The 57,671-nt window shown below is 55.9% G+C and carries 46 protein-coding genes and 1 other RNA gene (2 of these 47 running past the window's edge); 27 read left to right on the top strand and 20 right to left on the bottom strand.

Features of this window, described 5'->3' with window-relative positions:
* The 3 genes from ffs to AO726_RS18735 form a co-directional block, all read left to right on the top strand.
* Positions 1 to 89: signal recognition particle sRNA small type (gene ffs / locus AO726_RS21060), an RNA gene on the top strand (it extends 8 nt beyond the left edge of the window).
* A gap of 271 nt (positions 90 to 360) precedes the next feature.
* A complete protein-coding gene (locus AO726_RS18740) occupies positions 361 to 1,191 on the top strand; it encodes an undecaprenyl-diphosphate phosphatase (RefSeq protein WP_058069626.1) in 831 nt (276 codons plus the stop codon).
* Between the two features lie 85 nt (positions 1,192 to 1,276).
* Entirely contained in the window at positions 1,277 to 1,978 is a 702-nt protein-coding gene (locus AO726_RS18735) for a cold shock and DUF1294 domain-containing protein (RefSeq protein WP_058069625.1), read from the top strand.
* On the opposite strand, the gene AO726_RS18730 is transcribed toward AO726_RS18735, so the two are convergent.
* Positions 1,962 to 2,879, bottom strand: coding sequence for a LysR substrate-binding domain-containing protein (locus AO726_RS18730; protein WP_058069624.1), 918 nt, complete (start codon positions 2,877 to 2,879; stop codon positions 1,962 to 1,964). The genes AO726_RS18735 and AO726_RS18730 overlap by 17 nt on opposite strands.
* A 121-nt stretch (positions 2,880 to 3,000) precedes the next feature.
* Here AO726_RS18730 and AO726_RS18725 point away from each other — a divergent pair, with 121 nt between their 5' ends.
* Positions 3,001 to 3,603, top strand: a complete 603-nt coding sequence (locus AO726_RS18725; protein ID WP_058069623.1) for an FMN-dependent NADH-azoreductase — start codon at positions 3,001 to 3,003, stop codon at positions 3,601 to 3,603.
* 63 nt (positions 3,604 to 3,666) lie between these two features.
* On the opposite strand, the gene AO726_RS18720 is transcribed toward AO726_RS18725, so the two are convergent.
* The 4 genes from AO726_RS18720 to AO726_RS18705 all read right to left on the bottom strand — a co-directional run bounded on the left by AO726_RS18720 (position 3,667) and on the right by AO726_RS18705 (position 7,343).
* Positions 3,667 to 5,256: an ABC-F family ATPase gene (locus tag AO726_RS18720; protein WP_058069622.1), complete on the bottom strand. Its 1,590-nt coding sequence runs from the start codon at positions 5,254 to 5,256 to the stop codon at positions 3,667 to 3,669.
* A 271-nt stretch (positions 5,257 to 5,527) separates the two neighbouring features.
* Positions 5,528 to 5,875, bottom strand: a complete 348-nt coding sequence (locus tag AO726_RS18715; RefSeq protein ID WP_058069621.1) for an MmcQ/YjbR family DNA-binding protein — start codon at positions 5,873 to 5,875, stop codon at positions 5,528 to 5,530.
* 50 nt (positions 5,876 to 5,925) lie between these two features.
* On the bottom strand, positions 5,926 to 7,032 hold the full coding sequence (locus AO726_RS18710; protein ID WP_058069620.1) for a D-alanine--D-alanine ligase family protein: 1,107 nt from the start codon (positions 7,030 to 7,032) through the stop codon (positions 5,926 to 5,928).
* A 32-nt stretch (positions 7,033 to 7,064) separates the two neighbouring features.
* Complete coding sequence (locus AO726_RS18705) at positions 7,065 to 7,343, bottom strand: peptidylprolyl isomerase (protein ID WP_058069619.1); 279 nt, start codon at positions 7,341 to 7,343, stop codon at positions 7,065 to 7,067.
* A 144-nt stretch (positions 7,344 to 7,487) separates the two neighbouring features.
* Between AO726_RS18705 and AO726_RS18700 the strand changes: the two genes are divergently transcribed.
* The gene (locus tag AO726_RS18700; RefSeq protein WP_177330569.1) at positions 7,488 to 8,699 is read left to right on the top strand and encodes a PilT/PilU family type 4a pilus ATPase; all 1,212 of its coding nucleotides are present in this window, start codon (positions 7,488 to 7,490) and stop codon (positions 8,697 to 8,699) included.
* 3 nt (positions 8,700 to 8,702) lie between these two features.
* Here AO726_RS18700 and AO726_RS18695 read toward each other — a convergent pair whose 3' ends face one another.
* Positions 8,703 to 9,428 carry a substrate-binding periplasmic protein gene (locus AO726_RS18695; protein ID WP_058069618.1) on the bottom strand — a complete coding sequence of 242 codons (726 nt, stop codon included), beginning with the start codon at positions 9,426 to 9,428 and terminating at the stop codon, positions 8,703 to 8,705.
* A 206-nt stretch (positions 9,429 to 9,634) separates the two neighbouring features.
* Here AO726_RS18695 and AO726_RS18690 point away from each other — a divergent pair, with 206 nt between their 5' ends.
* On the top strand, positions 9,635 to 10,855 hold the full coding sequence (locus AO726_RS18690; RefSeq protein ID WP_058069617.1) for a putative DNA modification/repair radical SAM protein: 1,221 nt from the start codon (positions 9,635 to 9,637) through the stop codon (positions 10,853 to 10,855).
* Positions 10,846 to 11,688: a TIGR03915 family putative DNA repair protein gene (locus AO726_RS18685; RefSeq protein ID WP_058069616.1), complete on the top strand. Its 843-nt coding sequence runs from the start codon at positions 10,846 to 10,848 to the stop codon at positions 11,686 to 11,688. Before AO726_RS18690 ends, AO726_RS18685 begins: the two co-directional genes overlap by 10 nt.
* Before the next feature lie 3 nt (positions 11,689 to 11,691).
* On the opposite strand, the gene AO726_RS18680 is transcribed toward AO726_RS18685, so the two are convergent.
* The 8 genes from AO726_RS18680 to AO726_RS18645 all read right to left on the bottom strand — a co-directional run bounded on the left by AO726_RS18680 (position 11,692) and on the right by AO726_RS18645 (position 21,914).
* Positions 11,692 to 13,647 (bottom strand): acetoacetate--CoA ligase, encoded by a 1,956-nt coding sequence (locus tag AO726_RS18680; RefSeq protein WP_058069615.1) that lies wholly within the window; start codon positions 13,645 to 13,647, stop codon positions 11,692 to 11,694.
* Between the two features lie 194 nt (positions 13,648 to 13,841).
* Entirely contained in the window at positions 13,842 to 14,744 is a 903-nt protein-coding gene (locus AO726_RS18675; protein WP_058069614.1) for a hydroxymethylglutaryl-CoA lyase, read from the bottom strand.
* 77 nt (positions 14,745 to 14,821) lie between these two features.
* Complete coding sequence (locus AO726_RS18670; protein WP_058069613.1) at positions 14,822 to 16,786, bottom strand: acetyl/propionyl/methylcrotonyl-CoA carboxylase subunit alpha; 1,965 nt, start codon at positions 16,784 to 16,786, stop codon at positions 14,822 to 14,824.
* A complete protein-coding gene (locus AO726_RS18665; protein WP_058069612.1) occupies positions 16,783 to 17,583 on the bottom strand; it encodes a gamma-carboxygeranoyl-CoA hydratase in 801 nt (266 codons plus the stop codon). Before AO726_RS18665 ends, AO726_RS18670 begins: the two co-directional genes overlap by 4 nt.
* An 11-nt stretch (positions 17,584 to 17,594) precedes the next feature.
* Positions 17,595 to 19,202 carry a carboxyl transferase domain-containing protein gene (locus tag AO726_RS18660; RefSeq protein ID WP_058069611.1) on the bottom strand — a complete coding sequence of 536 codons (1,608 nt, stop codon included), beginning with the start codon at positions 19,200 to 19,202 and terminating at the stop codon, positions 17,595 to 17,597.
* Between the two features lie 102 nt (positions 19,203 to 19,304).
* Positions 19,305 to 20,468, bottom strand: coding sequence for an isovaleryl-CoA dehydrogenase (locus tag AO726_RS18655; RefSeq protein WP_058069610.1), 1,164 nt, complete (start codon positions 20,466 to 20,468; stop codon positions 19,305 to 19,307).
* Positions 20,469 to 20,511: 43 nt separating this feature from the next.
* The gene (locus AO726_RS18650; protein WP_058069609.1) at positions 20,512 to 20,898 is read right to left on the bottom strand and encodes a MerR family transcriptional regulator; all 387 of its coding nucleotides are present in this window, start codon (positions 20,896 to 20,898) and stop codon (positions 20,512 to 20,514) included.
* A 104-nt stretch (positions 20,899 to 21,002) separates the two neighbouring features.
* On the bottom strand, positions 21,003 to 21,914 hold the full coding sequence (locus AO726_RS18645; protein ID WP_058069608.1) for a LysR family transcriptional regulator: 912 nt from the start codon (positions 21,912 to 21,914) through the stop codon (positions 21,003 to 21,005).
* A gap of 153 nt (positions 21,915 to 22,067) precedes the next feature.
* Between AO726_RS18645 and AO726_RS18640 the strand changes: the two genes are divergently transcribed.
* The gene (locus tag AO726_RS18640) at positions 22,068 to 23,297 is read left to right on the top strand and encodes an acyl-CoA dehydrogenase (protein WP_058069607.1); all 1,230 of its coding nucleotides are present in this window, start codon (positions 22,068 to 22,070) and stop codon (positions 23,295 to 23,297) included.
* 232 nt (positions 23,298 to 23,529) lie between these two features.
* Here the strand turns inward: AO726_RS18640 and AO726_RS18635 are convergent, their stop codons facing one another.
* The 3 genes from AO726_RS18635 to xthA all read right to left on the bottom strand — a co-directional run bounded on the left by AO726_RS18635 (position 23,530) and on the right by xthA (position 27,002).
* The gene (locus tag AO726_RS18635) at positions 23,530 to 24,507 is read right to left on the bottom strand and encodes a TerC family protein (RefSeq protein ID WP_058069606.1); all 978 of its coding nucleotides are present in this window, start codon (positions 24,505 to 24,507) and stop codon (positions 23,530 to 23,532) included.
* A 201-nt stretch (positions 24,508 to 24,708) separates the two neighbouring features.
* Complete coding sequence (locus tag AO726_RS18630) at positions 24,709 to 26,088, bottom strand: phosphate ABC transporter substrate-binding/OmpA family protein (protein WP_058069605.1); 1,380 nt, start codon at positions 26,086 to 26,088, stop codon at positions 24,709 to 24,711.
* Positions 26,089 to 26,189: 101 nt separating this feature from the next.
* A complete protein-coding gene (gene xthA / locus AO726_RS18625) occupies positions 26,190 to 27,002 on the bottom strand; it encodes an exodeoxyribonuclease III (protein ID WP_058069604.1) in 813 nt (270 codons plus the stop codon).
* Positions 27,003 to 27,146: 144 nt separating this feature from the next.
* On the opposite strand from xthA, the gene AO726_RS18620 reads away from it, so the two are divergent.
* From AO726_RS18620 to AO726_RS18580, 9 genes are all read left to right on the top strand, one after another.
* Positions 27,147 to 27,788: a GNAT family N-acetyltransferase gene (locus tag AO726_RS18620; protein ID WP_058069603.1), complete on the top strand. Its 642-nt coding sequence runs from the start codon at positions 27,147 to 27,149 to the stop codon at positions 27,786 to 27,788.
* A gap of 79 nt (positions 27,789 to 27,867) precedes the next feature.
* Entirely contained in the window at positions 27,868 to 29,595 is a 1,728-nt protein-coding gene (locus AO726_RS18615; protein WP_058069602.1) for an autotransporter assembly complex protein TamA, read from the top strand.
* On the top strand, positions 29,592 to 33,251 hold the full coding sequence (locus AO726_RS18610; protein WP_082629187.1) for a translocation/assembly module TamB domain-containing protein: 3,660 nt from the start codon (positions 29,592 to 29,594) through the stop codon (positions 33,249 to 33,251). The genes AO726_RS18615 and AO726_RS18610 overlap by 4 nt, the downstream gene beginning before the upstream one ends.
* A 281-nt stretch (positions 33,252 to 33,532) precedes the next feature.
* On the top strand, positions 33,533 to 34,876 hold the full coding sequence (locus AO726_RS18605) for an alanine/glycine:cation symporter family protein (RefSeq protein ID WP_058069601.1): 1,344 nt from the start codon (positions 33,533 to 33,535) through the stop codon (positions 34,874 to 34,876).
* A gap of 108 nt (positions 34,877 to 34,984) precedes the next feature.
* A complete protein-coding gene (gene tpx / locus AO726_RS18600) occupies positions 34,985 to 35,485 on the top strand; it encodes a thiol peroxidase (protein WP_058069600.1) in 501 nt (166 codons plus the stop codon).
* 166 nt (positions 35,486 to 35,651) lie between these two features.
* Positions 35,652 to 36,887 carry an MdtA/MuxA family multidrug efflux RND transporter periplasmic adaptor subunit gene (locus AO726_RS18595; protein ID WP_058069599.1) on the top strand — a complete coding sequence of 412 codons (1,236 nt, stop codon included), beginning with the start codon at positions 35,652 to 35,654 and terminating at the stop codon, positions 36,885 to 36,887.
* A complete protein-coding gene (locus AO726_RS18590) occupies positions 36,887 to 39,985 on the top strand; it encodes an MdtB/MuxB family multidrug efflux RND transporter permease subunit (RefSeq protein ID WP_058069598.1) in 3,099 nt (1,032 codons plus the stop codon). The genes AO726_RS18595 and AO726_RS18590 overlap by 1 nt, the downstream gene beginning before the upstream one ends.
* On the top strand, positions 39,982 to 43,089 hold the full coding sequence (locus tag AO726_RS18585; protein ID WP_058069597.1) for an efflux RND transporter permease subunit: 3,108 nt from the start codon (positions 39,982 to 39,984) through the stop codon (positions 43,087 to 43,089). The genes AO726_RS18590 and AO726_RS18585 overlap by 4 nt, the downstream gene beginning before the upstream one ends.
* 5 nt (positions 43,090 to 43,094) lie before the next feature.
* Positions 43,095 to 44,501: an efflux transporter outer membrane subunit gene (locus tag AO726_RS18580; protein ID WP_177330568.1), complete on the top strand. Its 1,407-nt coding sequence runs from the start codon at positions 43,095 to 43,097 to the stop codon at positions 44,499 to 44,501.
* Positions 44,502 to 44,520: 19 nt separating this feature from the next.
* Here AO726_RS18580 and AO726_RS18575 read toward each other — a convergent pair whose 3' ends face one another.
* Entirely contained in the window at positions 44,521 to 45,021 is a 501-nt protein-coding gene (locus tag AO726_RS18575) for a disulfide bond formation protein B (RefSeq protein ID WP_058069595.1), read from the bottom strand.
* Positions 45,022 to 45,403: 382 nt separating this feature from the next.
* On the opposite strand from AO726_RS18575, the gene katG reads away from it, so the two are divergent.
* Positions 45,404 to 47,602: a catalase/peroxidase HPI gene (gene katG / locus AO726_RS18570; RefSeq protein ID WP_058069594.1), complete on the top strand. Its 2,199-nt coding sequence runs from the start codon at positions 45,404 to 45,406 to the stop codon at positions 47,600 to 47,602.
* A 180-nt stretch (positions 47,603 to 47,782) separates the two neighbouring features.
* A complete protein-coding gene (locus tag AO726_RS18565) occupies positions 47,783 to 48,307 on the top strand; it encodes an ATP-dependent zinc protease family protein (protein ID WP_058069593.1) in 525 nt (174 codons plus the stop codon).
* 48 nt (positions 48,308 to 48,355) lie between these two features.
* On the opposite strand, the gene AO726_RS18560 is transcribed toward AO726_RS18565, so the two are convergent.
* Complete coding sequence (locus AO726_RS18560) at positions 48,356 to 49,090, bottom strand: phosphatase PAP2 family protein (RefSeq protein ID WP_058069592.1); 735 nt, start codon at positions 49,088 to 49,090, stop codon at positions 48,356 to 48,358.
* Positions 49,091 to 49,435: 345 nt separating this feature from the next.
* Between AO726_RS18560 and AO726_RS18555 the strand changes: the two genes are divergently transcribed.
* The 4 genes from AO726_RS18555 to AO726_RS18540 all read left to right on the top strand — a co-directional run bounded on the left by AO726_RS18555 (position 49,436) and on the right by AO726_RS18540 (position 52,908).
* Positions 49,436 to 50,119 (top strand): response regulator transcription factor, encoded by a 684-nt coding sequence (locus AO726_RS18555; protein ID WP_058069591.1) that lies wholly within the window; start codon positions 49,436 to 49,438, stop codon positions 50,117 to 50,119.
* Entirely contained in the window at positions 50,109 to 51,401 is a 1,293-nt protein-coding gene (locus AO726_RS18550; RefSeq protein WP_058069590.1) for a sensor histidine kinase, read from the top strand. Before AO726_RS18555 ends, AO726_RS18550 begins: the two co-directional genes overlap by 11 nt.
* 92 nt (positions 51,402 to 51,493) lie before the next feature.
* Complete coding sequence (locus tag AO726_RS18545) at positions 51,494 to 52,183, top strand: class I SAM-dependent methyltransferase (protein ID WP_058069589.1); 690 nt, start codon at positions 51,494 to 51,496, stop codon at positions 52,181 to 52,183.
* A gap of 2 nt (positions 52,184 to 52,185) precedes the next feature.
* Positions 52,186 to 52,908, top strand: coding sequence for a lipopolysaccharide kinase InaA family protein (locus AO726_RS18540; RefSeq protein WP_058069588.1), 723 nt, complete (start codon positions 52,186 to 52,188; stop codon positions 52,906 to 52,908).
* 4 nt (positions 52,909 to 52,912) lie between these two features.
* On the opposite strand, the gene AO726_RS18535 is transcribed toward AO726_RS18540, so the two are convergent.
* Positions 52,913 to 53,830 (bottom strand): LysR family transcriptional regulator, encoded by a 918-nt coding sequence (locus tag AO726_RS18535; protein WP_058069587.1) that lies wholly within the window; start codon positions 53,828 to 53,830, stop codon positions 52,913 to 52,915.
* A gap of 201 nt (positions 53,831 to 54,031) precedes the next feature.
* Between AO726_RS18535 and AO726_RS18530 the strand changes: the two genes are divergently transcribed.
* From AO726_RS18530 to uvrC, 4 genes are all read left to right on the top strand, one after another.
* Positions 54,032 to 55,069 carry a zinc-dependent alcohol dehydrogenase family protein gene (locus AO726_RS18530; RefSeq protein WP_058069586.1) on the top strand — a complete coding sequence of 346 codons (1,038 nt, stop codon included), beginning with the start codon at positions 54,032 to 54,034 and terminating at the stop codon, positions 55,067 to 55,069.
* 360 nt (positions 55,070 to 55,429) lie between these two features.
* On the top strand, positions 55,430 to 56,086 hold the full coding sequence (locus AO726_RS18525; RefSeq protein ID WP_058069585.1) for a response regulator transcription factor: 657 nt from the start codon (positions 55,430 to 55,432) through the stop codon (positions 56,084 to 56,086).
* A gap of 419 nt (positions 56,087 to 56,505) precedes the next feature.
* Positions 56,506 to 57,150 carry a response regulator transcription factor GacA gene (gene gacA / locus AO726_RS18520; RefSeq protein WP_058069584.1) on the top strand — a complete coding sequence of 215 codons (645 nt, stop codon included), beginning with the start codon at positions 56,506 to 56,508 and terminating at the stop codon, positions 57,148 to 57,150.
* A protein-coding gene (gene uvrC, locus AO726_RS18515; protein ID WP_058069583.1) for an excinuclease ABC subunit UvrC crosses the window boundary here: on the top strand, positions 57,137 to 57,671 show its start. It continues 1,307 nt past the right edge of the window; only the first 535 of its 1,842 coding nucleotides appear in the window; its start codon is at positions 57,137 to 57,139; its stop codon lies off the right edge, out of view. The genes gacA and uvrC overlap by 14 nt, the downstream gene beginning before the upstream one ends.

Raw genomic sequence — 57,671 nt, 5'->3', positions numbered from 1 at the left:
CCCTCGCATTGATCAGCCGTGAACCCGGTCAGGCCCGGAAGGGAGCAGCCGTAGCGGTGACATCGAGTGCCGGGGTGTGGCTGGCGGGGTCACCTCCATAACCTAAAGAGCTGCAACGGCTCGTAATCTCCTTGTCATCCTTCCCCTTATTCCTTTTATTCAAGCCCCTTTAGTCTCTGCATGGCTCGATTAATGCCGTGTTCAGGTGATCTCATACCGACGCTTGAAACGATCTCTGGTAGGATTTCACGCCCGGGTTGCCGTGATGTTTACTGCGGTGGAAGTTGTCGGGCTGATCATTAAGGATTTACTTTCAACTGTGTGAGGTCGCGCCGGTCAGAGCGCGTATTGGGGAGTGTGATGGATTATTGGGGCGCGTTTCAGGCCTTTATTCTGGGTGTAGTAGAGGGACTTACCGAGTTTTTGCCCATTTCGAGCACCGGGCATCAGATCATCGTTGCGGATTTGATTGGCTTTGGCGGTGAGCGGGCAATTGCGTTCAACATCATCATTCAGCTGGCGGCGATTCTGGCAGTGGTTTGGGAGTATCGGCGGAAAATTCTAGATGTGGTCGTAGGTCTTCCAACTCAGCCATCAGCTCAGCGTTTTACCGCCAATCTGATCCTGGCCTTCTTACCGGCTGCGGTTTTGGGCGTGATTTTCGCTGACCAGATTCATGAGTACCTGTTTAACCCAATCACGGTAGCGATTGCGTTAGTTGTCGGTGGTGTGATCATGTTGTGGGCGGAGCGCCGTAGTCATAATGTACATGCTGAAACTGTTGACGATATGACGTGGAAAGACGCGCTTAAAGTCGGTTTTGCTCAGTGTCTGGCGATGATCCCCGGAACTTCTCGCTCAGGTGCAACGATCATCGGTGGGCTTTTCTTTGGCCTGTCACGTAAGGCTGCTACCGAGTTTTCATTTTTCCTTGCAATGCCGACTATGGTCGGTGCTGCGGTTTATTCCGGCTGGAAGTACCGCGAGTTGTTTGTCATGAGTGACTTGCCGGTGTTTGCCGTCGGCTTTGTTACCTCGTTTATCTTTGCGATGATCGCTGTGCGTGCCTTGCTCAAATTCATTGCCAACCACAGTTATGCAGTGTTTGCATGGTACCGGATCGGCTTTGGCTTGCTGATACTGGCGACCTGGCAGCTCAGCTGGATTGACTGGAGCACTGCGCAGGGCTGATATCCGCTTAAGTTGTGACGACGGCAGGCATTACGCCTGCCGTATTTATTTGTGCGAAAGGTTGTTTGCAGCCGGGAGAGATAGGATGGAGTGTCGCGGTGTGCTACGTAGCTGGGATGACGATAAGGGTTTTGGCTTTATCCGGCCAGATGACGCCGCTGCGGATGTCTTTATGCATATCTCGGCGCTGCGTGGGGATCGTCGGTTGCTGAAGGGGGATCAGGTGATCTACGTGCTGGGACAGGACGAACGCGGACGTTTACGTGCTGAGCATGTGCGTTTAGCTGACCAGCTCAGCATTGATCGCCCGTCGGTACGGCGTAAGGCTAAAACTGGGCAGCGTGAGCCTGCTAAGTGGGTTACACCGCGAGTGGTATCAGAGCAGGGCGGTATCCGCAATCTGTCTGTCAAACTTTGGGTACTGTTGAGCCTTTGTTGCGTGCCGCTATGGGGCGCTTATCAGCTGTTTGCTGACAAAGGCATTATTTGGGCGTTGTTAGCCTATCTACTGATGAGTCTCATCAGCTTTGGTTTGTACTGGCATGACAAAAAACAGGCGCGCCAGGGGCAATGGCGTACGCATGAGAGCACCTTGCATGCAGTTGACTTGGCCGGTGGATGGCCTGGCGCGTTGGTTGCTCAGCAGGCATTCCGCCATAAGACCCGCAAGCTTTCATTCCAGTTAGTGTTTTGGCTAATCATCAGCGCTCACCAAGTGTTCTGGATCGACTGGCTCATATTCGATGGCAAGTGGGTGGGCGATATTCTGCTCAAGTTGATTCGTTAAACGGGCCTAAGGTGTTGTAACCCTGGGCGTATGAGTCAATCAGGTGATCGATCCACGCACGCACCGCTGGCAGCATGCCGCGTCGGTGGGTATAGACGGCCTGTAAATTACCAGATGGCAAAAACCAATCAGGCGCTAAGTGGACCAGGCGCCCATCGTTCAGCTCCTTCAGGCACCAGCCGGCGGGCAGCATGGTGAAACCCAGCGCATCCAGAGCTGCCTGCTTTCGGATGTTGAAGTCTTCGGTGGCCAAACGGGCTTCGAACTCACCGGCGTACTGCTCGCCGGAGTCATTCTGAAACAGCAGGTGGATTTTCTTATCGGTGCGCTGTGATCCAAGTGCAGGCAGGCTATGCAGATCCTGTGGCGTCTTTAACTGGGCACCTTTTAGTAGTGCCGGAGCAGCGACGATAAATTCCAGTGCGGGCTGTAGGCGGCGGCAAATGAGACCAGGCTCTTCATCATCACTGGAGCGGATGCGCAGGGCGACATCGATGCCTTCATTGAGCAGGTCAATACGTCGGTTGGTTTGCACCAGTTCCAGCTGAACCTTTGGGTATTGGGCAAGAAAGCGGCTGATGACCTCCGAGAGAGGGATGCCGCTAGGCGAACTAACGCGTAAACGTCCAGCCGGCTCAGTGGTGAGGCTGGCGACCGCCTCTTCAGCACGCTCAGCTTCAAGCAACATGGCCTGACAATGCAGCAGATAGCGTTTACCCACCTCAGTGAGGGCAAGCATACGGGTTGTTCGCGAGAGCAGGCGAACGTCGAGACGTTTCTCCAGTTCTGCCACGCGCCGGGACAGGCGTGATTTGGGAATGCCTAGCACGCGTTCAGCTGCGGCAAATCCGCCACATTCGACTACTTTGGCAAAGTAAAATAGGTCATTAAGGTCGTTCATGGCGGCATTGTTCTATTGGTGGAACAGTGTATTGCAGTTTAACCGGCTAATTCATCTGAAAGTCAGGCAGTAAGATTTCTTCAACCTGATTTCTTCACTTGATTCGAACCCGGAGCCTTATATGAAACTCTTGCACATTGATTCCAGCATCCTTGGTGATAACTCTGCTTCACGTCAGTTGAGCCGGGCGGTGGTCGACGCTTGGGTGGCTGCCCAGCCTGCGATCGAGGTGACCTACCGTGATCTGGCTGCAGAGCCAATCAGCCATTTTTCTGCCTTGACCCTGGCTGCGGGTGCCACTGCACCGGAGGAGCGCAACGAGGTGTTGAAGTACGAAGCTGAGATTTCAGAAACCACCATGAAGGAGTTTCTGGAGGCTGATGCTGTCGTGATTGGTGCGCCGATGTACAACTTCAGTATTTCCTCTCAACTGAAGGCTTGGTTTGATCGTCTGGCTGTAGCAGGCAAAACCTTTGCCTACACTGAAAATGGCCCCAAAGGATTGGCTGGCGGTAAGAAAGTGATTATCGCAACCTCTGCAGGCGGTCAGCATGCCGGACAGCCTAGCGGCTACGCCCATGAAGAGTACGTAAAGCTGATGTTGGCATTCTTCGGTATTACTGATGTGCAAGTGGTGCGTGCTGAGGGGCTGGCATTTGGCGCTGACGCCCGGGCTGCTTCGATCAACGCCGCTCAACAGCAGATTTCCACGCTGTTCCGTTAATCAACGGATTAATTGGCGCTAATAAAAAACCGGCCCTCAGGCCGGTTTTTTATTAGGTGTTGATCAGACAATGATGCCCTGGCTACGCAGGTAATCGTCGTAGGTGCCGGTGAAGTCGCTGACTCCGTTCTCGGACAGCTCGATGATGCGGGTGGCGAGGGAGCCGACAAACTCGCGGTCATGGCTGACGAAGATCAGCGTGCCCGGATAGTTTTCCAACGCCAGGTTGAGGGCTTCGATGGATTCCATATCCAAGTGGTTGGTCGGTTCGTCCATCACCAGCACGTTGGGCTTCTGCAGGATCAGCTTACCGAACAGCATACGGCCCTGCTCACCGCCAGAGATAACTTTGACCGACTTCTGAATGTCGTCGCTGGAGAACAGCATACGGCCAAGGGTGCCGCGTACCAGTTGCTCGCCGCCCTGAGTCCACTGGCCCATCCAGTCAAACAGGTTGCAGTCATCTTCAAAGTCATGGGCGTGATCTTGTGCGTAGTAGCCCACTTCAGCGCTGTCGGTCCATTTAACGGTGCCGCTGTCCGGTTGCAGGTCGTTTACCAGAGTGCGTAACAGGGTGGTTTTTCCGATACCGTTAGGACCGATGATGGCAACGCGTTCGCCGGCCTCAACGGTGAAACTAAAGTCCTTGAAAAGTACTTTGTCTTCAAAACCTTTACTAAGGTGCTCAACGGTTACAGCCTGACGGTGCAGTTTTTTAGCCTGCTCGAAACGGATGAACGGGCTGACACGGCTCGACGGTTTGACTTCAGCCAGTTGGATTTTATCGATCTGCTTGGCGCGAGAAGTCGCCTGTTTGGCTTTAGAGGCGTTGGCCGAGAAGCGGCTGACGAAGCTTTGCAGTTCGGCAATCTGTGCCTTCTTCTTAGCGTTGTCTGACAGCAGGCGCTCGCGGGCCTGAGTTGCAGCGGTCATGTACTCATCATAGTTGCCGGGGAACAGGCGCAGCTCGCCGTAATCCAGGTCAGCCATGTGGGTGCACACACTGTTTAGGAAGTGACGGTCGTGGGAAATGATGATCATGGTGCTGTTACGCGCCGTGAGGATGTTTTCCAGCCAGCGGATGGTGTTGATGTCCAGGTGGTTGGTCGGTTCGTCGAGCAGCAGCACGTCTGGATCGGAGAACAGCGCTTGTGCCAGCAAGACGCGCAGCTTCCAGCCCGGAGCTACTTCGCTCATTGGGCCAAAGTGTTGCTCAAGTGGAATACCCAGGCCGAGCAGTAACTCGCCGGCGCGGGACTCTGCGGTGTAGCCATCCATTTCAGCGAACTCGGTCTCCAGCTCGGCTACCGCCATACCCTCTTCTTCGCTCATTTCCGCCAGGGAATAGATGCGATCGCGCTCGGCTTTGACCTTCCACAGCTCTTCATGACCCATGATCACGGTGTCAATCACGCTGAAGTTTTCGTAGGCAAATTGATCCTGACGCAGCTTACCTAACCGTACATTCGGCTCAAGCATGACTTGCCCAGCCGACGGTTCCAGGTCGCCGCCGAGGATTTTCATAAAGGTGGACTTACCACAGCCGTTTGCCCCGATCAGACCGTAACGGTTGCCGTTACCAAACTTGACGGAGACGTTTTCGAACAGGGGCTTGGGCCCGAATTGCATGGTGATGTTAGCGGTGGAGATCAAAGCCTTTATTCCTCGGGGGCTTGCAGCAAGGTAAAGCTGGGGCAAGGCTGACGACTTAACAGTCGGCCCTGTATTTGGCCCAGTTATATAAGAGTTAGCCAGCGTGCGTAGAAAGGCAGTAGCTGAACCTGAGGTCCGGCTACTTAACTAGGTGTGTGGAGCCAGCCAGACATGAAGGTTATTGTCTCATAGCTGGGGAGGCAGCGGTATGGCGAGCAGCGTGGGTTCGCTTTCCGAGGATTGGGTGCGCCGCTTAACGTATGTAAGCGTTCTACAGCAGCAGGCCAATCTGCTGCCGTTTGGGCAACTTGCCTACTACCAGTTGATGAGAACGGCTGAGTAGTTCCGTCAGCTCTGTGGCCGAAGCAGCATAGGGTTCCGTCAGGCTGATCCAGTAGGCCCGAGCCAAGTATGGTGCAGGGTGAATGCCAGGACGATCGCAGTAGCCGAGAAACAGCGACTGATCCACCTTGAATCCGAGCGTCGGAGTGCCGTTGATGTGTTGAACGGCAAACATTTTGTTGCCTGCAATCGAGAACACCCGCGCGCCACCCCATTTAATGTCCTCTCGAGCACCAGGAAGGCTCAGGCAGAACTCGCGTACTTGCTCGGCATTCATCCTTCACCTCCTGGTGTATCCCGGCTTTGGGTTAAGCCGGGCTGATGGATTTAACGGGCGCGGGACAGCGGATCAAGCGCCAGCTCGATCAGCTCAGTGACTAGTTCGGTGTAGCTCAGACCGCTGGCTTCCCAGAGCTTCGGGTACATCGAAATCGGGGTGAAACCGGGCATGGTGTTAACCTCGTTGACGATCGCGCCATCCTCCGTGAGGAAGAAGTCGACCCTGGCCAGCCCTGCGCAACCGGTGGCTTCAAAGGCCCTGATTGCCGTCTCTTGCAGGCATTCAAGTTGGCTGTTGCTGACCTTGGCAGGTAGCTCCAGCGTGACGCCTTCGGCACCCAGGTATTTTGCATCAAAATCGTAAAAATCGCGGCCACTGCAGATGATCTCGCCGACTACGGAGGACGTGCGCGGGCTGCCGCCGGAGCGGCCACCCAGCACGGCGATCTCAACTTCACGACCTTTAACACCGGACTCGATCAGCACCACATCATCGAACTTGAATGCTTCGGCCAGCGCATCAGGCAGTGTCGATGCATCGGCCACACGGCTGACCCCAATACTGGAGCCGGAACGGGCCGGTTTGATGTACAGCGGGTAGCTCAGGTCAGTGTCTAACCGTGCGATCAGCGTCGGGTCGCGTTGCAGTTGAGCGCGGGTGAGCGTGCGCCCCGGAGCGACACGTAGGCCGGCAGCTGCCAGCACGGCTTTGGTGAAATGTTTGTCCATGCACAGTGCAGAGGAGAGCACCCCGTTACCCACGAAAGGTATCGAGAGCAGTTGCAGCATGCCTTGTAGCGTACCGTCCTCACCAAATGGGCCGTGTAGTAACGGGAAGGCCAGGTCGACCGTGCCTAGTGCCTGCAGCTGACCATCGGCGGTGGTTACGCTGATCTCGCGGGACTGAGCAGACTCCGGCCAGTGAAAGCGGCTGCCGTTATCGACAACCTCTGGCAGTGCCCCGGCAATCAGCGCGTAATTCATGTCCTCTTCGGCCACCAGTACCATGTGGCCTGTCTGGGTGATGCCGACCGGGATGACATCGAAGCGCTCGCGATCAATGGCTTTAAGCACTTCTTTGGCCGTAACACAGCTGATGGCGTGCTCGCTTGAGCGTCCACCGTGCAAGAGTACGACACGGATTTTCGTAGACATCCTATGTTTCCTGAATGGCTTAATCAGTAGTGTCAGTCGCGGTAAAAAACCTGGACAAGATGGTAGCCGAATTGGCTTTTGACCGGGCCGTGAACCTCCCGCAGTGGCTTCTTGAAGATGACCTGATCAATAGCGCGCACCATCTGTCCGGGGCGGACCTCACCGAGGTCACCGCCTTTTTTGCCAGAGGGGCAGGTCGAGAATTTACGGGCCAGAGCATCGAATGCCTCACCGGCGGCAATACGCTTCTTTAGAGCGGCTGCTTCAGCTTCGGTCTTGACCAATATATGGCGGGCCATTGCCTTTGGCATGACAGGCTCCTCGTTTTAAATGGGAATATTGTGCCACTATCGGATATGTTTTATTCCGCACAGTGAACCACTTCAACGTTACTGCTGCGGGCTAGCTTCTGCACCAAGCGAAAATAATAAATCCACTCTGCCGGATGCTTTGTTATGGATCTCAACGCCATGCTCAAAATCCTGTCCACTCAGGACGGGTCTGATCTGTACCTATCCACGGGAGCACCTCCCTGCGCCAAGTTCAACGGGGTGCTCAAAGCGCTTAGCGCAGAGCCGCTGAAGTCGGGTGAGGTTGCGGCCATTGCCGATTCGGTCATGGACAGCGCCCAGCGAGAGGAATTTGAGCGAGAGTTAGAGATGAACCTGGCCATCTCCATTCCCAGCGTTGGCCGATTCCGTATCAACATCTTCAAACAGCGCAACGAAGTCTCCATTGTCGCACGGAACATCAAAATGGAGATTCCTCGTTTTGAGGATCTGAAGCTGCCAGAAGTATTGCTGAAAACGGTAATGGAAAAACGTGGCCTTGTGCTGTTTGTTGGTGGTACTGGCTCGGGTAAGTCGACCTCGCTGGCTGCGCTGATTGACTACCGTAACCGCAACAGCGGCGGGCACATCATCACCATTGAGGATCCGGTTGAGTACGTACACCGGCATAAGAAGTCCATTATCAACCAACGTGAAGTTGGCGTGGACACCCGTAGCTTCCATGCTGCGCTGAAAAATACCCTGCGCCAGGCTCCAGATGTGATTCTGATCGGCGAGATTCGCGACCGCGAAACTATGGAACATGCCCTGGCGTTTGCCGATACCGGCCATTTAGCCATCTCTACGCTGCATGCCAACAACGCCAACCAAGCGTTGGACCGCATTATCAACTTTTTCCCTGAAGACCGCCGGCCGCAGCTGCTCAATGACTTGGGTAACAACCTCAAGGCCTTTATTTCTCAGCGTCTGGTCAAAACTGTGGATGGTAAACGCCGTGCGGCGGTTGAAGTTCTGCTGGGCACGCCGACTGTGCGCGATTTGATCAAGCGCAGCGAACTCTCCGAGATCAAGGAAATCATGGAGAAGTCTCGCAACCTGGGCATGCAGACCTTCGATCAGGCTTTGATTTCTCTGGTGCACGAAGGAGCAATCACTGAAGAAGAGGCGGTTAAAAACGCTGACTCGGCCAACAACGTGCGCCTGCAACTGAAGCTGCATCGGGATAATCGTCCGGCTGCGGCCAGTGCTGAGGCATCAACCGCTGAAGCGCCAGATGCTCCGGTTGCTCCGGCCAAACCCGAATGGGGGTTGGAGCTGCGTCTGGAGGATATTGAAGACGATCAGCAGGCTGACGATCCCGGCCGTATCGGTATCTGAGGCTTAGGGCTCGGGAAGATAGACGCGTTTAACATCCTCCAGCGTTCCTTTCTTATGAAGCCCTTCGATGGCCTGTTTCAAACGCTGCACCAGTTTTGGATTGCAGTCTTTGGAGCAGGCCAGGTAAATATCCGAAGCATTCAGAACTGGGCTGCGCTGCAGCCTGGGGCCGTCTTCAGGCCATAGAAAAAGGGCTTCGGGAATTCCGGTGTACCAAGCATCGACTCGTCCGAGCTTGAGCATATTGATGGGAATTTCTCCGAGCTTGATGCTGACAATCTGGTCCGGGGGAATACCTGCTTGTAACAGTGTTGTTTCCTGGGGGGTGCCAAGACCGACTGCGATTCGGTTGTAGCGTTTGCGCGCATCTTCAAAGCTGCTAACTGGCGGTCCGAGGGAGAAGAAGGCCCGTTCCAGCGACATGATGGGGGCAATCCAGGTGTACTGGTCTTCGCGTTCAGGTGTGCGTGAGAGCGGGGTGATCAGCAGGTCTTTACCTGCTGACACGTTCAGCTGAGCCCGGGCCCAGGGCATTTTTACCAGTGTGGCGATTAAGCCAGCGTCAATGATGGCCTTCAGCGCCATATCGCCCACAATGCCGTGACCGTTGTGATACTGCTGAAAGGTCAGAGGTGGTGCCTCGGGAATATAGAGCTCGACATGATCGGCAGCATGAACGGATGCGACAAAGCTCGCAGCGATAAATACGCTGCATCGCGACAGTCCCATTTGGCGTCCTCCATTTATTTATTTTGTAAGTGTAGGAGTGACTGATTGGCTTGCCATCTAAATGGCATCACGGTGTTTAGCATCTGTATTTCTCCTCTGCAAATCAAATCCAAATTGGCCTTACGGTTGGCGCACACTGATATCTGGTACTTGAGTGAGGGAAAAATTCCAAATACTGTATGGATAATCAGTAGTGTTGGTGCCTCATGCAACTTATCGCCAAACTTGGCATCCTTGCCGATGCCGCTAAATACGATGCTTCCTGTGCCAGTAGTGGCAGCCAGTCGCGCAGTTCCAAAGGTAAAGATGGCTTGGGCGCGACCAATGGCATGGGCATATGCCATAGCTTCACTCCAGATGGACGCTGTGTGTCCTTGCTCAAAGTGCTGCTGACCAACTTCTGCCTTTACGACTGCCAGTATTGTGTCAACCGCCGCTCCAGTAATGTCCCTCGCGCGCGCTTCAGTCCGGAGGAGGTGGTGCGCCTGACCCTGGATTTTTACCGCCGTAACTGCATCAGCGGGTTATTTCTGAGCTCAGGGATTATCCGTTCGGCGGACTACACCATGGAGCAGATCATCCGCGTGGCGCGGTTGCTACGTGAGGAGCACAACTTCCGTGGCTACATTCATCTAAAGACGATTCCTGATGCTGATCCGTTGTTGATCGAAGAGGCGGGCAGGCTGGCGGATCGCCTTAGTGTGAATATCGAGCTGCCTAGTGAGTCGGGCCTGAAACGGCTGGCACCGGAGAAAAAGGTGGTCAGTATTCGTCAGGCCATGGGCACGATCTATCAGGGGCAGCAGGCGGTGGCCGGAGAGGTTAAGGCACCACGTTTTGCCCCGGCCGGGCAGAGCACGCAGATGATTGTTGGTGCAGACGGTTCGGATGATCGCACCATCTTGCGTAACGCGGAGTCGCTGTATAACGGCTATGGCCTGCGCCGCGTGTATTACTCGGCGTTCAGCCCGATTCCGGATAGCCCTAACACAGTGCCCTTGGCCGCTCCTCCGTTACTGCGCGAGCATCGCTTGTATCAGGCTGATTTTCTGTTGCGTGGTTATGGTTACAAAGCTGGCGAGCTGGTGACTGAGAACAACCATCTGGCACTGGACATCGATCCCAAACTGGCCTGGGCGCTGGCCAATCGTGAGCAGTTTCCGGTTGATCTGAATCGCGCGGAACCGGCCGTAATGGCGCGGATTCCTGGTATCGGTTTGCGCTCAGTGAAACGCCTGGTGGAGCTGCGTCGTGAACGGCGAATTCGCTATGACGACCTGATCCACCTGCGCTGTGTGCTGGACAAGGCCCGGCCCTTTATCGTCACCAGTGATTACAGGCCGCCTACCGGTGAAGTTTCCAGCCATCTGTTGCGGGCGCAGCTGCGTGATCCGCAAGCGCCGGAGCAAATGGGGTTGTGGGGATGATCGAGCTGGATTGCGATGACACGTTTGAGTTGTGGCGTGATCAGGCCCGCAGCCTGCTCAGCCATGGTATTGATCCGTCTCAGGTGACCTGGTCGCAAGGCTTGATCAACGACCTTTTGGCGGTGCCCGGTACGCTACCAAAGGGGCGTGGGCCATACCGCACACAGGTTCCGGCACAGTTGATCAGCTTGCTGGAAACCGCCGCCCGCTATCGCGGGGAGCAGCGCTGGAGTTTGTTGTATGAGGTGCTTTGGCGCGTCGCGCATGGTGACAGGACTGCCATGCTGCCGGGTGACAGCCTGGGTTCCGAATTGCACCGGCGAATCAAACAGGTGCGCCGCGAAGCCCATCACTTGCATGCGTATGTGCGCTTTACACCACTGCCTGCGGATCTGGCCGATCGGCTGCAGCTTGATCTGGTCGCCTATTACGAGCCAGCTCACGATATTTTGCAGGAAGCCTGCGAGCACTTTGCTGGGCGGTTGGGTAAGCAGCGCTGGCTGATTGCGACGCACCGCGACGGCGTCCGCTACGACGGCCAGTTCGATTACCGTCGCCAGTGCCCTAATGAATGGCGCGAGTGGGCGAAAAATGCAGATGATCCCGGTGCCGAACTGTGGCGCACCTATTACCGGCATATCTTCAACCCGGCTCGCCTTAATCCGACAGTGATGCGCCAGCATATGCCGGGGCGCTTTTGGCAGCACCTGACTGAAGGTGACCTGATTCCGCAGTTGGTTGGTCTGGCCCGTCAGGGTAAACAGCGCGACGGTCAGGCGCTGGAGGTGGCGGCGCAGGCCGGTAAGAGCCTGCGCGTTAAGCCTCAGCCGTAACGGTCAGTCCTGCAGCTCGGGCAAGCCGCGGAACAGCTCAAGTGCCTGCGGATTGGCCAGCGCATCGGTGTTCTTCACCGGCTGGCCGTGCACCACATTACGCACGGCTATTTCGACGATCTTTCCGCTGATGGTGCGCGGAATATCCGCCACCTGCACTATTTTGGCCGGAACATGGCGCGGCGTGGTGTTGGCACGGATGACGCTGCGGATTTGATCGCGCAGGGCATCGTCTAGCTGCAAACCGTCACGCAGGCGCACGAACAATACGACACGTACATCGCCTTGCCAGTCCTGACCGATGGCGATGGATTCCAGCACCTGCTCAACTTTCTCCACCTGCCGGTAGATTTCCGCGGTGCCGATACGCACGCCGCCGGGGTTGAGCACGGCATCTGAACGGCCGTGGATGATCAGGCCGCCGTTGCCGGTGATTTCTGCGTAATCACCATGGGCCCAGACGCCGGGGAAGTTTTCGAAGTAGGCGGCGCGGAATTTTTCGCCATTGGCGTCATTCCAGAAGCCCACCGGCATGCTGGTGAAATGCCGGGCGCAGACCAGCTCACCTTTCTCGCCCAGCACCGACTGACCGCCTTCATTCCACACTTGTACGTCCATGCCCAGGCCTTTGCATTGCAGCTCGCCGGTATAGACCGGAAGAACCGGGTTGCCCAGGGCGAAGCAGGAAACGATATCAGTGCCACCGGAAATGGAGGACAGGCACAGGTCGGCTTTGATATCGCGGTACACGTATTCAAAACTCTCGTGGGCCAGCGGTGAGCCGGTGCTGAGAATTGCTTTAAGGCTGCTCAGATCGTGGGATTTGCGGGGCTTGGCTCCGGCTTTCTCCAGCGCGGCAATAAACTTGGCGCTGGTGCCGAAGATGCTGATCCGTTCGCTGTCGATCAGATCAATCAGACGGGTTGGTTCAGGGTGGAACGGAGAGCCGTCGAACAGCACCAGCGTAGCCCCCAGCGATAAGCCGGAGACCAGCCAGTTCCACATCATCCAGCCACAAGTGGTGTAGTAGAACAGGGTGTCGTCAGCAGTCAGGTCGGTGTGCAGCCCCAATTCCTTAACGTGTTGCAGCAAGGTGCCGCCGGTGCCGTGGACGATGCACTTGGGTACGCCAGTGGTGCCGCTGGAATACAGGATGTACAGCGGATGGGCGAACGGTACCGGGGTGAACTCCGGCTCGCCGCCGGGCTGGTAGAAGTCGGCCCAGAGGCTGACGTTGGCGCTGCTGGTGAAATCTTCGGCGCGGGCGTGGGTGTTGAAGTAGGGCACCACAATCAGCTGTTGCAGGCTGGGCATGCGCTCAAGGATTTCGTTGAGCTTGGCCGTGGTATCCAGATTCTTCCCGGCATAGCGGTAGCCCGCTGTGGCAATCAGCACCTTGGGTTCAATCTGACCAAAGCGGTCGATCACGCCTTGGGTGCCGAAGTCTGGCGAGCAGCTCGACCAAGTGGCACCGAGGCTGGTAGTGGCAAGCATGCCGACCAGGGTTTGCCATGTATTAGGCATAAACGCAGCCACCCGATCACCGATGCCAACACCTGCTGCTTGCAGGCTGCGTTGCAGGCCAGCGACGTGGCGAGCCAGTTCGGCGTAGGTGAGTTGCTCGCGGCTGCCATCCTCAGCAATCGCAACGATGGCGGTGTGATCATCGCGTCGGCGCAACAGGTGTTCGGCAAAGTTTAGGGTAGCGCCGGGAAACCAGCTGGCGCTGGGCATCTGGCTGCCTTCCCGAAGAACTCGGTTGGGCTGCGCAGCAAAGCGAATCTGGAAGAAGTCGACAACCGCCTGCCAGAAGGCTTCACGCTGTTCGACGCTCCACTGGTGCAGGGCAGGGTAATCAGCCAATTGTAGCGTGTGGCGTTGATTGACGAACAGGCGAAAGCGATCCATTTGCGTGGCGGCAATGCGCTCGGCGGAAGGCGTCCAGAGGGGCTGTTGCATGTCGCATCCTCAAATTCTTGTTATGGCGTTTGGCTGCGCAGCCTAGCGTTTAGTTTCGTCGTCCTGACAGCCCGTTTTGCTGGGCTTACAAGAGGTGTTGCGAACTCTGTGTAGCAACCGCGCTCCAATGATCAGGCCTGGCTGGCAGAACCTGATCGCAGCGGTTTACGGCCTGTCAGGCTGTCGTTACAGCGTTAGGCGCTGGCCAGCTTGGCCTTAGCAACCCGTGAACCATTGACCTTGCCCAACACGTCGCAAATACGGCTGCCAGCCTGGATCAGAAGGTCCAGATTGATCCCGGTGTGGATGCCCAGACCGTTAAGCAGATAAACCACGTCTTCGCTGGCGACGTTGCCGCTGGCCCCTTTGGCGTACGGGCAGCCGCCCAAACCGGCGACGGAGCTGTCGAACACACTGATGCCTTCGAGCAGGCTGGCGTAGATATTGGCGGTGGCCTGGCCGTAGGTGTCGTGAAAGTGTCCGGCGAGCTTGTCCCGTGGAATGTCACGGCCCACCACATCAAACAGGGTGCGGGTTGCGCCTGCCGTGCCGGTGCCGATGGTGTCGCCGAGGGAGACTTCATAGCAGCCCATGGCGAACAGCTCGCGGGAGATCGCGGCAACCTGTTCCGGTGCTACGTCGCCGTCGTACGGGCAGCCCAGTACGCAGGAGACATAACCGCGCACGCGAATACCGTGTTGCTTGGCAGCGTACATTACCGGCACAAAGCGTTGCAGGCTTTCGCTGATGGAGCAGTTGATGTTCTTCTGCGAGAAGGCTTCGGAGGCAGCGGCAAATACCGCGACTTCTTTCACGCCTGCGGCCAGTGCATCTTCAAAACCTTTGAGGTTTGGGGCGAGGGCGGCGTAGGTGACGCCAGCTTTTTGCTGGATTTGCGCGAACACGTCGGCAGAACCGGCCATTTGCGGCACCCACTTTGGCGAGACGAAACTGCCGACTTCCACGTAGCTCAGGCCTGCGGCGGTCAGGTCATCGACCAGGCGCACCTTGTCGGCGACGCTGATGGGCTGTTTCTCGTTCTGCAAACCGTCGCGGGGGCCGACTTCGACCAGGCGGACTTGTTTGGGTAGGGACATCTGGTTTCTCCGTGGGCAGGCAGTGTTCAACCTGCCGTTTTGTGGTGGATAACGCTGCGCGCTTATCCACCCTACAGTCAGACTGATTCGGTTTCGGCCAATTCTACGAGTACGGTGCCTTCGCTGACCATTTCTCCTTCGCTGCAATACAGCGCGCTGACGGTGCCGGCCTGCGGGGCGCGGATGCTGTGTTCCATTTTCATGGCTTCCAACACTACTAATGCTGTACCGGCTTCCACCTGCTGGCCGGGCTCCACCAACACGCGGACGATACTGCCGTTCATGGGCGCAGTAAGGCCGCCTTGTTGTTGATGGCTGGCCTCGGCTTCGGCAATCGGGTCAACCGCCTGCACGCTGTGCAGCTCGCCGGCGTATTGCAAAAACAGCGTGTCGCCCCGGCGGATGGCCAGATGCTGCTGGCGCAGGCCGTTGTGATCGACCTGCAGCTGTTCGCCATTGAGCTGAATGGTGCTTGGCGCGGTATGGCGCAAACGTACGACCTGACGCTGGCCTTGGGCGCTCAGATGCAGATCGGTTTCGGCTGGCAGGCCTAAACGCAGGCCGCTGTGCTGGCTCCAAGGTGAATTGGCATCATCTGCACGCACGGTGTTGGGAGTGCTTTGGCGCATGGCTTCGGCTGCGAGTTGCCAGAACTCATCGCTCAGCTCAGCAACCGGCGGCAGCAGTTGCTCGTGGTGACGGGCAATAAAACCGGTATCCAACTCCGCACCAGCAAAAGCCGGATGAGCCAGTACGCGCTGCAGGAACGCCAGGTTGGTTTTCACGCCACCAACACAGGTTTCCTTAAGCATGGCCAGCAGGCGCAGGCGCGCTTCCTCACGGTTGGTGCCCCAGGCGATCAGCTTGCCCAGCATCGGGTCGTAGAAGGGCGAGACCTCATCACCTTCAGCCACACCGGAGTCAACGCGGCGTCCGGGGCCAGCCTTGGCTTCGCGGTACAGCGCAAGGGTGCCGGTGGCGGGGAGAAAGTCGTTGTCCGGGTCTTCCGCATACAGGCGCACTTCAATGGCGTGGCCGTTAAGCGGTACTTGGTCTTGCGTGATGGGCAGCGCCTCGCCACGGGCGATTTGAATCTGCCAGGCGACCAGATCAAGTCCTGTGATCAGCTCGGTCACCGGGTGCTCAACCTGCAAGCGGGTATTCATCTCCATAAAGAAGAATTCGCCGCGTGAATCCAGCAAGAACTCAACCGTACCAGCGCCGACATAGCCGATGGCTTGCGCGGCTTTAACCGCCGCTTCGCCCATAGCGCGGCGCAGTTCAGGCGACAGGCCCGGCGCCGGGGCTTCTTCCACCACCTTTTGGTGGCGGCGCTGGATCGAGCAGTCACGCTCGTTCAGGTACAGGCAGTTACCGTGGCTGTCGGCGAATACCTGAATCTCCACGTGGCGGGGCTTGAGTACGTACTTTTCCACCAGCATGCGCGAGTCACCGAACGAGGACTGCGCTTCACGCTGGGCACTGGCCAGCGCTTCCGCCAGCTCGCTTTCCTGCTCGACGACCTTCATGCCTTTACCACCGCCACCTGCAGCGGCTTTAAGCAGCACTGGGTAACCGATGCGAGCGGCAGCGGCGCGGAAGGTTTCCACGTCCTGCGCTTCGCCGTGGTAGCCCGGAACCAGCGGCACACCGGCTTCTTCCATCAGGGCTTTGGCGGCAGATTTACTGCCCATGGCGTCAATAGCGCTGGCGGGTGGACCAAGGAAGATTAGGCCAGCCTGTTCAATGGCGCGGGCAAAACCGGCGTTTTCCGAGAGAAAGCCGTAACCAGGGTGAATTGCCTGCGCGCCGCTGGCTTTGGCCGCTGCGATTAGTTTGTCCACCAGCAGGTAGCTTTCAGCCGCTTTGGCACCGCCTAAGTTGATCGCCACGTCGGCTTCACGCACATGGCGGGCACCTTGGTCGATGGCGCTGTGTACGGCCACGGTGCGCAGGCCCATGGCGGAGGCGGTACGCATCACGCGGCAGGCAATTTCTCCGCGGTTGGCGACCAGCAGGGTATCGATGTGCTTCAGGCTCATGCGGACGGCTCCTGCCAGCTGGGTTTGCGTTTATCGAGGAAGGAACGCAGGCCTTCCTGACCTTCAGGGCTTACGCGGATGCGGGCAATGGCGTTCTCGGTGTAGCGTCGCAGCGCCGGTGGCAGGGTGCCGCTGGTGACTTCGCGGATCAGGTCTTTGGTCACCTGCATGCCTTGTGGGCTGTTGAGCAGCAGGTTGCTGATCCAGTCTTCGGCGGCTTGATCCAACTGATCTGCCGCGTAGCATTCGTCGACCAAGCCCAGCTCAAAGGCGCGCACGCCGTTAAAGCGCTCGGCGGTCATGGCATAGCGGCGGGCGGCACGTTCGCCCATGGCCTTGACCACAAACGGGCTGATCACGGCAGGCGCCAGGCCGATGCGCACTTCAGACAGGCACAGTTGTGCATCTTGCGCGGCAATGGCCATGTCGCAGCAACTGATCAGGCCCAGTGCGCCGCCAAAGGCCGCGCCTTGCACCACAGCCAGTGTCGGCAGTTTGAGCTGGTAGAGGTTGTACATCAGCTCCGCCAGCTCGCGGGAGTCGTTGAGGTTGGCGTTGTAATCCAGCGTCGCAGCGTGCTGCATCCATGCCAGATCGGCACCGGCGCTGAAGTGTTTGCCACGGCCGCGCAGGAGCAGAAAGCGCAGGCTTTTATCCGCAGCGATTTCGTCAATGGCGAGGATCAGCTCGCGGATCATCTCGGCATTAAAGGCGTTGTTCTTCTCCGCACGGTTAAGCCACAGGGTGGCGAAACCGCGCGGGTCTTTTTCCAGTTGTACAGTCGTGAAGTCAGTCATGGTCTGTGGCCTTACATGCGGAACACGCCAAAGGTGGTCGGCTCAATCGGTGCGTTGAGGCTGGCGGAGAGGGCGAGGGCGAGCACGTCGCGGGTCTGCGCCGGGTCGATGACGCCGTCATCCCACAGGCGCGCACTGCTGTAGTAGCTGTGGCCCTGACGTTCGTACTGCTCAAGAATCGGTTGCTTAAGGCTGGCCTCTTCTTCGGCGCTAAAGGTTTGTCCGGCGCGGGCGGCTTGTTCGTGCTTCACCTGCACCAGCACGCCAGCGGCCTGTTCGGCACCCATCACGGAGATCCGCGCATTCGGCCACATCCACAAAAAGCGTGGGTCGTAAGCGCGGCCACACATGCCGTAGTTACCGGCACCAAAGCTGCCACCGATGATCACGGTGAACTTCGGCACTTTGGCGCAAGCCACGGCATTAACCAGCTTGGCACCGTGTTTGGCGATGCCGCCGGATTCGTATTTCTGCCCGACCATAAAGCCGGTGATGTTTTGCAAGAACAGCAGCGGAATGCCGCGCTGGCAGGCCAGTTCGATGAAGTTCGCGCCTTTTTGCGCAGACTCGGCGAACAAAATGCCGTTGTTGGCCAGAATCGCCACCGGATAGCCGTGGATATGGGCGAAGCCGCATACCAAGGTGGTGCCGAACAGCGCTTTAAATTCGTCCAGCACGCTGCCGTCGACAATGCGGGCGATCACTTCGCGTACATCAAATGGCTGCTTGGAGTCGGCCGGGATCACGCCGTACAGCTCATCACTGCTGTACAGCGGGGCGATCGGGGTTTGCGTATTGAGGCTGCCGAGCTTGCGCCAATTAAGGTTGGCGATGCAGCGGCGGGCGATGGCCAGCGCGTGCTCGTCGTTCTCGGCGTAATGGTCGGCCACGCCAGAGGTTTTGCAGTGCACATCGGCACCGCCCAAATCTTCAGCACTGACCACTTCACCGGTGGCGGCTTTCACCAACGGCGGGCCGGCGAGGAAGATGGTGGCTTGTTGACGCACCATGATTGCTTCATCCGCCATAGCAGGAACATAGGCGCCACCAGCGGTGCAGGAACCCATTACCACGGCGATCTGCGGGATGCCCATGGCACTCATATTGGCCTGATTGAAGAAGATGCGGCCAAAGTGTTCACGGTCTGGGAACACTTCGTCCTGACGTGGCAGGTTGGCACCGCCGGAATCCACCAGATAAATGCACGGCAGGCGGTTTTGCTGGGCGATGGTCTGGGCGCGCAGGTGCTTCTTCACGGTCAGCGGGTAATAGCTGCCGCCTTTTACCGTGGCGTCGTTGGCCACGATCATGCATTCCACGCCTTGCACGCGACCAATACCGGCGACAACACCGGCTGCTGGTACGTCTTCGCCATAGACCTCATAAGCGGCCAACTGGCCGATTTCGAGAAACGGCGAACCGGGGTCGAGCAGGCGGTTGATGCGTTCACGGGGCAGCAACTTGCCCCGCGAGGTGTGGCGCAGCTGGGCTTTCTCGCCGCCGCCTTCATGAATTCGGGCGAGCAGGGCGCGCAGGTCATCCACCTGGCTCTGCATCGCCGCAGTGTTAGCGATGAAGTCCGGCGAGCGGGTATTGATCTGGGAGTGCAGGATGGCCATTGAACGGCTCCATTGATCCGTCTTTTCGTAGGGTGGATGAGGCTTTGCTCACCCACCGGCTTTTCGCGTTCTTCTGCGTGTGCAGACTTCGAAACCAGTGTCTTACTTGGTTTCGTTAAACAGCTCGCGGCCAATCAGCATGCGCCTGATTTCGCTGGTGCCTGCACCGATCTCATACAGCTTGGCGTCACGCAGCAGACGGCCTGCCGGGTATTCGTTGGTGTAGCCGTTACCGCCAAGAATCTGGATGGTGTCCAGGGCCATTTTGGTGGCCATTTCGGCGGTGTAGAGGATCACTGCTGCAGCGTCTTTACGAGACTCTTCGCCGCGATCACAGGCCTTGGCCACGTTGTATAGGTAAGATTTGGAGGCGTTCATGCCTGCGTACATATCGGCGACCTTGCCCTGAATCAGCTGGAACTCCCCGATAGATTGATTGAACTGGCGGCGTTCGTGAATGTACGGCACCACCACGTCCATGCACGCGGTCATGATCCCTGTCGGGCCGCCCGAGAGCACAGTGCGTTCGTAGTCCAGGCCACTCATCAATACCGCTACACCACGGCCTTCGGCACCGAGGATGTTTTCAGCCGGTACTTCGCAGTCTTCAAACACCAATTCGCAAGTGTTGGAGCCGCGCATGCCGAGCTTGTCCAGTTTCTGGTGACGGGAGAAGCCTTTGAAGTCGCGTTCAACGATAAACGCGGTCATGCCTTTGGAACCGGCGTTGATGTCGGTTTTGGCGTAGATCACATAGGTGTTAGCGTCTGGGCCGTTGGTGATCCACATCTTGTTGCCGTTGAGTACATAGCGGTCGCCTTTTTTCTCGGCGCGCAGCTTCATCGACACCACGTCGGAACCTGCGTTGGGCTCGCTCATGGCCAGCGCGCCGATGTGCTCGCCGGAGCAGAGTTTGGGCAGATATTTCTGCTTCTGCGCTTCGGTGCCGTTTTTATGAATCTGGTTAACGCACAGGTTGGAGTGGGCGCCGTAGGAAAGGCCGACTGAAGCCGAAGCGCGGCTGATCTCTTCCATGGCAATCACGTGGGCCAGATAACCCATATCGGTGCCGCCGTATTCCTCTTTAACGGTCATGCCAAGCAGGCCCATGTCACCGAATTTACGCCACATATCCATGGGGAATTCGTTGTCACGGTCGATCTGCGCCGCACGTGGGGCCAGCTCGGCCTGGGCGAACTGACGCACGGAATCGCGCAGCATGTCGATGGTTTCGCCAAGACCGAAGTTGAGGGACGGATAGCTCATGATTGCACCTGCGTAATTGTTGTAAGGGCTATGAGAAGGGGAGTTACTGCTTGCGAATTTCAGCCAGCGCCGCCAGGCAGCGCTCTTCGGCGGTGTCCAACTCCAGCTGCATTTGCTGGATATCCAGCAGTTGCTGCTCAAGCTGAGCGCGGCGTTCGGCGATCTTGTGCATAAAGGTGTTGAGCTGCTTCTGGTTGCCATGTACCGGGTCGTACAGCTCGATCAGCTCTTTGCATTCAGCCAAGGAGAAGCCGATGCGCTTGCCGCGCAGAATCAGCTTCAGGGTGACTTTGTCTTTTGCGCTGTAGATGCGCTCCTGACCCCGGCGCTCGGGGTGGAGCATGTCTTGCTCTTCATAGAAGCGAATGGCGCGGGTGGTGATGTCCAGCTCGCGGGCCAGTTCAGAAATGGAGTAGGTGGGTGCGGACATACTACGATTCGCCTGTATTTACCTTTACGTAAACGTAAAGCTGTTATCGGGCGAAGTCAATCCACCCCCCGCGCAGGCAAGGGTGGGGTTATTGCGTAGGCACGCTAGTCAGGTTGTTTATTGGCAGCTTGGGAGATATCAATGATTTGCTCGCGCATCCAGCGGTTGGCTGGGTCCTGATCTGTGCTTTCGTGCCAGTAAAGGTGGGTTTCCAGTGTCTGCATATCTTTGATAGGCAGTTCTACAAAGTGCAGGCCGTTGCGGCGGGCGAAACGCTCAGGGACGGTCATGACCATGTCTGTGGTTTCCAGAACCGTAGTTGCCATCAGGTAATGCTGGGAGCGCAGGGCGATGTTGCGTTGCAAGCCCAAGCGGCCGAGCGCCAGATCAACATGGCCAAGGCCATTGCGGCGGGTGGAAATATGGATGTGGGTCAGCCCGAGGTATTCATCCAGGCTGATTATCTCTTTAGCCAGCGGGTGGCCCTGACGCATGGCGCAGATATAGCGGTCTTCCATCAACTTTACGTGGCGCACTTGCGGGTCAGTGTTGAGCGGGGCGTCTACGGCAAAATCCAGCCGACCGGCAGCCAGCTCTTTGGTGGTTTCGCGGCGGCGGGCGAGCATGCTCTCGATTTTCACATTTGGCGCGTGGCGACGCAGGCGCTGGAACAGCGGCGGCAGTACGATGGCCTCGGTCAGGTCGGTCATACTGATACGGAACACCTTATTAGCTTGTGCCGGATTAAACACGCGGCTTTCCTGCACGGAAATGCGCAGTTGCTGAAGCGCGCTGCGAACCGGCCCGATGATGTTCTGTGCCATTGGTGTTGGCACCATGCCTTGGGCGGTACGCACGAACAGCGGATCGTTAAAGGTTTCGCGTAGGCGCGCCAGGGCGTTTGAAACAGCAGGTTGAGTAATGCCGACAATCTGCCCGGCGCGTGTCAGGTTAGCCTCGGTATAAATGGCATCGAAGACGACAAACAGGTTTAGATCGACCTTGTTCAGATTCATTTCTGTGCGCTCCGTATGCGGTCGGCATTAATGATTGATATATGGTTGGTGAATAGTCATGGTGCACGCAAATAGATTATGTAAATCATATGCTGTGTTCTAGCATCATTTCTACTCAACCGGATATTCCATACCGACTCAGAAGGTAACTCTATGGATTTCGCCTACTCGCCAAAGGTCCAGGAACTGCGTGAGCGCGTCAGCGCTTTCATGGAGAACCACGTTTATCCTGCCGAGCCAGTTTTTGAACGCCAGGTCAGTGAAGGTGACCGTTGGCAACCGACAGTCATCATGGAGGAGCTTAAAGCCAAGGCCAAAGCTGAAGGATTATGGAACCTGTTCCTGCCGGAGTCGGAGCTGGGGGCGGGGCTGACCAATACCGAATATGCGCCGCTGGCGGAGATCATGGGTAGCTCAATCATCGGTCCAGAGCCGTTCAACTGCGCCGCGCCGGACACCGGCAACATGGAAGTATTGGTGCGTTACGGTAACGAACAGCAGAAAGAGCAGTGGCTCAAGCCGCTGCTGGACGGCACGATTCGCTCGGCGTTTGCCATGACTGAGCCCGCTGTTGCATCAAGCGACGCCACTAACATGCAGGCCCGTGCTGTGCGTGAAGGTGATGAATGGGTGATCAATGGCCGCAAGTGGTGGACATCCGGGGCCTGTGATCCGCGCTGCAAGATCATGATCTTCATGGGCCTGACTAACCCGGATGCGCCACGTCACTCCCAGCACTCGATGATTCTGGTGCCCACCGACACCCCGGGCGTGAAGATTGTCCGTCCGCTGCCGGTCTTCGGTTACGACGATGCTCCGCATGGTCACGCTGAAGTGCTGTTCGAGAACGTGCGGGTGCCTTATGAGAACGTGCTGCTAGGCGAGGGCAGAGGTTTTGAAATTGCCCAGGGCCGCCTTGGCCCAGGCCGGATTCACCACTGCATGCGTTCCATCGGCATGGCTGAGCGTGCGCTGAAGCTGATGTGTGAGCGTTCGGTGAATCGCACAGCTTTCGGCAAGCCGCTGGCACGTCTGGGTGGCAACTTAGATCTGATTGCCGAATCACGCATGGAGATCAACATGGCGCGCCTGTTGACGCTGAATGCGGCGTACATGATGGATACGGTCGGCAACAAAATCGCAGCCAGTGAGATCGCTCAGATCAAGGTGGTCGCACCCAACGTCGCGTTGAAGGTGATTGATCGCGCCATCCAAATGCATGGCGGTGCGGGTGTTTCCAACGACTTCCCGCTGGCCTACTGGTATGCGATGCAGCGTACATTGCGTCTGGCGGATGGCCCGGACGAAGTCCATCGTGCAGCTATCGGCAAATTTGAGTTGGGTAAGTACGTACCGAAAGAACTGCTCAAAAGCGGTCGCTGACCGACGCTGAGACAAACAAAGCCCGCAGATGCGGGCTTTGTTTTGCCTATTATCAACGACTGCTTTGGGTGTTTAACCACTGGGCGCGCATGTGCAGCTGTGCGGCAAATGCCCGGGCAGCTTTTTCCTCATGGAAAGTCACTGCACGCCTGCCGAGGCGGACACACCATAGAGTGCGTCCGTTGGCTTGTTGAACCTCAATCTGCACGGATTGTGGCGATTGATGCATTACTTAGCTGTCCTGAGTCTTACGTGTCTTGATCAGAGACAGGATCACACCTGCTGCCAGAACACCCAAGGTAACGCTCAGCGACAGGGCTGCCGGCACCTTGACGAACTCATGCAGGAAAATCTTGCCTCCGATGTAGATTAGCACTATCGCCAGGGCGTATTTCAGATACACGAATCGGTGCATCAACGCAGCCAGGGCGAAGTAGAGCGAACGCAGGCCGAGAATTGCGAAAATATTGGACGTGTAGACAATGAACGGGTCCTGAGAAATCGCGAGGACTGCCGGCACGCTGTCGACAGCAAAGACCAGGTCAGCAAGTTCGATCAGCACTAGCGCCAGCAACAGCGGCGTGGCAAATAAGACCACTTTGCCGGTCTTGTCCGGCTGGCGCACCAGAAAGTGGCCTTCGTGCAGGCGGTCAGTGATGCGCAGGTGGCGGCGCAAGAACAGCAACAGCTTGTTCTGGCTGAGGTCTGGGTGTTCTTCTTCCTTGGTAAACAGCATGCGGATGCCGCTGATAAACAAGAACGCACCAAAGATGTACAGCACCCACTCGAAGTTCTGCACGAGGGCTGTTCCGAGACCAATCATAATGGCGCGCAGGACGACCACGCCGATGATCCCCCAGAACAACACGCGGTGTTGATATCGCCGGGGAATGGCGAGGAAATTGAGGATCATCGCCATGACGAACACGTTGTCCATCGACAGCGACTGTTCAACCAGAAAGCCCGTGTAGAACTCAAGCGCTTTGGTGGCACCGAGTTGGAACCAGATCCAGCCGCCAAACGCGACGCCAACGCTGAAGTAGCCTGCATACAGCAGCAGACTCTCGCGCATTTCGATTTCGTGTTGGTCACGGTGCAGAACGCCGAGGTCGAGGGCGAGCAAGGCGATGATGATGACGATGAAGGCTAGCCAGAACCAGCCGGGAGTTCCTAAAAAGGATGTGCTAAGGATGCCTAATAGGCTTTCCATTGGAGCCACCTCTGAGTGTCGGTTGATGTTTTGGGGTCACTAGTGACTCCGACATCACGGTGAGGAAACTCACCGCCAGAGGGGCCCGGCGTCACGCGGCAATTAGGATCCTTCCGGCACGGAATTTTCGCAAGTGCTGGCAGATTGGGGATGTATCAATCGATTGCAAAACGCCCAGGTTTTGCAATCGATGTGCTGTTGTCAGTAGACCCAGACTTCAACCCGACGATTCTTGATGCGGCCATCTTCGGCCTGATTGGACGCTACCGGCAGGTCGTCACCCACGCCCATGAAATTACCGACCTTCACACCGGTGTGCTGCAGTTCGCGGCGTACCGCCATGGCCCGCAGCTTGGAGAGCAATTCGGCACGCTGCGGGTCTGTCTTGGGATCTCCAAAGCCCACCAGAACAAGCTTGTTGGCCGGTGTGGCGCTAGCTTTAAGGTAGACGCCAAGGCGTAGCAGGTCACGCCGGGCTTTGTTATCGAGTACGGCACTGCCTTCCTGAAATCGGAAATTCACAGACAATCGCTTAGCCTTCTTCACTAATTCCTGATAGTTCTCGGGCATTTCAGGATTTAAATCGGTGCTGAGGGGCTGAATGGTCTGTGGAATAAAACCCGTTTGTTCCACGATCGCCTGGCCCCGAGGGCTTTGGCTGAAGGCCACAAAGGCCTGGGCCCAGGGACTTTCCTGTCCCGGGACCTGATAGAGGAATAGGCGGCGTGAGAGCGGGTAGTCTTCCGTCGCAATCTGGCTCTGGCTGGGCAGCATGGCCTGGGCGCTACCTGAAGACACCGCAACGGCCTTGGCCTGACGGATATAGGGCAGGCCAATAAAGCCGATGGCGTTGATGTCCTGACTGACACCATCGGACAACGCGTTGCTCGACTCAAAGCGTTTGGCGTGGCTGGACAGAGCTTTGCCATGGCCGCTGAGAATCAGCTCATTAAAGGTATCAAACGTGCCTGAGTTGTCATCGCGGGCATACAAACGAATGCCACCTGCGGGCGCACCTAGCTGTGCCCAGTCAGTAATCTCACCGGCAAACACCTTGGCCAATTCAGCGGTGCTCAGGCTGTTAAGCGGATTGCGCGGGTGGAGGATGATGGCCAGGCCGTCCAGTGCAATGATGTGCTCGGCTGTATAGCTACGCATATCGCCAAAGCGGCTGAGTGACTGGGCTTCGATGTCTTTGATCGGACGCGACGAGGCGGCCAGTTCGGCGTTGCCAGTACTCAGTGCAGAGAAGCCGGTACCGGAGCCGTGCGCGGCTACCGTTATGCTGACTTCGCGGCCGTCCTGGCTGCGGGCCCTGACGATCTGTTCGTTGTCAGCCACGCCGGATTCAATTCGAATTGAACCGAACCCTTGTTCTTCGAACAGGCCTTTGGCCAGTGCCGGGGCCAGTTGTGCACCAACCGTGTTCGAGCCCTCGATGCGCAGAAGGTTGTTGCTGTCTGCAGATGTGGAAGCTGCAAAAACGACCGAAGGCAGGGAGTAACAGATAAAAGCCAGAGTCAGGTAGCTGATGGTGCGAGTCCAGGTTTCAGCACCGTATGTAGTACAAGCACGCGACATGCGTCATTAACCTTCTGAAGGGTTGGTAGGCAGTCGCAGATTAAGACAGGCAGGTGACTGAACGATGACAGCACCTGTCTGTTATGGGTGTTAGCGCGGGCTTAGCTCAGCTCGAGCCAGATCGGGGCATGGTCAGACGGTTTTTCCATACCGCGCAGCTCGTAATCGATACCAGCGTCTTTGAGGCGGTCCTTCAGGGCCAGTGAGGCCAGGATCACGTCAATGCGCAGGCCGCGTTTGGGCTCATCTTCAAAGCCGCGGCTGCGGTAGTCAAACCAACTGAAGCGGTCATTCACCTCCGGGTGCAGGTGCCGGAAGCTGTCGATCAGGCCCCAGCCTTTGAGTGTTTCCAGCCACTCACGCTCTTCCGGTAGGAAGCTGCACTTGCCGGTTTTCAGCCAGCGCAAGCGATTAGGTTCGCCAATACCAATATCGCAATCCTGCGGCGAAATATTGATATCGCCCATCACTACCAACGGCTGCTCGGGATTGAACTGGTTACTCAGAAGTTTCTGCAAGTCCGCGTAGAAGCGTTGTTTAGCAGGAAACTTGAGGGGATGATCGCGGCTTTCACCCTGAGGGAAATAGCCGTTCATCACCGTCACAGGCTTACCGTTCGCGTCAGCAAAAGTGCCGTAAATAAAGCGTCGCTGAGCGTCTTCTTCGTCATCCGGGAAGCCTTTAGTGATGCTGATCGGCTCTTGGCGTGAGAGCAGGGCTACACCGTAGTGGCTTTTTTGCCCGTGATAGTGAACGTGATAGCCCAGCTGGCGGATTTCAGCTTCCGGGAACTGCTCGTCAGTGACTTTGGTTTCCTGCAGGCCAATAACATCCGGCTGGTGTTTCTCGATCAGCGCAGTCAGTTGATGGGGGCGTGCGCGCAGGCCGTTGATATTGAAAGAGACAATCTTCATGGGCGGCAACTCTGGCTTGTGCTGTGGAAAGCCGCTGATCCTAGCTGATCAGACAGCTTTACGGCCAGTCTGTGGCGATCAAGCAAGAGCAGTGCTAACGTGGCTTGAGGCCTGAAATATCCAAATAAGAAAGAGGTCAGTTGAATGTCGGATACCACCGCAGAAGTGCGCATGTTAGACAGCGGCTATGCTCGTGAAGCCCGTTCACTGCTGTATCACGCTTATCGCCATGACCCGACCTATGCCTACCTGTTTGAGGCAGAACGGCCAGGGTACGATCAGCGGGTCAGGGCAACGGTGCGTGAGTTAGTGCAACAGCATTTCGCTGAGGAGCTGCCTGCAATTGGCTTGTTGATAGAGGACCGCCTGGTTGGCATTGTTTTGATTGCACCTCCACGTCGCCGTCTGGGGATCACCGAAAGTTGGGGCTGGCGGTTGCGTATGTTGTTGTCCACCGGCCTGCGCTGTACGCAGCGCTACCTTGACTACCACGAAGCCGTGCTGGCGTGTTTGCCTCCTGGCCAGTACCACGTGTTACCGCTGATTGGAGTGCATCCGCAATTTCAGGGTAAGCACCTCGGTGAGCAACTCCTGGCTAATCTACACGCCTGGTGTGCGGCCGATGAAGCCTCGCAGGGGATTGTCCTGGACACTGGCAATAGCCATTACCTCGATTTTTACAAGCGCCACGGCTACGTTGAGATTGGTGAGGTGGCAATCGGGCCAGTGCTAGAACATGTGTTCTTTCACCCTAACCCGCAGCCTGTGAGTTCGTCTGTCGATTAATGTTTCAGGCCTGCTGGTACGAACTTACCTGCAGGCCTGCCATCTTAGTTCGTTCAAAACCCTGTGTTAGCATCGCTTAATGTCTGTTTTTGTTCGTTTTCCTGCTGCCATCTTGATCCTGTTATTCAGCACCTGTGTGTTGGCTGAATCGCAGTTGCGCGTTCGTGTTTCGCCTTCCAATAGTGATTTGAAAAAGAATATTGAGGGGCACATTGGTAGCCTCGGTGAGCGTGACGCTGAGGATTTGCAGCGCTTCCGCCGGGTGGCCGAAGCTCAGGCGCTTAAGGCCGCGCAGGCATTAGGCTATTACCACCCGCAGATCAGCAGCGAAGTCAGCAGCGGCAAAACCACGCGCCTGACAGTGAATGTGGAGCCGGGTGAGCCGATTCGGCTGCGTAATGTCAGCATCCGATTGGAAGGACCCGCTAGTGAGTTGAAGCGCTTCCGCATACCGGATGAGCCTGAACTAAAGCCGGGGGCGCAGCTGAATCACGGCACCTACGAGGCGGCCAAGCGCGACATCCTCAATCAGGCGTCCCGTTTTGGGTTCTTCTCCGGCTCATATACCCGCCAGCGTTTTGTGATTGACCCGGATGCAGGCGTTGCCGATATCGAACTGGTCTACAACAGCGGCCCGCGTTATCAGCTCGGCGATGTCAGTTTTAGCGGGGATGCTCCCTTTGATGAATCACTTCTGCAACGCATGGTGCCGTTCAAACCTGACACACCCTACGATGCCGCGCTGATTAACGAGCTTTACCAGGCGCTGCGTTCCAGCGGCTATTTCGAAACGGTACAGGTGGATGCCAACCCAACCGTTGCTGACGCACAGCGAATTCCGATTCAGGTTCAGCTGCAAGCGCGTAAGCCTCGCAGCATGGGGCTGGGCTTGGGTTTTTCAACTGACGTCGGGCCGCGCGGACGGGCCAATTGGACCCGCCATTACGCTAACCCGCAGGGCCATAGCTACGGCGCTGAGTTGGAACTGTCGGCACCGCGGCAGAACGTCGGCCTGTGGTATGACATTCCTTTGGACCCGCCGCTGACAGACAAGCTGCGGATTGCCGGTGGCTACCAGGCCGAAGACCTGGCCGATACGGACAGCAAAAGCCGCCTGTTAACGGTTGGCCCCGAGTGGCACAGTCAGTTGGAAAGCGGCTGGCAGCGTGTACTGTCGTTAAAGCTGCTGCATGAAGAGTACTACTTGGGTGATGACTCCGGCCTGAGCACCTTGCTGATGCCGGGGGTGAGCTATTCATATCTGCAGAGCGACAACAAGATCGATCCCAATTATGGCTATCGCCTGCAATTCAGCCTTTCTGGCGCGGCGGAGGGCGTGCTCTCTGACTCCAATGTGGTGCATGGCAATGTGCAGCTTAAAGGCCTGACGACCTTGTTTGAGCGTCACCGACTGTTGGGCCGGGTTGAGGTTGGCGGGACCGAATCTGACGGTTTTGGCAATGTTCCGCCATCGTTACGTTTTTTCGCCGGTGGCGATCAGAGCGTACGGGGGTACGACTACCAGAGCTTGTCTCCAGAGAACCGCAAGGGTGACAAGATCGGCGGCCGCTACTTGGTTGCGGCCAGTGCGGAGTACCAATACAGCCTCACCGATACATGGCGCTTGGCCGGTTTCTATGACGCCGGTAACAGCTTCAATTCGTTGGATTTGCCTTCTTTGAAAAGTGCAGTTGGTTTCGGTGTGCGTTGGGTCTCGCCACTCGGGCCTTTGCGTTTGGATCTGGCCCATCCGTTGGACGATGAAGGTGGTATTCGTTTTCACTTCTCGATGGGGCCAGAGCTGTGAAACGCCGTTTCCTGATCATTATGTCGTGCGTGCTGGCGCTGCTGTTTACGCTGCTCCTGGCGGTTATGTTGCTGATCAACAGCGAGGCGGGCAGCCGCTGGTTGCTGGCGCAGATTCCCGGGCTTGAGGTTGAGGCCTTTGAGGGGCGTCTAGGCAGTCAGTGGAGTGCTGAGCGTTTGCACTGGCAGCAAGGGGAGAGCTCGGTGTTGGTCGAGTCTCCAGAGATGCAGTGGAGTCCCGCTTGTTTATTACGCTCGACATTGTGCATCGGCCGCTTACACGCAGGTCAGATTACGCTTGATTTCCCGCCCAGCGATGAACCTCCCAGTGACGAGCCGTTTTCCCTGCCTGATTTGAATCTGCCGCTTGCGCTTGAGTTAGGTGATATCAGCCTACAGGGGCTGCGTTTCAATGGATCCGATCAACTGCAGGGGGCGGAATTGGTTGCGAGCTGGACGCCCGCCGGGATGCAGATTGAAACTTTGAAAGCGCGCTCCGGCAATCTGGCCCTGGATGTCAAAGGCACATTGTCGCCGACCGGTGACTGGCCGCTGGCGCTGCAGGGCCAGCTGACCTTGCCTGCGCCGGAACAACAGCCCTGGAACATTACCCTTGAACTCAAAGGCCATCTGCAGGGTGAGGTGACAGTACAGGCGGACAGCCAGGGTTATTTGCAAGGCCGGCTGAATGGCGTCGCCCAGCCTTTGGCCGAGCACCTGCCTGCCACATTGCGTGTGCAAGTTGAGCGATTCAAAGCCAATAGTGAACTTCCTGACACCTTAACCCTGCGTGGAGTCGATTTGCAGGCCAGGGGTGATCTGGAGGCCGGTTACACGCTGGCCGGCCGCTCTGCTTTGGCTGACGAAAACCAGCCAGTGGCATTGGTGTTGGCTGGATTAATCAAAGCAGACGGCCTTCGCTTGGATGCGCTGTCTCTGAATGCCGGGGCTGATCAGTTCGTGACACTGGACGGCACGCTCGATTGGTCCCAAGGCCTTAGTATCGACAGCAAAATGAAGTGGCAAGCGTTTCCATGGACGCGGCTGTACCCGATGGAAACACCGCCACAGGTGCTGCTTGAGCGCCTAGATGCTGAAGTGGCCTACCGCGACGGTGATTATCTGGGCAACTTTGTCGCCGCTCTGGATGGTCCAGCCGGTGCCTTCACCCTGAAAAGCCCGGTGAGCGGCAACCTAGAACGCGTCTACCTGCCTGATCTGACCTTGCAGGCGGGCGAGGGGATTGCCCAAGGGCCCGTCAGTGTGGGATTTGCCGACAAGCTTGAATGGGATGTGCGCCTGCAGGTCAACCAGCTTGATCCGGGGTACTGGATGGCTCAAATGCCGGGCAGTTTTGCGGGTGTAATCGACAGCCGGGGTGATCTGCAACAGTTCAAGGCTGACGTTAATCTGCAGGGTCGTCTGCGTGCGCAACCGGCCAACCTGTTGGTGCGTTATGACGGTGGCCTACAGCAGGGCGAACTGAGTGCTCTGGATGTACGTCTGGGAGATAACCGTATCAATGGCAGCGCAGCCTTGCAGCAGCGTCTGCGCGGTCAGTTGCAGATCGATATGCCGCGCCTTGGCCAGCTGTGGCCTGGTCTGCAAGGGCAGCTAAATGGTCAGCTTGACCTGGCGGGCACACTACAAGCACCAGATAGCACACTAAAACTGCAGGGGCAGCGCCTGGGGGTTGACGGGCAGCACATTCAGCAGCTGACGCTTGATGCCGCGCTGCAACAGGGAGAGCGCGCGCAGCTGGCGTTGGAAGCACAAGGTGTGCGCTCGGGAGATAGCGACATTGGTCGCCTTGAGGTAAATGCGGATGGCACTTTGTCGCAGCATCAGCTGACATTTAATCTGCAAGGCCCGCTGCTCAACAGTGAACTGGCTCTGAATGGCAGCATGAAGAACGGTAACTGGCGCGGCAGCCTCAGTAATGGGCGGATTCACAGCGGCGAACAAGACTGGCGTTTGCAGCAATCGCTGAGCATTGACTATCTGGCCAATGGGCGGATGGAGCTGGGTGCACACTGCTGGCGCTCAGGCCCGGCCAGTTTGTGTGGGGCCAAGCAGCGTGTTTTGCCAGATGCGAAGCTGGACTTTCAGCTGCGTGACTTGTCGATGGAAACGCTTAAACCCTGGTTGCCGGAAGATTTTCAGTGGCAAGGCGAGTTGAACGCTGATCTTAAACTCGATCTGCCCGCGAGCGGGCCGAACGGGCGGATTGTGGTGGATGCCGGGCGTGGTGTATGGAAGGTTCGTGAAGCGGACAGCTGGGTTGATTTCACCTATGAGAATCTCACCCTCAACGCTCAGCTCAAACCGCAGCAAGTGGAAGCAAAAGTTGAGCTGAAAGGTCCGGAAATAGGACAGATGCTGCTGCAGTTCCAGATGGACCCGCGTAGCAACAGCAAGCCTATTCGCGGCAGTTTTGACCTGAAGGGGCTGCAACTGGCCATGGTCCGTCCCTTCGTGCCGATGGTTGAGCGTGTTACCGGGCAACTGAATGGCTCAGGCAGTATCAGCGGTACGCTGCTGGCTCCGCAGGTCAATGGCTCGCTGAGGGTTGTCGACAGTGAGATTTCTGGCGGTGATCTGCCAATGGATCTGCAAGACCTGCGTCTGGTGGCGCAGCTCAACGGTCAGCAGTTGCGTTTAGACGGTGGCTGGCGCAGTGGCGAACAAGGCCAAGCGACGCTTGAGGGCGAACTCAATTGGGCCAGTGGTCTGGCTGCCGGTGTGCGGTTGAAAGGTACCGAGTTGCCAGTGAACGTCGAGCCGTACGCAGCGCTTGAGGTCGAGCCTGATCTGCAGGTGCGTCTGCAGGATGATCAGCTGTCTGTGACTGGCACCGTCAAGATTCCTAAGGGGGCAATTGAAGTCAGAGAGTTGCCGCCTTCAACCGTACAGGTGTCTGCTGATGCGCAGGTTATTGGTGCCGAGCAGACGCAGTCAGCAGCCACCGCTATCGCCATGGATATCGATGTCGAAGTGGGGCAGGAGCGCCTTACCTTCAAAGGCTTTGGCCTGACCGCCGATCTGGCTGGACGCCTGCACATCGGTAACGACTTGGATACTCGGGGCGATTTGAGCCTGAACAATGGCCGCTTTCGTGCGTATGGCCAGCGTTTGAATATCCGCCGGGCACGGATGTTTTTTACCGGGCCGATTGACCAGCCGTTCCTTGATATTGAAGCAGTACGCAAAGTGGACACTGTCACCGCAGGCCTGCGTCTGACCGGCAACGCGGCGCAGCCAACCACACAAGTATTCTCCGAACCGGCCATGAGCCAGGAGCAGGCGCTTTCTTATCTGGTCCTGGGGCGTCCAATCGGGCAGAACGCCGGTGATAACAGCATGCTGGCCCAGGCGGCTCTGGCGCTGGGTATGGCTGGCAGCGCCCCGGTGCTTACTACTGTTGCAGAGGGCTTGGGTATTAAGGACTTCCAGTTGGATACCCAGGGCTCGGGCGCAACTACGAGCGTAGTTGCTAGCGGAAACTTGTCGGAACGACTGAGTCTGCGTTACGGCGTGGGGGTGTTTGAACCTGCCAATACGATTGCCTTGCGCTATGAGCTGACTCGGCGGCTGTATCTTGAGGCAGCCAGCGGGCTGGCCAGCTCGCTGGATCTTTTCTACAGACGCGATTTTTAACTGCTCAGTCAGGATAATTGCTGGATTGCTAGATACTTAAGGCGTTTTAATATTCCAACCCCCAGAATTCACTGGGCAATTGATTCTAATTAGTGAACCTTCCTGTCGCTGAGTTTCTATACTGAGCGCCGTCGAACCTGTACTGCCGTATATATGCAGGTGAGATCCGATCTGCTGTGAGCACGTTGCGCCTACAGGAGGACGTGTCAGCGGCAATGCCTACCCGGCATTCGGTACAGCGAGTCATCATTCGCGTTCACTACAAGAATAAGGAAGCATGCATGGAATTTCTCAATACGCTTGTCAATGAAGTCAACGCCTTGATCTGGGGGCCACCCATTTTGGTGCTGATTCTCGGCACCGGTTTCTTCCTGATGTTACGACTCAAGTTCATGCCACTGCTGAAGATCGGCGCTGGTTTCCGCTTGATGTGGCAGGGGCGGAAGAAGGGAGATGACTCTACCGGTGAGATCAGTCCCTTTCAGGCACTGATGACGTGCCTGGCAGCAACTGTCGGTACCGGCAATATTGCTGGTGTTGCCACGGCTATTTTTCTGGGCGGCCCTGGTGCGCTGTTCTGGATGTGGTGTACCGCGTTGGTGGGGATGGCCACCAAATACTGTGAAGTCGTGCTGGCGGTTCACTATCGGGAAAAAGATGACCGTGGTGAGTTCGTTGGCGGCCCGATGTATGCCATCAAGAATGGACTGGGCAAAAAGTGGCTGTGGTTGGGCAGTGCATTTGCCCTGTTTGGCGGGTTTGCCGGCTTCGGTATCGGCAATATGGTTCAGGTCAACAGCATGGCCGCAGCACTGCAGGGCTCATTCGGTATTCCGCTGTGGGTGACAGGTGTAGTCACCATGATCGTGGTCGGTCTGGTGATCCTCGGCGGCATCAAGCGTATCGGTAAGGTTGCGGCGGCGTTGGTGCCGTTTATGTGTGTGGCGTACGTTATTGCCTCTCTGGTGGTGCTGATCGTTAATGCTGACAAGATTCCAGCCGCATTCGAGACCATCTTTACCTATGCATTCACGCCCATTGCAGCAACGGGCGGTTTCGCTGGTGCTGCGGTGATCGCGGCAATCCGCTTTGGTGTGGCGCGGGGGATTTTCTCTAACGAAGCGGGTCTGGGAACTGCTGGCATCGCTCAGGCTGCCGGTACAACAAACAGTCCAGTGCGTTCTGGGATGATCGGCATGATCGGCACCTTTATCGATACCATCATCATTTGCTCCATGACTGGCCTGGCCATTATCTGTTCGGGTGTGTGGACCAGCGGGGAGAGCGGGGCAGTTCTGTCCGCTGCTGCGTTTGAGTCTGCCATGCCAGGCTTTGGTGGTTACATCCTGACACTGGCGCTGGTGGTCTTCGCTTTCACCACCATTCTGGGGTGGAGCTATTACGGTGAACGCTGCTGGGAATACTTGGTCGGAACTAAAGCCATCATGCCGTTCCGCCTTTTCTGGGTGATTGCCGTACCGTTTGGGGCAATTTCTCAGTTGGATTTTGCCTGGCTTGTGGCTGATACCCTCAATGGTTTGATGGCATTGCCAAACCTGTTGTCGTTGTTGCTGCTTAGCCCGGTTGTGGTGAAACTGACCCGCGACTACTTTGCAAAAAACTGATGTGGCATCAGCCTTGAGTGGCTAAGCTGGCAGGCATGAATGCCGCTGCGTACCTGCTACAAGCAGGTACGCATTTTTTGTTTATTCGATAGCTGAAGGATACCCACCATGGCAAGCGTAACCCTCAAAGGCTCCCCGGTAGAAGTTAATGGGCAGTTGCCGCAAGTTGGTCAACAAGCGCCGGCTTTTTCCCTGGTTGCCAGCAATCTGAGCGATGTCACCCTGGCCAGTCTGGGTGCCAAGCGTAAGATTCTGAACATTTTCCCAAGTGTCGATACGCCGACTTGTGCAACGTCAGTGCGTACTTTCAACGCTAAGGCCAGCAGCCTGGATAACACAGTCGTGCTGTGCATTTCCGCTGACTTGCCGTTCGCGCAGGCGCGCTTCTGTGGTGCTGAGGGACTGGAGAATGTGGTGAATCTTTCCACCCTTCGCGGTGCTGACTTCCTGGGTGATTACGGTGTGCAGATTACCAGTGGCCCGCTGGCCGGGCTGGCAGCCCGCGCGGTGGTGGTGCTGGATGCGGATAACAAAGTGCTGCACAGTGAGCTGGTCAGTGAAATCGCTAATGAGCCGGATTATGCGGCTGCGCTGGCAGTCCTGAACTAAGCTGAAAATGTATACGTAACGGCCTGCCCAGCAGGCCGTTTTTATTTGTGGATCAGCTGCTTAGTAACGTAAGGAAATGGTAAATCCGACCTTGCGGGCTTTGCAGCCACATTGATTCTTACTATCGTTCACGCTCCCAAGATTACTCACGGCTGCCCTGTCTGATATGCCAACTCCGAACTTCTCCCGTAACTCTTCCAGGCAATGGCTGTTTGGCTCGCTTGCGTTGGTCATCTTGCTGCTTCTGCTCTGGTGGTTCTGGCCATCCAAACCCGAAGCCCCACAGGGCGGTATGCATCGTGGCCCCTTTGGCGATGCCGGACCGATTCCGGTGCGTCTGGCCCCAGTCACTCAGGGGAATTTCTCGGTTGAGTTAAAAGCACTGGGCACGGTAACGGCTTACAACACAGTCAACGTCCGTCCACGTGTAGACGGAGAGTTGGTCAAGCTGCTGTTTAAAGACGGGCAGCAGGTCAAGGCCGGAGATTTGTTGGCTGTAATTGACCAGCGCCCCTATGCCATTGCATTGCAGCAAGCTAAAGGCGCATTGCAGGAAATGCAGGCCCAGTTGCGCAATGCGGAGGTAGACCTGATTCGCTATCGCGACCTTTTTGCCCAGGACTCTATTGCCAAGCAGACCCTTGATACCCAAGAGGCGCTGGTTAACCAGCGTCGGGGCAGCATCCAGAGCTTGCAGGCTAATGTCGCCAATGCTCAATTGAATCTGGACTTCACCCAAGTCCGTGCACCGATCTCAGGACGGCTCGGCATTCGCCAGGCGGATGTGGGCAATCTGGTTAGTTCCGGTGATACCAACCCACTGGTGGTGATCACCCAGACACAGCCCATCAGTATTCTGTTTACCTTGCCTGAGACGGAGTTACCAGCCGTTGCAGAACAGGTCAATGCAGGGCAGACGCTGGTGGTTGAGGCCTGGGACCGTAGCGAGTTGAACAAACTGGCTGAAGGTGCGCTAGAGAGCCTGGACAACCTGATCGACACCGCCACTGGTACGATCAAGCTCAAAGCACGCTTCGAGAACAGCCAGCAGAGCCTGTTCCCCAATCAGTTTGTGAATGTGCGCCTGCGTGTGAAAACGCTTGATAACGCAATTCTGATGCCTGCTGCAGCGCTGCAGTTTGGAGGTACAGGCACATTCGCCTATGTGGTGGACAGCGAGGACAAAGTACAGCTGAGCCCGGTTAAAGTCGGGCCCGGAAATGGCCAGACTCAGGTAGTTGTTGATGGACTCAAGGCGGGCGACCGGGTTGTGCTGGAGGGCACCGACCGACTGCGTTCCGGTGACAAGGTCGAGGTGGTGGAAGATGGCGTAGTGAAATCCGAAGCCAGTCCTGCTGCAGATGCAGGTCAGCCAGATTCACCGCGCGAGCCTCGTCCATAATGAACGTCTCGCGCCTGTTTATCCTGAGGCCGGTTGCCACCACGCTGATCATGCTGGCGATTTTTATCAGCGGTCTGCTGGCCTATCGTTTGTTGCCGGTGTCTGCCTTGCCGGAAGTGGACTACCCGACCATTCGGGTGATGACGCTATACCCTGGCGCGAGCCCGGATGTGATGACCAGCGCGGTGACCGCTCCGTTGGAGCGTGAACTGGGCCAGATGGCGGGGCTCAAGCAGATGTCATCCACCAGTTCCGGTGGAGCGTCGGTGATTACCCTGCGCTTCAATCTGGATATGCGCATGGATGTGGCTGAGCAAGAGGTGCAGGCGGCCATCAACACTGCCAGCAATCTGTTGCCCAATGATTTGCCGGCACCGCCGGTCTATAACAAGGTCAATCCGGCTGATACCCCGGTGCTGACGCTGGCAATCAGCTCGGAAACCATGCCGCTACCCAAAGTTTACGACTTGGTGGACACGCGACTGGCGCAGAAGCTGGCGCAAACCTCCGGTGTCGGTCTGGTTAGCCTGGCCGGTGGCCAACGTCCTGCGGTGCGCTTGCGGGTCAACCCGGAAGCGCTGGCGGCTTATGGCCTGAACCTGAGCGACGTACGCAGCCTGATTACCTCCAGCAACGTCAACCAGCCCAAAGGTAACTTTGATGGGCCGACACGGATTTCCCAGCTGGATGCTAACGATCAGCTCAAATCCGTCGATGAATACCGCGAGCTGATTTTAGATTACGAAAACGGTGGCGCACTTCGACTCAAGGATGTGGCGCAGATTATTGATGGCGCGGAGAACCAACGCCTGGCTGCCTGGGCCAATCGCAACGAGGCGGTATTGGTTAACGTCCAGCGCCAGCCGGGTGCAAACGTCATTGAGGTGGTAGACAGCATCAAAGAGCTGCTGCCGCATCTGACTCAGGTGTTGCCCGCCAGCCTTGATGTGGTGGTGTTGACTGACCGTACCGAAACCATCCGCGCTGCGGTGAAGGGCGTGCAGCATGAATTGCTGCTGGCCATTGCGCTGGTGGTGTTGGTGACATTCCTGTTCTTGCGCAAGCTTTCCGCAACGCTAATTCCGTCGATTGTGGTGCCTTTGTCGTTGATTGGCACCTTTGCGGTGATGTATCTGGCAGGGTTTACCGTTAACAATCTGACCCTGATGGCGCTGACCATTGCCACTGGATTTGTGGTGGACGATGCCATTGTCATGCTGGAAAACATCGCACGGCATCTGGAAGAGGGGGAAACCCCGCTCAATGCGGCGCTCAAGGGGGCTAAGCAGATCGGCTTTACCCTGGTGTCCCTGACTGTTTCACTGATTGCCGTATTGATCCCGCTGCTGTTTATGGCGGATGTGGTCGGGCGCTTGTTCCGCGAATTCGCCATTACCCTGTCGGTGGCAATTCTGATCTCGCTGGTCATTTCCCTGACCTTAACGCCGATGATGTGCGCCCGATTGCTTAAGCCAGAGCAGCCTGAACAGGAAGGGCGTTTTTACAAAGCAGCTGGCGCGGTGCTGGATCGCATGATTGAGCATTACGGCGTCTGGCTTAAATGGGTGCTCAAGCACCAGCCAATGACCATGTTGGTTGCGGTGGGAACGCTGGCACTGACGGTGGTGTTGTATTTGGCAGTACCCAAAGGATTCTTCCCGGTGCAGGACACTGGGGTCATTCAGGGGATTTCCGAAGCGCCGCAGTCGATTTCGTTCGCAGCCATGAGCGAGCGCCAACAGCGTCTGGCTGATGTGATCCTCAAGGACCCGGCAGTTGCCAGCCTGTCTTCTTATATCGGTGTGGATGGCGATAACCCAACGCTCAACAGCGGCCGCTTACTGATCAACCTCAAGCCACGCGCAGAGCGGGATGTAACGGCCAGTCAGGTGATTGAACGGCTGCGCCCGGAGCTTGCGCGCTTGCCGGGGATTGAGCTGTACATGCAGCCGGTTCAGGATTTGAGCATCGAAGACCGAGTCAGCCGTACCCAGTTCCAGTTCAGCATGGAGTCGCCAGATTTGGCGCTGCTCGAAGAGTGGGTGCCGAAAGTCGTTAACGCCCTGCGCGAACGCCCAGAGCTGACGGATGTGGCCAGCGACCTGCAAAACCGTGGCTTGCAGGTTTATCTGAATATCGACCGAGATATCGCCGGACGTCTGGGTATCAGCGTGGCTGATATCAACAACGCCTTGTACGACGCCTTTGGCCAGCGGCAGATTTCCACCATTTACACCCAGTCCAGCCAATACCGGGTAGTGCTTGAAAGCCAGACGGCAGGCAGCATCGGCTTGCAGGCACTGCGGCAGATACACGTCCGCGCGGCTGACGGGCAGCAGGTCATGCTGTCTTCCCTAGCGCGTATTGAGGAGCGGCCGGCGAGTCTGTTGATCAACCACATCGGCCAGTTCCCGGCGGCCACACTGTCGTTCAACCTGGCTGAAGGTGTTTCGCTGGGCAAAGCGGTGGAGGTGATTGAGCAGGTTGAGCAGGAGATTGGTGTACCGGCTTCAATCCAGACTCAATTCCAGGGCGCGGCCGAAGCGTTCCGCGCCTCGCTGTCGAGCACGCTGCTGCTGATTCTGGCTGCGGTGGTGACCATGTACATCGTGCTGGGCGTGCTCTACGAGAGCTACATTCATCCCATCACCATTCTGTCGACGCTACCGTCTGCAGGTGTTGGGGCGTTGTTGGGCTTGTTGTTGAGCGGCAATGAGCTGGGACTGATCGCGATTATCGGCATTATTTTGCTGATCGGGATCGTCAAAAAGAACGCGATCATGATGATCGACTTTGCGTTGGATGCTGAGCGTAATCAGGGGATGACGCCGGATGCGGCCATCTATCAGGCTGCTTTGTTGCGCTTCCGGCCGATTCTGATGACCACGCTGGCGGCGTTGTTTGGGGCGATCCCGCTGATGTTGGCGACGGGCTCGGGCGCTGAGTTACGTCAGCCCCTTGGGTTGGTAATGGTCGGCGGTTTGTTGGTGAGTCAGGTGCTGACCTTGTTTACCACGCCGGTGATCTATTTGTACTTCGATCGTTGGTCGCGGCGTTTTACCGGCCGTAGCGCCTCCGGAATTGTGGTCAACCCATGAATCTGTCTGCTCCGTTTATCCTGCGCCCGGTGGCAACACTGCTGCTGAGCCTGGCGATTTTGTTGCTGGGTGGCGTTAGCTTTGGCCTGCTGCCGGTTGCTCCCTTACCGCAGATGGACTTCCCGACAATCACTGTGCAAGCCAGCTTGCCGGGTGCCAGCCCGCAAATCATGGCCTCCAGCGTTGCCACGCCATTGGAACGGTCGTTGGGCAGCATCGCTGGCATCAGCCAGATGAACAGCCGCAGCAGTCAGGGCAGCACGCGGATCATGATCCAGTTCGATTTGGACCGGGATATCAACAGCGCAGCGCGGGAAGTGCAGGCGGCCATTAATGCGTCTCGCGAGCTGTTGCCCAGCGGCATGCGCACCATGCCTACTTACGCTAAGGTCAACCCGTCGCAAGCGCCGATTATGGTGCTGTCACTGACCAGCCCGGTGCTCGACAAAGGCCAGCTATATGACGTGGCTTCCACCATTCTGGCGCAGAAGTTGGCGCAAATTGGTGGCGTTGGTGAAGTGCAGGTGGGCGGTAGTTCGCTGCCAGCGGTGCGCGTGGCGCTGGAACCCCGCTTGCTCGATCACTACGGCATTGCCCTGGATGAAGTGCGCCAGAGCATCACTAATGCCAACGTCAAACGTCCCAAAGGTTCGGTAGAGGATGGCGAACGTCACTGGCAGGTGCAGGCCAGTGATCAGTTAGAGAAGGCTGCTGACTATATTCCGTTGATCATCCGCTACCAGAACGGTGCGGCGGTGCGCTTGGGCGATGTGGCCACAGTCACCGATGGCGTTGAAGACCGTTACAACAGCGGTTTCTTTAATGATCAGGAAGCCGTGCTGCTGGTGGTCAATCGCCAGACCGGTGCCAACATTCTGGAGACCATCGACGAGATTCGTGCGCAGTTGCCTGCGATGCGTGCCGTGATCCCCGGCAGCGTCGATTTGCAAGTGGCTATGGACCGTTCTCCGGTGATTCGTGCCACGTTGCACGAGGCCGAGCAGACATTGCTGATTGCCGTGGCGCTGGTGATTCTGGTGGTGTTCGCCTTCCTTGGCCGCTGGCGCGCGGCACTGATTCCGGCGCTGGCAGTGCCGGTATCGCTGGTTGGCACGTTTGCGGTCATGTACTTGCTGGGCTTCTCCCTCAACAACCTGTCGCTGATGGCGCTGATCATCGCTACCGGGTTGGTGGTGGACGATGCCATCGTCGTGCTGGAAAACATCTCGCGCTATATCGAAGAGGGTGAGAACCCGGTGGCGGCAGCCTTCAAAGGGGCCAAGGAAGTCGGTTTCACCTTACTGGCGATGAACTTGTCACTGGTGGCAGTGTTCGTCTCAATCCTGTTTATGGGCGGGATTGTTGAGCGCCTGTTCCGCGAGTTTTCCATCACGTTGGCCGTCGCCATTGTGATTTCGCTGGTCGTGTCTTTAACGCTGACGCCGATGCTCTGCGCCCGCTGGTTAAAACCAGATGACAAGCAGCGTGAGCCTGGTTGGATGGAGCGGGTAAGCCAAGCCGCACATACGCGGGTGCTGGCGTTTTACAGCAAGACGCTGGATTGGGCGCTGCGCCATTCGCTGCTGATGGTATTCAGCCTGCTGGCGACCATTGCGCTTAACGTTTTCCTGTTTGTCAGCGTGCCGAAAACCTTTATGCCGCAACAGGACACCGGCCAGCTAATTGGCATGATCCGGGGCGATGACGGGCTGTCTTTTAAGGTCATGCAGCCGAAGATGGAAATCTACCGGCGCGCCATCCTTAAAGATCCTGCAGTCGAGAGCGTGGCTGGTTTTATTGGTGGCGGTGGTGGTATCAGCAATGCCTTTCTTATCGTTCGACTGAAGCCCATTGCTGAGCGTCAAGACAGTTCTCAGGCGGTGATCGCACGGCTGCGCAAGACCATGCCGAAAGTTCCGGGGGGGCGCATGTTTTTGATGCCAGACCAAGACCTGCAAGTCGGCGGGCGGGAAGGGCGCAGCTCGGAAAATGAATACCTGCTGATGTCTGGCGACCTCGACCTGCTACGTAAATGGCTGCCACCAGTTCGCGAGACGCTGCGGGCCTTGCCTGAGCTGACTGATATCGATGCCAAAGAAGTAGACGGCGCGCAGCAAATCCGTCTGGTCATTGATCGTGAGCAGGCCAAGCGCCTGGGAGTGGATATGTCGATGATTACGGCAGTGCTCAATAACGCCTTCAGCCAGCGCCAGGTTTCGACGATCTACGACAGTCTCAATCAGTACAGCGTGGTGCTGGAGATTAACCCCAAGTTTGCTGAACACCCGGAATCGCTCAATCAGATCAAATTGATTACCGCCGATGGTGGACGGGTTTCGTTGTCCAGTTTTGCCCGCTGGGAGTTGAGCCTGGAAGAAGACAGGGTCAGCCATCAGGGCCAGTTTGCGGCGGAAAACATCGGATTTGCTCTGGCTGAAGGCGTGAGTCTGGATCAGGCAACTGAAGCGATTAACAAGGCGATTGCCCGACTCGGTTTGCCGACTGAGGTGCAAGGCATGATGGGCGGCACCGGCGGCGCATTTCAGCAGACCCAGAAGAATCAGCCGCTGATGATCCTGATGGCGTTGGTGGTGGTTTACATCGTGCTCGGTGTGCTCTATGAGAGTTACGTGCACCCGCTGACGATCCTTTCGACACTGCCCTCTGCTGGTGTCGGAGCCTTGTTGGCGTTGCAGCTGATGAAGATCGAATTCAGCCTGATTTCGCTGCTGGGTCTGTTCCTGCTGATCGGTATCGTTAAAAAGAACGCGATTTTGATGATCGACCTGGCACTGCAACTGGAACGCCAGCAGCAGATGAGCACTCAGGAGTCGATCCGCCAGGCCTGTTTGCTGCGCTTCCGGCCTATCATGATGACCACTCTGGCGGCGATTCTTGGTGCGCTGCCGTTGATGTTAGGCACGGCTGAAGGCGCGGAAATGCGCCAGCCGCTGGGTATTACCATTGTCGGTGGGCTGGTACTCAGCCAATTGCTGACGTTGTACACCACGCCGGTGGTGTACCTGTATTTCGATCGACTGGCCCGGCGGATCAACCGCTGGCGCGCGGCACCGATAGACGCCGCCCTAGAAACAAGGACATGAACCTGATGCGCTTTAATCACCTTCCTACCGTGCTGGCGGTTAGCCTGGCGTTGACGGGGTGCGCAATTGGCCCTGACTACGCGCGCCCAACATTGGACACTCCCGCAGCTTTTAAGCAAATGCAGGGCTGGACACAGGCGGCACCGGCTGACGCGCTGGCGCGTGGTGAGTGGTGGAAGCTGTACGAAGACGCCGATCTGAACAGTCTGGTGGAGCGTTTGAATGTCTCCAACCAGAATCTGGCCGCCAGCGAGGCTCAGTATCGCCAGGCGCGTGCGCTGGTACGCGGTGCACGCGCAGCGTTCTATCCCAAGCTATCTGGCAGTACTGGAGTCAGTCGAGGCAGTCAGGGAGCGGATGAGGGCGTTATCAAAACCTACGATCTGGGGCTTAACGCCGCGTGGGAGTTGGACGTCTGGGGCAAGCTGCGGCGCTCGCTGGAGTCGAGCAAGGCGGGCTTTGAGGCCAGTGCGGCGGACTTGGCTGCGGTGAAACTGAGTCTGCAATCAGAGCTTGTGCAAAATTATCTGCAGCTGCGGGTGATGGATGAACAGCAACGCTTGCTGGACGCCACCGTAAGCGCCTATGAGCGTTCACTGAAACTCACGGAGAATCAGTACAACGCGGGCATCGTACCCAAATCCGATGTTACTCAGGCCCTGACTCAATTGCGCAGTACTCAGGCGCAAGCTGTCGATCTGAAGTGGCAGCGGGCTCAGCTGGAGCACGCCATTGCCGTGCTGATCGGTGTTCCTCCCAGCGAGCTGACTATTGCTTCGCGCTCTGAGTTGCCTGCACTGCCGCAGGTGCCGGGGGCTGTGCCTTCACAACTGCTGGAGCGGCGACCAGATATCGCTGCTGCTGAGCGCCGGGTCATGGCAGCCAATGCCGAGATTGGTGTGGCTAAAGCCGCTTGGTATCCGGATTTGACGATCTCTGCCTCAGGTGGTTATCGCGGCAGTAGTTTCGCTGATTGGATTGAGCTGCCTAACCGTGTCTGGTCGCTGGGGCCGCAACTGGCGTTGACCCTGTTTGATGGTGGCACACGCAGCGCTGAGCTGGAGCGCACGGAGGCAGCCTATGACCAGACAGTGGCGCAATACCGTCAGTCGGTGTTGGATAGTTTCCGCGAAGTTGAGAATTACCTGGTGCAACTGAGTGTAATGGCGCAAGAGGCGGACATTCAGCAGCAGGCGCTGGACGCTTCACGCGAGTCCTTGCGACTGGTTGAAAACCAGTACCGGGCAGGGACCGTTGATTACAACTCGGTGGTCAATGTTCAGGCCACTGCGTTGAGTAATGAGCGCACGGCCTTGAATCTGTTGGGCAGTCGTCTCACCGCCAGCGTGCAATTGATTGCAGCGCTTGGCGGTGGCTGGGATGTAGCTCAGCTTGGAACGCAAAGCCAGTAACCAGACTTTTCGCCATTGATCAGCGGCGAAGGGCGCGAAGCAGGGTGTAAGCCACTAACAGGAAGAGCGCTGAGACACTCAAGGCTGTCCAGATGCTGAACGGCAGGCCGAGAATTTTGTAATCGTTTTCGCCACACACGCCTGCGCTCATAAATACATCAGGCATCCACTCATGAATCGGGAAGTAAAAGGCGTAGAAAGGGAACGGCGAGCAACTGGTGCTGGGAATCAGGGCGGTTTCAATCAGCAGCAGGTGGATGTTGTCGTACACCGCCATACCACTGGCGGCCAGTAGCACGGCGCAGAACGGTAAACCGAGCCAGCGCACGCCGAGTTGCTCCGTCAGCAAAATCAGCAGCCCGGCTGTGCCGCTGCAAACCAGCCATAGGCGAATTTGTACGCACAACGTGCACGGCTCCCATCCCAAAAAGTGCTGTAGAGCCAGCGCCCCAGCAAGCATGCCGTAGCTGGCAATGACAATAAGTACCAAGAGTTGTTTGACGGAAAATTTGGGCTGCATTACGCGCTCCGCTTGCAGGTGAAATTCCACTGATTGTATGTGACATCAACTGATCTCGCCGGTTTAGCGGCGCTAACTAATTAATGCTCTGCTAGTACAAAAAAACTAACCCTGCTATCGGGATAGATGATTTAAGTCAACACGCAGGTGGTATGTGTGAACCAAATTAATGTTTATACGCTCTGATTCTCAGCTCTGATTCAATACTGCGATTAAGACGTTTCTGCGCAGCATTTCAGATGTGTCAGGAGCAGCCATATTCAGAATCTTAGCCGCCTCTCTCAAACACTATTAGCGCCATATTAAAAACTAATTTGTGTGTTCCGTGGGGGGCAATCATCCTGACCTTACCTAACAGCAAAATGACTAACGGGAGTCGACCATGTCAAACGAGTCTAAATGCCCTTTCTCCGGAGGGAGTAAGCGTGCTACAGCGCCGAGCAATACTGACTGGTGGCCAAATCAGCTGAAATTGGACACACTCCATCAGCACTCTGCCCAATCCAATCCGTTGGGTGAAGACTTCGATTATGCCGAAGCGTTTGCAAGTCTCGACCTCGATGCAGTAATCGCTGATTTGCATGCGCTGATGACCGACTCTCAGGATTGGTGGCCAGCCGACTGGGGCCACTACGGCGGTCTGATGATCCGCATGGCCTGGCATGCTGCGGGCACATACCGGATTCACGACGGCCGTGGTGGTGCCGGCACCGGCAATCAGCGTTTCGCGCCGCTTAACAGCTGGCCGGACAACGCCAACCTCGACAAGGCCCGCCGTCTGTTGTGGCCAATCAAGCAAAAGTATGGCAACAAGCTGTCCTGGGGTGATCTGTTGATTCTGGCCGGCAACGTTGCTCTCGAATCTATGGGCTTCAAAACCTTTGGTTTTGGTGGCGGCCGCGTAGACATTTGGGAGCCGGAAAAAGACATCTACTGGGGCGCTGAGACTGAGTGGCTGGCGACCAGTGACAAACCTAACAGCCGTTACAGTGGTGATCGTGATCTGGAGAACCCGCTGGCTGCGGTGCAGATGGGTCTGATCTATGTGAACCCGGAAGGCCCGGACGGTAACCCTGATCCTGTTGCATCGGCTCGCGATATTCGTGAGACCTTCGCCCGCATGGGCATGAACGACGAAGAAACGGTTGCCCTGGTTGCCGGTGGTCACACCTTCGGTAAAGCACACGGTGCCGGCGATGCCGCTCTGGTTGGGCGCGAGCCTGAAGCAGCCGCTCTGGAAGATCAGGGCCTTGGCTGGATCAGCAGCTTTGGCAGTGGTAAAGGTGTGGATACCATTACCAGCGGTATTGAAGGTGCGTGGAAACCGAATCCGACTCAATGGGACGGTGGCTTCTTTGAGGTGTTGTTCGGCAATGAGTGGGTGCTTACCAAGAGCCCAGCTGGTGCTAAACAGTGGACTCCCAAAGAGCCTAAACCTGAGCAAATGATTCCGGATGCCCATGATCCATCGCGCAAATTCCCTCCGATGATGACGACTGCAGATTTGGGGCTGCGTTTCGATCCGGTCTACGAAAAAATTGCCCGTCGCTTCCATCAGGATCACGCTGCATTTGCCGATGCCTTTGCCCGCGCCTGGTTCAAGTTGACTCACCGTGACATGGGCCCGCGCAGCCGTTATCTCGGACCGCTGGTGCCGAAGGAAGAGCTGATTTGGCAAGACCCGATTCCTGCGGTTGATCATGAACTGATCAACGCTAATGACGCTGAGTCGCTGAAAGCACAGGTTCTGGCGTCTGGGCTGAGCATTGCGCAATTGGTCCGCACGGCTTGGGCCTCAGCGTCCAGCTTCCGCGGCAGTGACAAACGTGGTGGTGCCAACGGGGCTCGTATTCGTCTGGCTCCGCAGAAAGACTGGGAAGTCAACCAACCAGCGGAGCTGGCACAGGTGCTGGCTAAGCTGGAAAGCATCCAGCAATCCTTCAATGCGGCGCAGAGCACTGGTAAGAAGGTTTCTCTGGCGGACCTGATCGTATTGGCAGGTAATGCGGCTGTTGAGGCAGCAGCGAAGAAAGCTGGCCAGACAGTGGTGGTGCCATTTGCACCGGGCCGTACAGATGCTACCCAGGCACAAACTGACGTCGAGTCATTTGCTGCCATGGAGCCTGCTGCAGATGGCTTCCGTAACTACTTCCGTGCTGAACGTGCATCGGTGCAGGGTGAGATGCTGATCGACAAGGCGCAGTTGCTGACCTTGAGTGCTCCGGAAATGACTGTATTGGTCGGAGGCCTGCGGGTGCTGGGGGCTAATCACGGTCAGAGTAAGTTGGGTGTGTTTACCGACAAAGCGGAGACGCTGACTAATGACTTCTTCGTCAACCTGTTGGACATGGGCACGCAATGGAAAAAGTCTGCAACTGAAGGTGTGCTGGAAGGCCGCGACCGTAAGACCGGCAGCGTGAAGTGGACGGCGTCGGTGGCTGATCTGGTATTCGGTTCCAACTCACAGCTGCGAGCCTTAGCTGAGGTCTATGCGCAGGATGACTCGAAAGAGAAGTTTGTGAATGACTTCGTCAAAGCCTGGACCAAAGTAATGAACCTGGACCGTTTTGATCTGGTCTGAGTGAAGCCTCAGGTTTCAGTTTGATGAATCGACAAAAGGCCTGGCCGCGCTCTGCGTTGCCGGGTCTTTTGTTTTTTGTTTAAGTTTGAATTCAGTTTGGTGAATTATTCTGAGCGCCTGTGTGGTTGGTGCTTCCTGACTAGTTCCAACGTGCCTTAGATCAACCTAGTGGAGACAGTAATGAATCGTTTTGCCTGGATGGCGCTGGTTGCGCTGATGCCAGTTTCGGTAATGGCTGAGGAAGAACCTCAGATTTATGGTTTACACGAATATGTAAAGCTCCATGAGTTGCAAATTAAAGTACCCGCCAAATTGGATACCGGTGCTGAGACTGCCTCGTTGAGTGCAACCAATATCCAAGTATTCAAGAAAGACGGTGGGGAGTGGGTGCGCTTCCAGCTTGGGCTGGATAGCCCGCACAACCAGCAGGTTATCGAAAAGCCCTTAGTGCGTATGAGCTACATCAAACGCCGCGCTGGAGATCGTGAAGCAGGTGATGAACAGCTGTACACCGAGCGTCCGGTAGTGGCCATGGACATTTGCCTGGGTAATGAGCTGCAGAATATTGAAGTCAATCTGACTGATCGCAGTGACTTCAAATATCCACTTTTGATCGGCTCAACTGCACTCAAAGAAATGAACGCTGCAGTTAGCCCGAATAACCGATTTGCTGCAGGGCAGCCAAGCTGCGGGCAAGCCAGTTAATTCCCTGGCGGCCCGGCATTTATTGTTGAGTGCAGGGCCGTATCTGCCTCATCCCGTCTTTAGTGCTTCAGGCGTTCGCTCATTGAGGTCAGCTCTGGAGCGATAAAGCACCCCGCGGTAACACAGCACACAGATCAGCCAGTCAAATAAAAAGGTCCACACGTTATGTGAGAGGAAGTGTGCGCCCTGAGCCATACGTCCAATGGAAAAGACTGTGCCCAATCCAATCGCGAATACCAGCGCTGCGCGTGCCAGCCTGGGCTTACGATCGCGTAAGGCAAAAAAAACGGCGATCAGTGAGAACCCTGTTGACGCATGCCCGCCCGGCCAGCAGCGCCCCGGTTTGTCGGTAGGTGCGCGTTCGTGGACCAAGGGTGTATAGGTTTCCTCACCGCCAAAGTCGCTCAGGCTCCACGGGCAGTGCACAGCCGTCATCGCTTTAAGGGGGGGGACGATGCTGGTTGAGATGGAGAGGGCCAGCACCAGATAACCTAAAGCCGCCCGGTATGGCTTCAAGCGATTATTTAGCAAGCTGACGACAAAGCCGATGATGATCAGCACAGCAAAGGCAATCACTACCTGCTTTGCCTGGTCGTGCAGGAGGGTTTCGACCCAATCATATTGTTTGCCGATAAATCCCTGACCTGGCAGATAAAAGAAATTTGCCAGGGTGAAATCAAGTTTTGTCGGTTCAGCAATTAATAAACCAGCCATTACTAGCATTGGAATACCGATAGCCAGGCGAAAATTAAAGTAACGACTGAGAGACGTGGCTACAGTCATGTAGAACTCCAAGGAGAAGGGCCGTTTTAGCAGGTGAAAGCTGAGGCTTGTTACCGCTTAACTAACGCTCAGCGGTGCATTTAAGTCGTTTCGTTATGAGTTGATCAGGAGGCACATCATGGATAATTTCATTGCGCTCCAAGAGCGCGTAAATTTGATGAATAGCCCACAGTCGTGACGTGAGGGATATCCAGAGAGGGCATAAAAATTGAGGTGTGCCCAACATGGTCGTGGTTGAACCTTATTCGGTTTTGTTTGCCACAGAGTTTGACTGAGCTTCTGTCAGTGAAGCGTCATCGGTATGTGAAAAAAACGTAACTGCTCGAGCCGGTAAATAGGATTCCTATGCGCATTCTGGTTATTGAAGACAACCGCGATATCCTTGCCAATGTGCTGGATTATCTGCAGCTCAAAGGCTTTACCGTTGACTGTGCACAGGACGGCCTGACGGGGCTGCATTTGGCAACGACCGGGCACTTTGATCTCATCATTCTCGACATCATGCTGCCGGGGATTGATGGCTACCAAGTCTGCCAGCGCCTGCGTGATGACGGTAACAACGATGTGCCTATTTTGATGCTGACTGCCCGCGATGCTTTGGATGACCGCCTCAAGGGGCTGCGAGCTGGTGCCGATGATTACTTGATTAAGCCGTTTGCGCTGTCTGAGTTAGTCGCGAGGGTTGAGGCCATACTGCGGCGTAGCCAGGGCTTACGTAAACGTCAGCTGAAAGTAGCTGATCTGGTGTATGACCTCGATACTCTGCACGTGAGCAGAGCGGGGCAGCCTCTTAAACTCAATCCATTAGGGCTGAAGCTGTTGGCAGTGCTGATGCAGAAAAGCCCAGCTGTTGTGCGCCGTGAGGTGCTGGAAGAAGCGCTTTGGGGTGATGACTGTCCGGACAGTGACAGTCTGCGTAGCCATATCCACCAACTCCGCCAGGTACTCGATAAACCCTTTGAAACGCCGTTACTGCACACCCTGCATGGTGTAGGTTATCGCCTTGCCGAGCAAAATCATGTCGTCTAAACAGCCATTTGCCAGGCGAATCCTGATTTCGTTTGTTCTGATGACCACATTGGTCAGCGGTGTGTTCTCACTCAGCATTGTGGCTGTTGTGCACTTTATTGAGGACCACCTGATTACCCTCGAGCTTGGTCATGAGCTGGAGGAGATCCTCCGCGATGACCTGATGTTTGGCAAAGCACCTCGGCTGGACTCATCCACCCGCTTCTACGCATCGACGCTACCTGAATACCTACCACCTAAAGAATTCGCCAGCTTGCCGTTGGGGTTTAGCGAGGTGCTCAAGGGCCCGGAGGCGTATTACGCATTTAGTCAGGAAGTTGATGGCACGGTTTACACATTGATCCAAGAACAGCACGGCTTTGAGGCGCGAGAGCACGTACTGTTCAATGTTGTGCTCGCCGGCTTCTTGCTCACTGTGATTGGGGCTTGGGGGTTGGGATTGCTGGTTGCCCGAAAGGTAATGGCCCCGGTGGCTCGTCTGGCCAGGCAGGTGAGTCACCGCGATCAGCTGTTGTCGCTGGCTCCTGCGCTGGGACCACAGTATCCGGATGATGAAGTCGGCCAGCTGGCTGCAGCCTTCGACAGTACATTGGGGCAGGTGCGCATGGCACTTGAACGCGAACGGCTTTTTACCAGTGATGTCAGTCATGAGCTGCGTACGCCACTGATGATTATTGCCAGCTCCTGCGAGTTGCTTGCAGAAAGTAGTCTTGGCACCAAGGAACGCGAGCATCTCATCCGAATTAGTCGTGCCAGCGAAGAAATGAACGACCTGGTACAGACCTTCTTACAACTGGCACGTGATAAAAGCGATGAAACCCTGTGTGCCACGGCTTGCCGACTGGCGACGGTTGCCGATGAGCAAATTGAACGCTGGAAAGAATCCATCAACAGCAAAGGACTTACGCTTCAGTACCTTCAAGAAGGCCGCGATCGAGGTTTTTACAACCCGACCTTGCTGGCGGTGGTGATCAGCAATCTATTGCGCAATGCGTTGCACTACACCGACGAAGGTTTTGTAAGACTTGTGCTTGAAGATGGGGCTCTGCGTGTTGAGGACAGTGGTAAAGGCATACCACTTGATCAGCAGGAGAGGATCTTCCAGCCATTTGTGCGTGGCCCGGGGGCGCGAGGAGAAGGGCACGGACTGGGGCTTTCACTGGTGAAACGTATCTGCACCAAACAAGGCTGGAGTATCAGTGTCACAACCCTGAGCGATGGAGGCACCTGCTTCAGGGTTCTGCTGGGAGGCTCCAGCTTGAAATTAAGTACAAAGAGTTGATTGTCTGACGAAATTTTCACATCACCTTGACGCTGTGTTGATCTGCACCTGTTTAGGCTCTGCAACGTATCTATCCAAAAGGACACGTTGCTATGCAGAAGGCGAGCAGTATTGAGCTGGAGTTTTCCCGTAAATATAACCGGGCTCATGCTCAGCAATATTTGCACAAACACAGTGAGAGCCTAGCCCGCAGGCTCTCGCACTGGCGAGATGAGCAGATTGCCCGCGAATCTCTGAAGCTGGCCGGGGAGCCTAAAGTTGTTCTTGATCTTCCGTGTGGAGCAGGTCGTTTCTGGTCGCTTTTAGCCGAACAGCAAGACCGGGTCATCCTGGCTGCAGATAATTCCGCGGATATGCTAAATGTTGCCAAGGCAGCGCAGCCTCAGGAGCTGGTTTCACGCATTACCACTTTCCAAACTTCCGCATTTGATATCGATCTGGAGGACAACTCCGTCGATAGCATCTTCTGCATGCGCTTGTTGCACCACATTAAAGACACTGAGCACCGTCTCGCCTTGTTGCGTGAGTTCCACCGTGTCAGTCGCGATACGCTGATTGTCTCTCTGTGGATTGATGGCAACTTCAAAGCCTGGCGGCGGAAGAAATTGGAGGCCCGTCGGGAGGCGAGAGGGCATACCGGACAAAATAAAAACCGTTTTGTTGTGAATCGCTCAGATCTGGAACGAGAGTTTGAAAAATCTGGTTGGAAGGTTGTTGAATACCGAGACTTCATACCCGGCTATGCAATGTGGCGTACCTATACGCTGCGTAAGGAGCACTGAAGATGAACCTGGTAGGCAGCCTTGATAATGCTCAGGATCAAAATCTCCAGTTTGAGCGCTGGTGGTGTGCAAAGGGCGACTGGGTGGAAGAGCCAAATCAACGGCGCGGTGGTGAGAGTGGCGTCCAACTGGTGCGTGAGAGCCAGTCGTTACCGGTTTATATCAAGCGCCAGACTGGCCATCTCTACCGTACGCTACTGCATCCATTCGGACGACCCACCATTCTTAGGGAGAGGGCGGTATACAAAGCGCTGTCTAGCGTTGGGATCAATACACCAAAATTGATATATAGCGCAGCCCGCAAGCATGACGGCGAATGGCAGGCGCTGTTGGTGACTGAGGCCTTGGAAGGGTATGTCGACCTTGAAACGTGGTATTCGCAGTGGCACAGCGAAGACTTTAATGCCCTGTTGATCAAAGAGCTGGCCATCATGCTGGCGCGTTTACACTGCTCAGGATGGCAACACGGCTGCTGTTATCCCAAGCACATCTTCGCTAGAGCTACAGTTGATAGTTTTGGAACGCCTCAGGTGGAGGTTGCGCTGTTGGATCTGGAGAAAAGCAGAAAACGCTGGGCGGCAAGAAAGGCAGCAGAAAAGGACTTGGCCCAGCTGATCAAGCATCGGAAGAATGTTCCGTTGGAACACTTGCTGTTGTTAAAACGCCTGCACCTTGAGTACCTATCGGTACTCTCGTTAGGCGATGCAAGAAATGGCCAGTCTTAGGAGATTATTCGAGGCTGGCAGGATCACCGCAAAACATTTGAATTCTTGAACGGAGCCATCGCTCAGCAGGGTCATTGTCCTGAGCACCGCGCCATGCCATGTGCAATTCGAAACTATTGGTGGTAAATGGCAAGTCCTCGGTGCGCAGCCCGCCCGCCGAGGTCAGCACAGCAGCAGCATAGTCCGGCACAGTGGCCAGAATGTCAGTGCCCTCCAGCAGGCTGGCAAGACCATGGAACTGCGGTACAGCCAGCACTACCTGCCTCTTACGCCCCATCCTTTCTAGCTCATCATCAATAAAGCCGTTTAGGTCACCGGAGAATGACACCATGGCGTGCGGTCGCAAGCAAAACTCGTCAAGTGAAACCGAATCCGGCGCCGAGTCAGCCCGCAGCAATTTGGCTTTACTGCGGCGTAAAACCTTGCGTTTTGAGTTCGCAGGTAGATCAGTGGTATAGCTGACACCGACAGAAATCTCCCCGGAGGCTAAAAGTGAAGGCATTAGAAGATAATTGGTGCGGCGAATAACCAGGACGACACCTGGTGCTTCTGCGCGGATGCGTTTGATTAAGGGGGGCAGGAGACCAAACTCAACATCATCGGACAGGCCGATCCTGAATACGGCTGTACTGGTTTCAGGATGGAACTCGGACGCGCGGCTGACTGCTGTAGAAATTGAGTCTAGCGCTGGCTCAAGCAGGTTCATGATTTCCAATGCCCTGGTCGTGGGCTCCATGCTTCGTCCCGTACGGACAAACAGTGGATCATCAAACAGGTTACGCAGGCGCGATAGCGCAGCGCTAATGGCTGGCTGTCCCAGAAATAACTTTTCAGCGGCCCGGGTTACGCTGCGTTCGTGCATGAGAGTTTCAAAGACGATGAGTAGATTGAGATCCACGCGGCGGAGATCATTTCGGTTCATCCATACAACCCTCATGTCAGATCAACATTTAGCTGATCAGATCTTATACAAGCCAATTACCATTAGCGTAGGGCATGATCAGTATCAGTCTTTAGGACTGGATATGCCTTCCGAGTACGGATAAGGTCATTAGAGCGCATCAAGCATAGTTGCGCAGTACTTTTCACAGTCGCCATCGCATTGAGTTTTGAGAGGCCCACGATGTCCCGTGTCGTTCGTTTTCATGAATTCGGTGATCCTTCGGTCCTTAAGATTGAAGTGCAGCCCACAGCCCCCTTGTCAGCAGATGAAGTCCTCATCTCAGTCGACGCAATTGGCATGAGCTGGTTTGACGTGCTGTGCAGGCAAAACCTAGCACCCTGTTCAGTAACCCTGCCTTCAGGCTTGGGCTACGAGCTGGCAGGTGTGGTCAAAGCAGTTGGGGCGTCTGTGACCGAATTCAAGCCAGGAGACAAAGTGGCGAGTTTTCCTGCGCATGGTGTTAATGCTTACAGCTGCTATGCCGATGAGACAGTATTGCCAGCGAAATCGCTTGTTCGTTATCCCGAAACCCTGACACCTGAACAGGCTGCCGCCCATTACTTCCCTTCGCTAGTGGGGTGGTTTGGTTTGGTTGAGCTAGCTGATCTCAAAGCCGGCGAGACTGTTCTCGTTACCGCGGCGAGTCGTGGCTGGGGGCCATACATTCTGCAGTTGGTTAAAGCTTTAGGCGGTAACGTCATCGCTGCAACAGTTGTTGGGGCTGACAAGCAGTGGCTACTGAATCTGGGCGCTGACCATGTCATCGTGACTGACGAAGAGGATCTGGTAGGTCGCGTCAACAAACTAACCAATGGGCGCGGTGCCGACGTGATCATGGACGCGTTGGGGGGGCCGCAAATGCGATTGCTGGGTGATGCTATTGCAGTGGGTGGCCGCTTGGTACTGTTTGATCTCTATGGTGGTAATGAGACCTCTCTGCCTGCATGCGCAGCATTTAAGAAGAATATTCGTTTCTATATCAATATGGTGACTAATTTCACCGGCAATGAGTCAGTTGGTATTCCACAGAATACAAAGGCTGTATCCAAAGCGCTCGAAGCAATCCGAATGTTGACTGTCGATGGGCTTTTAAAGCCATGTATCAATAAAGTCTTCAGCTTTGAAGACGTGGTTGAGGCACATCAGTATATGAGCAAATGCCCCAGTCAAGGTCGAGTTGTGCTCGTAGTGGGAGAATATGCGGATCTAATGATCTAAATGCTCTTAGTTTTCATGCCTGCGGAAGCATATTAAGACATTTCTTATTGTCGCGCATTGATGATCTCGAGATTCTCGGTCAGACGTTGTGATTGCTAAATAGCTTGTGCGTGAATTGTGTGGATTAGATGGTTGAAATTAAACAATAAAGCTATTAAGAGCTGGTTTTGAAAATGTAATATTTTTCGAACTTGTTCTATTCCTTATTTTCTACATCAATGTATTTTAAGATTGTCTATCTTTCTCTAAAGATAGGTGGGGAGGCTTTATGCAATCTCGTCAGGTGATTTTAGTTGCTGAGGTTTTTTAAAAGCTGGAAATTCTTTATTGAGTGCTATTTAAAATAGCTTGGGTGAGTGCATGGAAAAAATTAAAGTGGTAGCTGCGGATGACCACCCCGTCGTCCTGATGGGCGTCCGTGAGATTCTGGATCGTGATTCCCGCTTCGAGCTTGTAGGTGAGGCCAGAAGCTCGAGCGAGCTAGTTGAGTTATATGATAGACTCAAGCCTGACGTTGTTATTACTGATTACAACATGCCAGGCGATAGTCGATATGGCGACGGGATGAAATTGGTGGAGTACCTGCTCAGGCATTATCCAGAGACTAAAGTTCTGATCCTCACAATGCTAAAGAATGCGCCACTAATTTCCAGTCTATATGGGCTTGGTGTCTCCGGAGTATTGCATAAAACTCGTGACCTTAATGAGATTCTGGTTGCGCTTGGAACCATACTCCGTAAGCGTGTTTATCGTGGAACGGTATCGCCTGTGCCACCAATGGCTGTTACTTCCAGTTTGAATGATAATGATATGGGGGTTGCAAAGCTTTCGGCGCGTGAGTATGAGGTTTTGCGTCATTTTGTTGTGGGTGGGCTTTCGGTAAACGACATTGCCAGAGTGTTAAATCGTAGTGTGAAAACTGTTAGTGCACAGAAAATGTCAACGATGAGAAAGCTTGAGGTCACTAATGATCAGGCGTTACTGACTTTTTGTCTTGAGCGAAATATTTTTCAATAATGGTTTTGGCTATCTAGCTAAAATGTGTTATTCGAGCTGTTGTTCTAAATTTGCTGGGGTTTAAGTGGTGTGTCTAAATTTGCCTGTATGGGCTAGGTGGTGAGCAGTCTCAGATGCAATGAATTTTTAATATATTTGTTTTGTGTTTATTTTTGCTTTGCTTAGGGCTCGGATTGGATAGAGAAGGTTGGTGTTTACTAAAGTAAACGTGTATTCGGCTACTATGAGTACTGTCGTGCATGTTTTGGTGGGGCAACGCTGGTTGAGCTCGGCGCTTCCGTCTGTTGACTGAACTCGCTAACATAATCTCACTGCGCGCTTGCGAAGTGGCAGCCATCCGTGGCTTGTGTTGATATGAGTATCAACTTTTTTCTTGGCAGTTTTGTCGGCCAGGGTGGAGAATTTAGCGGGAGGCTTGTTTGATCAGAGTGCTGGTTGTAGATGATCATGACCTAGTTCGTACCGGCATCGCGCGTATGCTCGGAGATATCGACGGCCTACAGGTGGTTGGCGAGGCTAGCTCGGGCGAGGAGTCGCTCAAGAAAGCCCGCGAGCTCAAGCCTGATGTCGTCCTCATGGATATCAAAATGCCGGGAATCGGTGGGCTTGAGGCGACGCGCAAGCTAATCCGCAGTTACCCAGATATCAGAATTATCGCTGTGACAGCGTGTGAGGAGGATCCGTTTCCCACTCGACTGCTTCAAGCAGGAGCCGCAGGCTATCTGACTAAAGGTGCGGCGCTCGACGAAATGGTGCAAGCTGTTCGCATGGTCTTCGCGGGCCAGCGTTACATTAGCCCGCAAATTGCGCAGCAGTTAGCCCTCAAGTCTTTTCAGCCGCAAAGCACTGGTTCGCCATTTGACTTACTTTCAGAGCGTGAAATCCAAATTGCTCTGATGATCGCTGACTGCCAGAAAGTGCAGAGTATTTCCGATCGCCTCTGTTTGTCCCCTAAGACCGTCAACACATACCGCTATCGCATTTTCGAAAAGATGTCGATCACCAGTGATGTAGAGTTGGCCTTGCTCGCCGTGCGGCACGGCATGATTGATGCCACAAACTAAAGTCAGCTCTCCTGTTTTTGACTCTGGGGCCTTTCTCTCTACTTGTAGTGGTCGGCCAGGCGTGTATCGCATGCTTGGTGAAGCTGGCGAGTTACTTTACGTAGGTAAAGCCAAGAACCTTAAGAAGCGCTTGAGCAGCTACTTCAGGCAGTCAGGGCTCGCCCCTAAAACCGCAGCGCTAGTAAGGCGTATTCAGCAGATTGAAACAACCATCACTGCAAATGAGACTGAAGCCCTTTTACTTGAACAGACGCTGATTAAACAATGGCGTCCGCCATACAACATCCTGCTGCGGGATGATAAGTCCTATCCATATGTGATTCTTTCGGGGGATGAGTTCCCACGTCTGAGCATTCATCGTGGCGCGAAGTCATCAAAGGGTAAATATTTCGGTCCTTATCCGAGTGCGGGGGCTATTCGCGAGAGCTTAGGGCTGCTGCAAAAGGCTTTCCAGGTTCGCCAGTGTGAAGACAGCTTCTATAAAAATCGCACCAGGCCATGCCTGCAGTATCAGATCAAAC

Origin of the sequence: Pseudomonas sp. TTU2014-080ASC (assembly GCF_001446935.1) — a bacterium.
Classification (GTDB): domain Bacteria; phylum Pseudomonadota; class Gammaproteobacteria; order Pseudomonadales; family Pseudomonadaceae; genus Aquipseudomonas.
The sequence above is the reverse complement of the archived record's forward strand: the minus strand, read 5'-3'. Positions and strand labels throughout refer to the sequence as shown.

Coding starts and splice junctions, on each gene's coding strand:
- AO726_RS18630 (WP_058069605.1), bottom strand. CDS start 26,088: ATGTCGCGTGCTTGTACTACATACGGTGCTGAAACCTGGACTCGCACC.
- AO726_RS18730 (WP_058069624.1), bottom strand. CDS start 2,879: ATGAACGACCTTAATGACCTATTTTACTTTGCCAAAGTAGTCGAATGT.
- AO726_RS18635 (WP_058069606.1), bottom strand. CDS start 24,507: ATGGAAAGCCTATTAGGCATCCTTAGCACATCCTTTTTAGGAACTCCC.
- AO726_RS18740 (WP_058069626.1), top strand. CDS start 361: ATGGATTATTGGGGCGCGTTTCAGGCCTTTATTCTGGGTGTAGTAGAG.
- AO726_RS18540 (WP_058069588.1), top strand. CDS start 52,186: ATGAACCTGGTAGGCAGCCTTGATAATGCTCAGGATCAAAATCTCCAG.
- AO726_RS18535 (WP_058069587.1), bottom strand. CDS start 53,830: ATGAACCGAAATGATCTCCGCCGCGTGGATCTCAATCTACTCATCGTC.
- AO726_RS18650 (WP_058069609.1), bottom strand. CDS start 20,898: ATGTCCGCACCCACCTACTCCATTTCTGAACTGGCCCGCGAGCTGGAC.
- AO726_RS18640 (WP_058069607.1), top strand. CDS start 22,068: ATGGATTTCGCCTACTCGCCAAAGGTCCAGGAACTGCGTGAGCGCGTC.
- AO726_RS18680 (WP_058069615.1), bottom strand. CDS start 13,647: ATGCAACAGCCCCTCTGGACGCCTTCCGCCGAGCGCATTGCCGCCACG.
- AO726_RS18620 (WP_058069603.1), top strand. CDS start 27,147: ATGTCGGATACCACCGCAGAAGTGCGCATGTTAGACAGCGGCTATGCT.
- AO726_RS18585 (WP_058069597.1), top strand. CDS start 39,982: ATGAATCTGTCTGCTCCGTTTATCCTGCGCCCGGTGGCAACACTGCTG.
- AO726_RS18735 (WP_058069625.1), top strand. CDS start 1,277: ATGGAGTGTCGCGGTGTGCTACGTAGCTGGGATGACGATAAGGGTTTT.
- AO726_RS18525 (WP_058069585.1), top strand. CDS start 55,430: ATGGAAAAAATTAAAGTGGTAGCTGCGGATGACCACCCCGTCGTCCTG.
- tpx (WP_058069600.1), top strand. CDS start 34,985: ATGGCAAGCGTAACCCTCAAAGGCTCCCCGGTAGAAGTTAATGGGCAG.
- AO726_RS18530 (WP_058069586.1), top strand. CDS start 54,032: ATGTCCCGTGTCGTTCGTTTTCATGAATTCGGTGATCCTTCGGTCCTT.
- AO726_RS18710 (WP_058069620.1), bottom strand. CDS start 7,032: ATGTCTACGAAAATCCGTGTCGTACTCTTGCACGGTGGACGCTCAAGC.
- AO726_RS18615 (WP_058069602.1), top strand. CDS start 27,868: ATGTCTGTTTTTGTTCGTTTTCCTGCTGCCATCTTGATCCTGTTATTC.
- AO726_RS18580 (WP_177330568.1), top strand. CDS start 43,095: ATGCGCTTTAATCACCTTCCTACCGTGCTGGCGGTTAGCCTGGCGTTG.
- AO726_RS18595 (WP_058069599.1), top strand. CDS start 35,652: ATGCCAACTCCGAACTTCTCCCGTAACTCTTCCAGGCAATGGCTGTTT.
- katG (WP_058069594.1), top strand. CDS start 45,404: ATGTCAAACGAGTCTAAATGCCCTTTCTCCGGAGGGAGTAAGCGTGCT.
- AO726_RS18715 (WP_058069621.1), bottom strand. CDS start 5,875: ATGAATGCCGAGCAAGTACGCGAGTTCTGCCTGAGCCTTCCTGGTGCT.
- AO726_RS18695 (WP_058069618.1), bottom strand. CDS start 9,428: ATGGGACTGTCGCGATGCAGCGTATTTATCGCTGCGAGCTTTGTCGCA.
- AO726_RS18550 (WP_058069590.1), top strand. CDS start 50,109: ATGTCGTCTAAACAGCCATTTGCCAGGCGAATCCTGATTTCGTTTGTT.
- AO726_RS18605 (WP_058069601.1), top strand. CDS start 33,533: ATGGAATTTCTCAATACGCTTGTCAATGAAGTCAACGCCTTGATCTGG.
- AO726_RS18575 (WP_058069595.1), bottom strand. CDS start 45,021: ATGCAGCCCAAATTTTCCGTCAAACAACTCTTGGTACTTATTGTCATT.
- AO726_RS18660 (WP_058069611.1), bottom strand. CDS start 19,202: ATGGCCATCCTGCACTCCCAGATCAATACCCGCTCGCCGGACTTCATC.
- AO726_RS18545 (WP_058069589.1), top strand. CDS start 51,494: ATGCAGAAGGCGAGCAGTATTGAGCTGGAGTTTTCCCGTAAATATAAC.
- AO726_RS18670 (WP_058069613.1), bottom strand. CDS start 16,786: ATGAGCCTGAAGCACATCGATACCCTGCTGGTCGCCAACCGCGGAGAA.
- AO726_RS18725 (WP_058069623.1), top strand. CDS start 3,001: ATGAAACTCTTGCACATTGATTCCAGCATCCTTGGTGATAACTCTGCT.
- AO726_RS18665 (WP_058069612.1), bottom strand. CDS start 17,583: ATGACTGACTTCACGACTGTACAACTGGAAAAAGACCCGCGCGGTTTC.
- AO726_RS18675 (WP_058069614.1), bottom strand. CDS start 14,744: ATGTCCCTACCCAAACAAGTCCGCCTGGTCGAAGTCGGCCCCCGCGAC.
- AO726_RS18705 (WP_058069619.1), bottom strand. CDS start 7,343: ATGCCAAAGGCAATGGCCCGCCATATATTGGTCAAGACCGAAGCTGAA.
- AO726_RS18655 (WP_058069610.1), bottom strand. CDS start 20,468: ATGAGCTATCCGTCCCTCAACTTCGGTCTTGGCGAAACCATCGACATG.
- AO726_RS18700 (WP_177330569.1), top strand. CDS start 7,488: ATGGATCTCAACGCCATGCTCAAAATCCTGTCCACTCAGGACGGGTCT.
- AO726_RS18690 (WP_058069617.1), top strand. CDS start 9,635: ATGCAACTTATCGCCAAACTTGGCATCCTTGCCGATGCCGCTAAATAC.
- AO726_RS18645 (WP_058069608.1), bottom strand. CDS start 21,914: ATGAATCTGAACAAGGTCGATCTAAACCTGTTTGTCGTCTTCGATGCC.
- AO726_RS18590 (WP_058069598.1), top strand. CDS start 36,887: ATGAACGTCTCGCGCCTGTTTATCCTGAGGCCGGTTGCCACCACGCTG.
- AO726_RS18555 (WP_058069591.1), top strand. CDS start 49,436: ATGCGCATTCTGGTTATTGAAGACAACCGCGATATCCTTGCCAATGTG.
- AO726_RS18565 (WP_058069593.1), top strand. CDS start 47,783: ATGAATCGTTTTGCCTGGATGGCGCTGGTTGCGCTGATGCCAGTTTCG.
- xthA (WP_058069604.1), bottom strand. CDS start 27,002: ATGAAGATTGTCTCTTTCAATATCAACGGCCTGCGCGCACGCCCCCAT.
- AO726_RS18560 (WP_058069592.1), bottom strand. CDS start 49,090: ATGACTGTAGCCACGTCTCTCAGTCGTTACTTTAATTTTCGCCTGGCT.